The 44,407-nt window shown below is 69.8% G+C and carries 43 protein-coding genes and 1 tRNA gene; 16 read left to right on the plus strand and 28 right to left on the minus strand.

Annotation, left to right across the window (positions count from 1 at the left end; genetic code table 11):
• From Q0D75_RS14935 to gltX, 6 genes are all read right to left on the minus strand, one after another.
• The coding region (locus tag Q0D75_RS14935; protein WP_291055005.1) for a hypothetical protein at window positions 1-194 on the minus strand (194 nt) is incomplete at its 3' end.
• Window positions 195-394: 200 nt separating this feature from the next.
• Window positions 395-466, minus strand: a tRNA-Gln gene (locus Q0D75_RS14940).
• A gap of 90 nt (window positions 467-556) precedes the next feature.
• Entirely contained in the window at window positions 557-1,135 is a 579-nt protein-coding gene (locus Q0D75_RS14945) for a putative glycolipid-binding domain-containing protein (protein ID WP_291055008.1), read from the minus strand.
• Between the two features lie 38 nt (window positions 1,136-1,173).
• The gene (locus tag Q0D75_RS14950; protein WP_291055126.1) at window positions 1,174-1,821 is read right to left on the minus strand and encodes a VTT domain-containing protein; all 648 of its coding nucleotides are present in this window, start codon (window positions 1,819-1,821) and stop codon (window positions 1,174-1,176) included.
• Window positions 1,822-1,898: 77 nt separating this feature from the next.
• Window positions 1,899-2,897 carry an NAD(P)/FAD-dependent oxidoreductase gene (locus Q0D75_RS14955; protein WP_291055011.1) on the minus strand — a complete coding sequence of 333 codons (999 nt, stop codon included), beginning with the start codon at window positions 2,895-2,897 and terminating at the stop codon, window positions 1,899-1,901.
• Window positions 2,894-4,438 carry a glutamate--tRNA ligase gene (gene gltX / locus Q0D75_RS14960; protein WP_291055014.1) on the minus strand — a complete coding sequence of 515 codons (1,545 nt, stop codon included), beginning with the start codon at window positions 4,436-4,438 and terminating at the stop codon, window positions 2,894-2,896. Before gltX ends, Q0D75_RS14955 begins: the two co-directional genes overlap by 4 nt.
• A 139-nt stretch (window positions 4,439-4,577) precedes the next feature.
• Between gltX and Q0D75_RS14965 the strand changes: the two genes are divergently transcribed.
• Window positions 4,578-6,266 carry a helix-turn-helix transcriptional regulator gene (locus Q0D75_RS14965; RefSeq protein ID WP_291055017.1) on the plus strand — a complete coding sequence of 563 codons (1,689 nt, stop codon included), beginning with the start codon at window positions 4,578-4,580 and terminating at the stop codon, window positions 6,264-6,266.
• Between the two features lie 51 nt (window positions 6,267-6,317).
• A complete protein-coding gene (locus Q0D75_RS14970; protein WP_291055020.1) occupies window positions 6,318-7,133 on the plus strand; it encodes a DUF1206 domain-containing protein in 816 nt (271 codons plus the stop codon).
• A gap of 79 nt (window positions 7,134-7,212) precedes the next feature.
• Here Q0D75_RS14970 and Q0D75_RS14975 read toward each other — a convergent pair whose 3' ends face one another.
• Both Q0D75_RS14975 and Q0D75_RS14980 read right to left on the minus strand, forming a co-directional pair.
• On the minus strand, window positions 7,213-8,820 hold the full coding sequence (locus Q0D75_RS14975) for a hypothetical protein (protein ID WP_291055023.1): 1,608 nt from the start codon (window positions 8,818-8,820) through the stop codon (window positions 7,213-7,215).
• 45 nt (window positions 8,821-8,865) lie between these two features.
• Window positions 8,866-10,149, minus strand: a complete 1,284-nt coding sequence (locus Q0D75_RS14980; protein ID WP_291055025.1) for an AI-2E family transporter — start codon at window positions 10,147-10,149, stop codon at window positions 8,866-8,868.
• Window positions 10,150-10,615: 466 nt separating this feature from the next.
• Here Q0D75_RS14980 and Q0D75_RS14985 point away from each other — a divergent pair, with 466 nt between their 5' ends.
• Complete coding sequence (locus Q0D75_RS14985; RefSeq protein ID WP_291055028.1) at window positions 10,616-11,095, plus strand: DUF559 domain-containing protein; 480 nt, start codon at window positions 10,616-10,618, stop codon at window positions 11,093-11,095.
• A 95-nt stretch (window positions 11,096-11,190) separates the two neighbouring features.
• Here the strand turns inward: Q0D75_RS14985 and Q0D75_RS14990 are convergent, their stop codons facing one another.
• On the minus strand, window positions 11,191-12,771 hold the full coding sequence (locus Q0D75_RS14990; protein WP_291055030.1) for a transporter: 1,581 nt from the start codon (window positions 12,769-12,771) through the stop codon (window positions 11,191-11,193).
• Window positions 12,753-13,616, minus strand: a complete 864-nt coding sequence (locus Q0D75_RS14995; protein ID WP_291055033.1) for an ABC transporter ATP-binding protein — start codon at window positions 13,614-13,616, stop codon at window positions 12,753-12,755. The genes Q0D75_RS14990 and Q0D75_RS14995 overlap by 19 nt, the downstream gene beginning before the upstream one ends.
• A gap of 209 nt (window positions 13,617-13,825) precedes the next feature.
• Between Q0D75_RS14995 and Q0D75_RS15000 the strand changes: the two genes are divergently transcribed.
• The 3 genes from Q0D75_RS15000 to Q0D75_RS15010 are packed head-to-tail and all read left to right on the plus strand — an operon-like array spanning window position 13,826 to window position 16,899.
• Window positions 13,826-14,803, plus strand: coding sequence for an EthD domain-containing protein (locus tag Q0D75_RS15000; RefSeq protein ID WP_291055036.1), 978 nt, complete (start codon window positions 13,826-13,828; stop codon window positions 14,801-14,803).
• Window positions 14,804-14,846: 43 nt separating this feature from the next.
• Window positions 14,847-15,803, plus strand: coding sequence for an oxygenase MpaB family protein (locus tag Q0D75_RS15005; RefSeq protein WP_291055039.1), 957 nt, complete (start codon window positions 14,847-14,849; stop codon window positions 15,801-15,803).
• Window positions 15,804-15,852: 49 nt separating this feature from the next.
• Window positions 15,853-16,899 carry a cell wall-binding repeat-containing protein gene (locus Q0D75_RS15010; RefSeq protein WP_291055042.1) on the plus strand — a complete coding sequence of 349 codons (1,047 nt, stop codon included), beginning with the start codon at window positions 15,853-15,855 and terminating at the stop codon, window positions 16,897-16,899.
• Here Q0D75_RS15010 and Q0D75_RS15015 read toward each other — a convergent pair.
• The gene (locus Q0D75_RS15015) at window positions 16,896-17,600 is read right to left on the minus strand and encodes a DUF1345 domain-containing protein (protein ID WP_291055045.1); all 705 of its coding nucleotides are present in this window, start codon (window positions 17,598-17,600) and stop codon (window positions 16,896-16,898) included. The genes Q0D75_RS15010 and Q0D75_RS15015 overlap by 4 nt on opposite strands.
• Before the next feature lie 96 nt (window positions 17,601-17,696).
• On the opposite strand from Q0D75_RS15015, the gene Q0D75_RS15020 reads away from it, so the two are divergent.
• Both Q0D75_RS15020 and Q0D75_RS15025 read left to right on the plus strand, forming a co-directional pair.
• The gene (locus Q0D75_RS15020; protein ID WP_291055047.1) at window positions 17,697-18,077 is read left to right on the plus strand and encodes a hypothetical protein; all 381 of its coding nucleotides are present in this window, start codon (window positions 17,697-17,699) and stop codon (window positions 18,075-18,077) included.
• A gap of 119 nt (window positions 18,078-18,196) precedes the next feature.
• Window positions 18,197-19,489 (plus strand): GNAT family N-acetyltransferase, encoded by a 1,293-nt coding sequence (locus Q0D75_RS15025; protein WP_291055049.1) that lies wholly within the window; start codon window positions 18,197-18,199, stop codon window positions 19,487-19,489.
• A 40-nt stretch (window positions 19,490-19,529) separates the two neighbouring features.
• On the opposite strand, the gene Q0D75_RS15030 is transcribed toward Q0D75_RS15025, so the two are convergent.
• Window positions 19,530-19,889 carry an MmcQ/YjbR family DNA-binding protein gene (locus tag Q0D75_RS15030; protein WP_291055051.1) on the minus strand — a complete coding sequence of 120 codons (360 nt, stop codon included), beginning with the start codon at window positions 19,887-19,889 and terminating at the stop codon, window positions 19,530-19,532.
• Window positions 19,890-20,001: 112 nt separating this feature from the next.
• Here Q0D75_RS15030 and Q0D75_RS15035 point away from each other — a divergent pair, with 112 nt between their 5' ends.
• Entirely contained in the window at window positions 20,002-20,658 is a 657-nt protein-coding gene (locus Q0D75_RS15035) for a 3'-5' exonuclease (RefSeq protein ID WP_291055053.1), read from the plus strand.
• Here Q0D75_RS15035 and Q0D75_RS15040 read toward each other — a convergent pair.
• A complete protein-coding gene (locus Q0D75_RS15040; protein ID WP_291055056.1) occupies window positions 20,639-22,093 on the minus strand; it encodes a cation:dicarboxylase symporter family transporter in 1,455 nt (484 codons plus the stop codon). The two genes, Q0D75_RS15035 and Q0D75_RS15040, sit on opposite strands and share 20 nt — an antisense overlap.
• Before the next feature lie 202 nt (window positions 22,094-22,295).
• On the opposite strand from Q0D75_RS15040, the gene Q0D75_RS15045 reads away from it, so the two are divergent.
• Both Q0D75_RS15045 and Q0D75_RS15050 read left to right on the plus strand, forming a co-directional pair.
• The gene (locus tag Q0D75_RS15045) at window positions 22,296-23,999 is read left to right on the plus strand and encodes an ATP-binding protein (RefSeq protein WP_291055059.1); all 1,704 of its coding nucleotides are present in this window, start codon (window positions 22,296-22,298) and stop codon (window positions 23,997-23,999) included.
• Window positions 23,996-24,703 carry a response regulator gene (locus Q0D75_RS15050; RefSeq protein ID WP_291055062.1) on the plus strand — a complete coding sequence of 236 codons (708 nt, stop codon included), beginning with the start codon at window positions 23,996-23,998 and terminating at the stop codon, window positions 24,701-24,703. The genes Q0D75_RS15045 and Q0D75_RS15050 overlap by 4 nt, the downstream gene beginning before the upstream one ends.
• Window positions 24,704-24,779: 76 nt before the next feature.
• Here Q0D75_RS15050 and Q0D75_RS15055 read toward each other — a convergent pair whose 3' ends face one another.
• Together Q0D75_RS15055 and Q0D75_RS15060 are read right to left on the minus strand one after the other, a co-directional pair.
• Window positions 24,780-26,297: an MDR family MFS transporter gene (locus Q0D75_RS15055; RefSeq protein WP_291055065.1), complete on the minus strand. Its 1,518-nt coding sequence runs from the start codon at window positions 26,295-26,297 to the stop codon at window positions 24,780-24,782.
• Window positions 26,298-26,470: 173 nt separating this feature from the next.
• Window positions 26,471-27,628 (minus strand): MFS transporter, encoded by a 1,158-nt coding sequence (locus Q0D75_RS15060; protein WP_291055068.1) that lies wholly within the window; start codon window positions 27,626-27,628, stop codon window positions 26,471-26,473.
• A gap of 203 nt (window positions 27,629-27,831) precedes the next feature.
• On the opposite strand from Q0D75_RS15060, the gene Q0D75_RS15065 reads away from it, so the two are divergent.
• Entirely contained in the window at window positions 27,832-28,269 is a 438-nt protein-coding gene (locus Q0D75_RS15065) for a MarR family transcriptional regulator (protein ID WP_291055071.1), read from the plus strand.
• Between the two features lie 30 nt (window positions 28,270-28,299).
• On the opposite strand, the gene Q0D75_RS15070 is transcribed toward Q0D75_RS15065, so the two are convergent.
• From Q0D75_RS15070 to serA, 4 genes are all read right to left on the minus strand, one after another.
• The gene (locus Q0D75_RS15070; RefSeq protein WP_291055074.1) at window positions 28,300-29,076 is read right to left on the minus strand and encodes a fumarylacetoacetate hydrolase family protein; all 777 of its coding nucleotides are present in this window, start codon (window positions 29,074-29,076) and stop codon (window positions 28,300-28,302) included.
• A 53-nt stretch (window positions 29,077-29,129) separates the two neighbouring features.
• Complete coding sequence (locus tag Q0D75_RS15075) at window positions 29,130-30,242, minus strand: branched-chain amino acid aminotransferase (RefSeq protein WP_291055077.1); 1,113 nt, start codon at window positions 30,240-30,242, stop codon at window positions 29,130-29,132.
• A 13-nt stretch (window positions 30,243-30,255) separates the two neighbouring features.
• Window positions 30,256-31,329 carry a 3-isopropylmalate dehydrogenase gene (locus Q0D75_RS15080; protein ID WP_291055080.1) on the minus strand — a complete coding sequence of 358 codons (1,074 nt, stop codon included), beginning with the start codon at window positions 31,327-31,329 and terminating at the stop codon, window positions 30,256-30,258.
• A gap of 178 nt (window positions 31,330-31,507) precedes the next feature.
• Window positions 31,508-33,100, minus strand: a complete 1,593-nt coding sequence (gene serA / locus Q0D75_RS15085) for a phosphoglycerate dehydrogenase (protein ID WP_291055083.1) — start codon at window positions 33,098-33,100, stop codon at window positions 31,508-31,510.
• 63 nt (window positions 33,101-33,163) lie between these two features.
• Here serA and Q0D75_RS15090 point away from each other — a divergent pair, with 63 nt between their 5' ends.
• Window positions 33,164-33,568 (plus strand): DoxX family membrane protein, encoded by a 405-nt coding sequence (locus Q0D75_RS15090; protein WP_291055086.1) that lies wholly within the window; start codon window positions 33,164-33,166, stop codon window positions 33,566-33,568.
• 7 nt (window positions 33,569-33,575) lie between these two features.
• Here Q0D75_RS15090 and Q0D75_RS15095 read toward each other — a convergent pair whose 3' ends face one another.
• The 8 genes from Q0D75_RS15095 to otsA form a co-directional block, all read right to left on the minus strand.
• Window positions 33,576-33,938 carry a hypothetical protein gene (locus Q0D75_RS15095; RefSeq protein WP_291055090.1) on the minus strand — a complete coding sequence of 121 codons (363 nt, stop codon included), beginning with the start codon at window positions 33,936-33,938 and terminating at the stop codon, window positions 33,576-33,578.
• On the minus strand, window positions 33,935-34,447 hold the full coding sequence (locus Q0D75_RS15100) for a hypothetical protein (protein ID WP_291055093.1): 513 nt from the start codon (window positions 34,445-34,447) through the stop codon (window positions 33,935-33,937). The genes Q0D75_RS15095 and Q0D75_RS15100 overlap by 4 nt, the downstream gene beginning before the upstream one ends.
• Before the next feature lie 73 nt (window positions 34,448-34,520).
• Window positions 34,521-35,546, minus strand: a complete 1,026-nt coding sequence (ilvC, locus tag Q0D75_RS15105; protein WP_291055096.1) for a ketol-acid reductoisomerase — start codon at window positions 35,544-35,546, stop codon at window positions 34,521-34,523.
• Window positions 35,547-35,580: 34 nt separating this feature from the next.
• On the minus strand, window positions 35,581-36,090 hold the full coding sequence (gene ilvN / locus Q0D75_RS15110) for an acetolactate synthase small subunit (protein WP_291055099.1): 510 nt from the start codon (window positions 36,088-36,090) through the stop codon (window positions 35,581-35,583).
• Between the two features lie 3 nt (window positions 36,091-36,093).
• Entirely contained in the window at window positions 36,094-37,923 is a 1,830-nt protein-coding gene (locus Q0D75_RS15115; protein WP_291055102.1) for an acetolactate synthase large subunit, read from the minus strand.
• A 43-nt stretch (window positions 37,924-37,966) separates the two neighbouring features.
• A complete protein-coding gene (ilvD, locus tag Q0D75_RS15120) occupies window positions 37,967-39,661 on the minus strand; it encodes a dihydroxy-acid dehydratase (protein WP_291055105.1) in 1,695 nt (564 codons plus the stop codon).
• Window positions 39,662-39,728: 67 nt separating this feature from the next.
• On the minus strand, window positions 39,729-40,511 hold the full coding sequence (gene otsB, locus Q0D75_RS15125) for a trehalose-phosphatase (protein WP_291055107.1): 783 nt from the start codon (window positions 40,509-40,511) through the stop codon (window positions 39,729-39,731).
• Window positions 40,508-42,109, minus strand: a complete 1,602-nt coding sequence (gene otsA, locus Q0D75_RS15130) for an alpha,alpha-trehalose-phosphate synthase (UDP-forming) (protein ID WP_291055110.1) — start codon at window positions 42,107-42,109, stop codon at window positions 40,508-40,510. The genes otsB and otsA overlap by 4 nt, the downstream gene beginning before the upstream one ends.
• A 135-nt stretch (window positions 42,110-42,244) precedes the next feature.
• On the opposite strand from otsA, the gene Q0D75_RS15135 reads away from it, so the two are divergent.
• Window positions 42,245-42,439 (plus strand): hypothetical protein, encoded by a 195-nt coding sequence (locus Q0D75_RS15135; RefSeq protein ID WP_291055113.1) that lies wholly within the window; start codon window positions 42,245-42,247, stop codon window positions 42,437-42,439.
• Between the two features lies 1 nt (window position 42,440).
• Window positions 42,441-42,737, plus strand: coding sequence for a hypothetical protein (locus tag Q0D75_RS15140; RefSeq protein ID WP_291055117.1), 297 nt, complete (start codon window positions 42,441-42,443; stop codon window positions 42,735-42,737).
• A 31-nt stretch (window positions 42,738-42,768) separates the two neighbouring features.
• On the opposite strand, the gene Q0D75_RS15145 is transcribed toward Q0D75_RS15140, so the two are convergent.
• Window positions 42,769-43,923: a mechanosensitive ion channel domain-containing protein gene (locus Q0D75_RS15145; protein WP_291055120.1), complete on the minus strand. Its 1,155-nt coding sequence runs from the start codon at window positions 43,921-43,923 to the stop codon at window positions 42,769-42,771.
• 160 nt (window positions 43,924-44,083) lie between these two features.
• On the opposite strand from Q0D75_RS15145, the gene Q0D75_RS15150 reads away from it, so the two are divergent.
• Window positions 44,084-44,407: hypothetical protein (locus Q0D75_RS15150; RefSeq protein WP_291055123.1), on the plus strand; the 324-nt coding region annotated here is incomplete at its 3' end.

Raw genomic sequence — 44,407 nt, forward strand, 5'->3', positions numbered from 1 at the left:
GGCGCAGCATCCGTCGACGGCTGCGCGTCCTGAGCGAAGGCGACCACCGGGCTGCCGAGGCACAGCAGGCCGGCCAACCCGAGGGAGACCCCGGCGATCGCCAGGCGGCGCACGCCGGAGGTGGGTACGGCATCCGCGTCGGTGCGGATGGCGGAGTCGTCCGCCGGGAGGGAGGTGGGGCCGTTGCGCCGCATCGTCGTAGCTCTTCTCGTCTGGTCACCGCCGTGTTCGGCACCGCGGTGAGGGGGTGCTGCAACGCTACGAACCGCACCCCCACTCCCGGCACCGTGCTCACTACGGTGGTTCCCGATCCGCCCTACGGTAAATCCTGCTCCGCCACACGGAACGCGCAGCGGGCAACAAAAAAGGCCCCTCGAGAAGGGGCCTGATCGTGCTGGGGTACCTGGACTCGAACCAAGAACAACTGAACCAGAATCAGCCGTGTTGCCAATTACACCATACCCCAATGGCCCTGACCTGAGCCCGAGCCGACCCTCTACGGTAGCGCATGCGGACGGGGGTTCCAAAAGCGCCGTGGGGTGCGGATGAACACGGCTCAGACCCGCGAGAACCAGCCCGGGTACTCGAGCACGAAGCCGTCGGAATCGACGCGCAGATCCCGCACGAAGTCGCTGTCGCGGGACTCGTAGCGGTACACCTCGGGGCCTATCCGCCGGTAGCGCTGAGGGTCGGCGCTCACCCGCATCAGGGCCACGTCGACGTACGCCGTCACGATGTCGGCGCTCTCCCCCACCGCCAGGCTGAGGCGCCGCACCGGGAGGGTGTTGCTGAACGGGGTGACCGAGATGTCGACGTCGATCACGTCGGCGAGGCCGGGCAGCATCCGCGCATCGTCGCTCACCCAGCGACCGTCGCCGGCCGAGCGCATCGAGAGGGAGCGGCCGCGCAGCGTCTCGGCCACCGACACGTAGCGGGTGCGCCAGCCATCGTCGCACTCGACCCGGTAGTACACGTCGTAGGGCTCCGGATCGGCGAGCACCACGTGGCCCACGGCCACGCATCCGCTCGGCCCGAGCGTCACGGTGAGGTCTTCGCGGCCGGCGCCGCCCGCCTCGGGCTCGCGGGTCCACGACAGGGAGAGCGTGCGCGTCTCGGACTGCGTCTGCTGGGCCATCGCGTCACCTCCGGTCGACCGGATCCGTGACCCACAATCTACTCCGGTGCGGCCTCTTTGCGGGAGGCCCGGCGCTGCCGGATGTAGGCGATCACGGCCGATCCGACGGTGATCACCACGATGCCGATCAGCACCCACTCCATGTACTGCTCCACCACCGCGGCCACCTCGGGGATGTTGCCGAGCGCGAAGCCGAGCCCGATGATCGCGGCCGACCAGATCGCCGCGCCCAGCGCGTTGAAGCCGAGGAAGTGCAGGTAGTGCATCTTGCCGACGCCCGCCGCCACCGGAGCGAAGGTGCGCACGACCCCGACGAACCGCGCGATGGTGACCGCCCAGCCGCCGAAGCGGTCGAAGAACGACTGCGTGCGCTCCACGTTCTTGCGGCTGAAGAAGCCGGAATCGCGCTTCTCGAAGATGCCCGGACCGGCCTTCAGGCCGATCAGGTAGCCCAGTTGATCACCGAGCACCGCGGCTGCGAAGACCGCCAGGATGACCACCGGCAGCGGCAGCGGGATGGCTCCCGTGAACGTCAGCAGCCCGGTGAAGAACAGCAGCGTGTCCCCCGGCAGGAAGAAGCCGATCAGCAGCCCCGTCTCGGCGAACACGATCGCGCAGACGATGAGCAGCCCCCACACCCCTGCGCCCTCGACGACACCCTGCACGCCGAACAGATCCTGAACCATCACCTGCTGAGCCTAAACGCTCGGAGTCGACTCGCCGCACGCCGGACGCCGGCTGGGCGGGCGGGCGTGCGGGCGGGTCAGCCGATCAGGGCGCGGTTGACCGCGGCGGCGACACGGGCACCGGCTCCGGCGGCCACGATCAGCTGCTGGGGGCCGGGAGGCGTGAGATCGCCCACGGCATAGAGGCCGGGAACGGATGTCGCCCCGCGCCCGTCCACGACGATGTGCCCCTCGCCGTCCTGCTCGAAGCCGAGGGTTTCGGCGAAGGCCACCGGCACCGACCACAGCGGGCGCACGAAGCCACCCGTGCGGGGAACGAGCGTGCCGTCCTCCAGCTGCACCCCGGTGAGCCCCGACCGGTCGCCGACCACGTCGGCGAGAGGGCGCCGCTCGACGGCGATGCCGCGCGCGACGAGGTCGGCCTCCTCGGCTGCGGTCACCGCGTCGGGCGAGCCGCCGGTGAACACGATCAGGTCGTCCGTCACCTGAGAGATCAGCAGGGCGCGCTCGGCGAGATCCGGCGTCGAGCCGATCAGCGCGAGCGGTTGGCCGCTCTTCTCGAAGGCGTCGCACTCGATGCAGCTGTGCAGGCTGGTGCCGTAGTAGGCCCGGATGCTCGGCAGCGCCGGCAGCGTCTCGGCGAGCCCGCTGGCCAGCACCACGACGGGCGCGCTGACCGAGCGGTCGGCGGATCCGCGCACGCCGCGCGAGGTGACCGTGAAGCCGCCACCGGTCTCCGCGACGACCGATCCGACGAGGCCCTGGTGGAACTCCGCATCCGGGTACCCGGCGAACTCCTCGCGGCCGAGCGCGCGCAGCTCGAGCGGCGAGACGCCGTCCCGCGTGAGGAACCCGTGCGATACCAGCGTGGCCGAGTGCCGCGGACGGTTGCTGTCGAGGATGAGCACCCGGCGCCGGGCCCGCACGAGATTGAGGCCCGTCGAGAGCCCCGCGGGGCCGCCGCCGATGATCACGACGTCGTAGCGGTCGGCTTCGGATGCGACCTCCGCAGCCGCGCCAGTCGCCGCCGCGGTCGCCGCCGCAGGTGCGGACGCTCCCGCATCCACCCCGCTCATCGCGACTTCACCAGCCCGTCGAGGCGCGCGACCGTCTCGGCCTTGCCCAGGATCTCCATCGACTCGAACAGCGGCGGCGAGATGCGGCGGCCCGAGAGCGCGACCCGCAGCGGCCCATAGGCGATGCGCGGCTTCAATCCGAGGCCCTCGATCAGCGCGGCCGCCAAAGCGGCCTGGATGCTCTCGGCCGTCCATTCCGATTCGGGAATGTTCTCGACGGCGCCGATCGCCGCCACCAGCACCAGGCCGCTGTTCTCGGGCAGGGAGGCCACCGCATCCTCGGCGTAGGTCAGCGACGCCGCGTCGACGAAGAACGAGCCCATCAGCTCGGGAGCCTCGTCGAGCAGGGCCATGCGCGTCTGCACGAGCGGCGCGACCTTGGCGAGAACGGCTTCGTCGGCGGATGACAACGGCTCCGTCACCACGCCGGCCGCCGACAGATACGGCACCAGGCGCCGGGCGAAGTCGTCTTCCGTCAGCAACCGGATGTGGTCGCCGTTGATCGACTCCGCCTTCTTCAGATCGAAGCGCGCCGGATTCGGCAGCACGTCCTCCACGTCGAACGCGGCCACCATCTCCTCGATCGAGAACACGTCGCGATCCGGAGCCAGCGACCAGCCGAGCAGCGCCAGATAGTTCACCAGACCCTCGGGGATGAAACCGCGGTCACGGTGGTGGAACAGGTTCGACTCGGGGTCGCGCTTGGAGAGCTTCTTGTTGCCCTCCCCCATCACGTACGGCAGGTGCCCGAAGCGGGGCACGAACGTGGTCACCCCGATGTCGATGAGTGCGTGGTACAGCGCGATCTGACGAGGCGTCGACGAGAGCAGGTCTTCGCCGCGCAGCACGTGCGTGATGCCCATCAGGGCGTCGTCGACCGGGTTCACGAGCGTGTAGAGCGGATGCCCGTTCGGGCGCACGATCACGAAGTCGGTGAACGAACCGGCCGGGAAGGTGATCTCGCCGCGCACCAGGTCGTCGAACGACAGGTCGGCATCCGGAACCCGCAGCCGGAGCGCCGGCTCGCGCCCTTCGGCCCGGAAGGCCGCCTTCTGCTCCTCGGTGAGGTCGCGGTCGTAGTTGTCGTAGCCGTGCTGCTTCGAGCGGCCGGCCGCCTCGTTGCGGGCGTCGATCTCGTCGGCGTTCGAGAAGCTCTCGTAGACGTGTCCCGACTCGATCAGACGGGCGATCACCGATCGGTAGATGTCGTAGCGCTCCGACTGGCGGTAGGGGGCGTGCGGGCCGCCTACGTTCACGCCCTCGTCCCAGGTGAGACCGAGCCAGCTGAGCGCCTCGATGATGAGCTCGTAGCTCTCTTCGGAGTCGCGGTTGGCATCCGTGTCTTCGATGCGGAACACCAGCTTGCCGCCGGTGTGCCGGGCGTAGGCCCAGTTGAACAGGGCGGTGCGCACGAGGCCGACGTGCGGCGTGCCGGTGGGGCTCGGGCAGAACCGCACGCGCACCTCGGACCCGGTGGCCTCGGAGAACGGATGCGCCGAAGCGGAATGGGCAGATGCGGGATGCGGTGACGGTGCGCTCATGACCCGTCGATTCTACGCGGGCGGGCAGGGAGACACCCGATCCGGACATCCCTTGTAGTACTAGTTATACGGCTATCGAGTTATATTCGGAGCTGGTCACGAATTCCCGATCGCGGCCTCGTGAGGAGTTTGCGTACTGGTGCGACCTGCCCGACTGTGGAGTGACGCGGTGCGGAGCGCCCTCGCAGAGGGGCGATCCGAGGAGGCCGCTGCGCTCGCAGCCGACTCCTGGCGGCACTACTCGGTGAGCGATCCCACGCTGGTGCGCAGTACCATCCGGTCGTTGCCGACCGAGGTGTGGCAGGCCGACCCGTGGCTGCTGACCGGGCTCGCCTGCAGTTATTACAGCGCGGCGGAATCGGTCGAGCGCGCCACATCGGCTCTGTACCTCAAAGAGGCCAGACGACAGCTCGCGGCGCAGGATGCCACCCGCGCCCTCCACGATCCCGGGCTCCCGGCCGGCGCGGGCAGCGCGGATTCGGACGCGCATCCGCACGACATGATGGTGCGCCTGGCGTTCGCGGCGGATCAGCGGCGGCGCGGCCGCTTCGAGCGCGCGCACGAGCTTCTGAACCGGCTGGGCGACGAGCTGGAGCACGACCGCTCGGCGCAGTTCGACTGGCGCATCGGCATGGAGTCCCGCCTCCGGCTCGAGCGCTCCGTCCTCGACTGGCATCGCGCCGCGTTCGACCATCACGAGTCCTCGATCGGTCCGGCGCTCGCCATGGCGCGTGAACAGCTGCTGCCCGACGAGCGCGTGCGGGCGTACGGCACGGCCGCGCTCTACGCCCTGCTGAACGAGAACTACCCGCAGGTGCAGGAGTGGGTCGATCGCGCTTTCGCCGCCGCCGACGCCGCCGAGCAGCCCGACGATCCGAGCGAGATACCCCTTCGGGACTCCGTCGCCACCGCACCGGCGCTGATCGCCCTTGCCCTGATGGAACTCGAACGCGGCAACTTCGACCGCGCGGCCGAGCTTGCTCCGGATCTGGGCGGAGCGGTGCGTGGAACCGAGTGGCGCAGCTACTCGGCCATCGTGACATCGATGACACTGCTGGTGCGGGGCCGCCCCACCGAGGCGCTCGAACCGCTCCGCCTCGCTCGCCAGCTGGCGCACCGGTGGACCGGTGCGGGCCTGCTCGACACCCTGACCTACGTCATCCGCATGGGCATCGAGACCGCACTGGGCCGCAACTTCCCGTTCGAGATGCCGCACGACGCACAGATCGACGACTCGCGGCACCTGTTCTGCAGCGGACGGTACAGCGGATGGCTGTTCATCAGCCAGAGCCGCTACCACGAGGCCATCGCCGCCGTGGCCGACTGTGTGCGCCTCGGGGAGGCGCATTCGCGCGGGTCGCTGATCGAGGCGCTGCTGGTCGACTCCACGGCCCGGGCCGCCCTCGGCGAAGAGGCCCGGAGCGCCTCCAGTTTCGACTACGCGCTGCTGCTGGGCGCCGAGAGCGGCTTCCGCCGCGCCTTCTATCACCTGCCGACGGTGGTTCTCGGGCCGATGCTGACCGCGGCACGCACGCGGCCGCAACCCGCGCGGGTTCCCGGGTTGCTGGACGAGCTGACCGACGCCTTCGGCACGGACGAGGGCGCGCTTCCCGCATTGAGCGAGCGGGAGCAGCAGATCCTCATCGGCCTGGCAGCGGGACGATCCCTGCGCGAGCTCTCGCAGCAGTTCTTCATCTCGCACAACACCGTCAAGACCCACGTGCGCCACATCTACCGCAAGCTCGGTGTCGGGTCGCGCAGCGAGGCGCTCGTCGCCGCTCAGCTGCTGGGGATCACACCGGCGGCGCCGTTCGATCTGAAGCGCTGACCGCGGGGCGGGCACGATGCCGAACCACCGCGCCCGTGCCACGCTGGACAGATGACATCCAGCCCGAAACGTGCCGCCCGCGACGTCAGCGACAACCGCGCCTTCCGTGTGCTGGCCCGCAGCGGCTTCGCCGTGAACGGACTGCTGCACATCCTGATCGGCGCCATCGCGATCGGCATCGCCGTGGCCGGCGGATCCGGCGGCGAGGCCGATCAGTCCGGTGCCCTCCGTGGTCTCTCCGACACCCCCGGCGGGTTGTTCGTGCTGTGGGTCGCGGTCGTCGGGCTGTTCGCGCTAGGTCTCTGGCAGCTGGTGCAACTGCCCTTGATCACGGATGCCGATGCGAAGAAGAAGTGGGGGCGCCGGGCGACGGAGGCCGGCAAAGGCGTGGTCTACCTGGCCATCGGCGTCACCGCCCTGGTGTTCGCACTCGGGGGCTCGACGAGTTCGTCCGACTCCAGCCAGACGCTCAGCGCGCGACTGCTCGCCACCCCGGGCGGGGTGTTCCTGCTGGTCGCGATCGGGCTCGCCGTGTTCGGTGGCGGTGTGGGGTTCGTGGCGATCGGCATCCGGCGCACCTTCCGCAAGCTGATCCGCGTTCCGTCCGGCCCCGCAGGTCGTGGTGTCGTCGCGCTCGGCATGGTGGGCTACATCGCCAAGGGGATCGCCCTCGGCGTGGTGGGCGTGCTGTTCGTGGTGGCCGCATTCACGGTCGATCCGGAGAAGGCGTCGGGGCTGGACGGCGCACTGAAGGCGCTGGCGGATCTGCCCTTCGGCATCGTGGTGCTGATCGCGGTGGGCATCGGGCTGATCGCCTACGGCGTGTTCCTGGGCGCGCGCGCCCGGCTGGCGCGACTCGAGCGCTGACGCTACCGGATCGATCCGCTGACGCGCGGCGATCGATCCGATGATGCGCGCGGATCGCCGTCGCCGACGGTGCGTCGACTCAGGGGTGCGGGCGGTAGGCCGAGAGCGGGGCGCTCGAGCCCTGGCCCTGATTCTCGAACTGGTCCACGAGCATCCCGTCGCCGTCGAACCGATAGCCCAGTACGCGCCAGCCCTGCACGGTGACCTTCACCTGCGCGCCGTCGACGGTGGCCGTGCCGGGCAGATCGAGCGGGCCCTCGAAGTACCAGAATTCCGCGGCGGCCAGCTCGTCCGGTGTCTCGATCAGGCGCCGATCCGTCGTGGCGTACTGGAACGAGTCGGCCGGATGCTCGTCGAAGATCTCCCGCTTGTCGCCCCTCAGCACCGCGCGGAACGGCGCGCGCGCGTCTCCCTCCGCCCGCGACGCACTCCCGATGCGTGCGCGGGCCGCATCGAGCAGGGCTGCCACCCGGGTGCGCAGGGCACCCATGGTGCACGGCTCCCCCGACATCCGCACGGCGTGGTCGTCGGGCACGGATGCCACGGCCTCGCGCAGTTCGTCGTAACCCGGCGCCTCCCGCTCCACCGCCTCCGCGGTCAGCACCTGTGCCAGGTCGAACGGAGGCGCGACTCCCACCACGTCGGTCTCCCACGTGAGCAGCAGCCGCTCGGCCCGATCGACGAAGGCCTGCACGGCCGCCACCGTCTCGTCATCGAGCCCGGACTCCTCAGCAACGGCCACGTCGTCGCGGTCGATCCGTCGCGCGTACACATCGTCGATCCCCGCCGGACGCACGGCGGCCGGAACCCCACCGACGTGAGCCGTCGTTCCACCGGCCCGCGCATCCGCCGCCGCCGCCGCACCCACGATCTGCGCCTCGCCGAGCATCACCCAGCCCGTCCACGGATCGGCCTCGACCACCTCGGGCGCCGCGATCCGTCCACCCACCACCGAGAACGTGACGATCCGCACCACCCGCGAATCGCATAGCACCTTCACCTCGTACTCGGCGTCACCGGCGTCCAGCAGCTCCCAGCCCGCACCCCAGTCGGACTCCTGGAGGTTGTTCCAGCCGCGCACCGTGCCGAACACGGCGGTGACCTCGGTCGCCATCACCGATCCGTCGTTCGCCGTCGACGCCGATTCGGCCTGGATTCCGGATGCGGCCGCGAACCGCACGCCGTTCCGGAAGCAGTGCGCCTCCAGTCGCGAGCCGTCGACGTCGCCCTCGAGGAAGGTCGTGGCCTGCAGTCGCGGCGCGTCGGCCTCGTCGACGGCGTTCAGACAGAGCAGCGACCGCACCAGCAGCCCACTCAGCTCGAGGGCATACCGCTGCTCGCCCTCGAGCGCGACGGCCGTCACCGAACCGTCGAGCAGCAGGTCATCGACGCCGTCGAGCTCGGACACCAGCCGCAACGCGGTCTGCACGGTTCCCGCCGTGCCGAGGTCTGTTCCGCCCGGCCGCACGTCGACCCGGGTCCAGCCGTCTGCCGCCAGTTCCGGCACCGCGACCCGGGACGTGAACCAGGGCGTGCCGTCGGGGTGGTGCGCCGTGAGCACCACTTCGGCACCTGCCGGCACCGGCCCGCCCAGCATCAGATCGAGTGCAGGGCTCCATCCCTCGGCGCGATACCCACCGGACGATGCTGCGTGCCAGCGGAGGGCGTGGGAGATGAGATAGGCCATTGAGCAATCCTCATCGAACCCCGCTCCGAGCGCAAGCGCCGCGCCCTACTTCGTCGGAGAAGGCGCCTTCGAGGCATCCCTAGCGGCCTTCTTGGCCTTCTTCTCGGCGCGCTCCCGCTCCTGCTCGCGCTCTTTCTGCTCGAGCTCCCGTTTCTCCTCGTCGGACGGTTCGGCGAACGCCGGAGCCGGTTCGTCCGGCGCGTTCCACGCCTTGAGGATGGCCCAGGCCACGGCCGTGATCGGCACCGAGAGCACGGCCCCGACAATGCCGCCGAGGATCGTGCCGGCGGTCAGCGCCACCAGGATGACCAGCGGATGCAGCTTGAGCGAACGCGCCTGCACCACCGGCTGCAAGAAGTTGCCTTCGAGCTGGTTCACGGCCACGACGATCGCCACCACGATCAGCGCCACGACTGGCCCGTTGGCCACCAGCGCGACCAGGGCGGCGAGGATGCCGGCCACGGTCGCACCGACGATCGGGATAAAGGCGCCGATGAACACGATCACCGCGAGCGGGAGGGCCAGCGGCACGCCGAGTACGGCGAGGCCGATCCCGATTCCCGCCGCGTCGACGAAGGCGATGATGGCCGTTCCGCGCACGTAGCCGCCCATCGTCTTCACCGCGGTGCCCCCGATCCGGCGACCCCGCGCGAGCGCGCGACCCCGGAACGGACGCAGGAAGAACGCCCAGATGCGGTCGCCGTCCTTGAGGAAGAAGAACAGCACCACCACGGCCAGCAGCGCCCCGGTGATGAGCTCCGCGGCGACCGACACCCCGGCGAGCGCGCCGGTGCCGAACTGGCTCGACGTGAAGAAGTCCACGAGCCCGTCGCGCGCGCCGTCGAGCTGGGACGGGTCGATCGGCAGGGCGCCGCTCTGCAGGTAGCCGGTGACCTGATCGATGCCGTCACCCGCCGACTGGGCGAGCTCGTCCCACTGCCCACGCACCGCGAACACGATGAGCGTCACGATCCCGCCGAAGATCACGATGCCGCCGATCAGCGTCACCCAGGTCGCGACCATCGCGGGCACGCCGTGCCGTCGCATCCAGCCGATCACCGGAGACAGCGCCGCCGCCAGGATGAGCGCCACCAGAACCGGGATCACCACGAGCTTCAGCTGCACCAGCGCGAACACGATCACGCCGGCCAGCAGCAGCCCCAGCAGGATCTGTGCGCTGCGCAGCCCCACCTCGCCCAGCCGGTCGGTGAGCAGGTCGCGCAGGGCAGGCCGCGGCCGGTGTCCCTCCGCCGGGGCCGCGGCACCGGCATCCGTCGCCGCCTTCTCGCTGGGAGGCTGCGGTGAGGGCGAGGATTCGTCGAGGCTCATGCCGTCAAGCCTGCCATGCACCGCGCGGCGGCGCTCCCGCCGAGGCGGTGTGGCCTCCCGCGCGGAACTCTACGAGGAGGGAATCGGCGCCCGCCAGATCGACCGCAGTGTCGAGCGCGGCGATCTCCTCCGCGTTCGGAAGGGCTGGATCGCTCTGCCTGGCGCACCGGCGGACGTGCTCCGGGCCGTTCGCATCGGGGGGCGCCTGAGCTGCCTCTCCGTGCTGCGCCCGCAGAAGATCTGGTGCGCGAACGATCGGCGTCTCCACGTGCGCGTGCCTGCCGATGGCCGCAGCGTCTCCTCCCCGCACGACCGTTCCGTTCCGCTGGGCCGCCCGGAGCGCTACGGCATCGCCCTGCACCGCTCGAGACGGGCGCACGGGCTGACCGCTCCGATCGGAGCGGTCGACCCCTTCGAGTGGGCGCTGCTGCATTCGGTCGAGTGCCAGTCGAGAGTCGACGCGATCGTGACCCTCGACTCCCCAGTGAACCGGGGCCGGATTTCACTGCCCGAACTCCACCTGCTGCTGGGCGAGCTGCCGAAGACACTCCGGGCATACCTCGATTTCGTCGATCCTTCCTCGCAGTCCGGGTTGGAGACGAAGGCACGCCTCGGGCTCCGAGCGCTCGGGATCTCCTACCGGAGCCAGGTCGCCATCGATGGTGTGGGCATCGTCGATCTGGTGATCGGCGACCGACTCGTCCTCGAGGTCGATGGCGAGGAGTGGCATTCCGGCGCGGAGGCCTATGCGGTGGACCGCGAGCGCGACCTGCGGCTCGTAGAACTGGGCTACTCGGTGATCCGACTCACCTACGACCAGGTGATGGACGAGTGGGATCGCATCATCGCCGCCATCAGGGCCCTGGTGGGTCGCGGTGAACACCGCTGGAAGACCCGACACCACCGCGCCGGCCTGGGGCTGTTGCCGGGGTTCTTGCAGGAATAACGCGCGCCGAGCTCACTGTGAGCTCGGCGTCGCGTATTCGCGCAGGGACCCCGTCCACATGGCCCACAGCGCACGGTCAGCGGCCGGCGCCGCGCTCAGGCGGCGCCGCGGAGGGACTTCAGCCGGGTCAGGATGTCGGGGGCCCGGCGTTCGAACTGCGCGGCGCCGATCCGCAGACCCACGATCAGGAACACCGCACCGAGCACCACGCCCACGAGCAGCGTCAGCCAGCCGAACAGCGCCGAAGAGAACACTAGGCTCAGCACGGCCAGGAGCGCCGCCGGGATGAGGAGTGCGAGCGACACCCCCCAGGCTGCGAACCCGACGAGGGCCGTCGTGAATCCGGCACCCGGTGCCGACTTGAACGGGTTGTCGCCCGCCTGCGGCACCGGCACGATGATCAGCGCCGAGGAGACGCTCACCACGCCGAACCCGCCGAGCAGCGCACCCGCCGACAGACCGAGCAGCATCGGCAGATCGCCCCAGGCGCCGGTGAACGCCACCGGGATGATCGTGCCGAGCAGCACCAGCGGCACGGCGATCACGGCGAGCGCGGTCACGCGACCGATCCGGTCGTCGATGCCGCGCACGCCGTCTGCGACGTGCGTGGCGAAGGCGGTGCCGTCGTAGGAGATGTCGGCGTAGATCGCGAGCGCCAGGAAGTAGGCGATCAGCGGGCCGGTGAGGTTCACCAGCCACGGGATCTCGGTGTTGTTGGAGTAGAACCAGAGCAGCACCGGCACCAGCGGCACGATGATCAGCTGACGGGCGTACCGCGGATCGCGCCGCCAGTAGGTGAGCGAGCGAGCAGCCACCGCACCGGCGGGCGAGGCCGGCAGCACGCCGAACAGACCCGTCTTGCCGCGCGCCACCCGCTTCGCCGACGACGCCCGCGGGGTCACGAGCGCGACCGCGAGGCTGCGCCGCCACACCACGAGCAGCAGGGCGAGGGTGGCCAGCGCGATCGCGAACTTCGCCAGAGCGGGGAGCCAGTCGCCGATCGCGATGTCGGCGGGCACTGACCACGGCGCCCCGAGCGGAGACCAGCTGAGTGCGCGGGCGATGTCCGGGAGTCCCTCGGCCGACGCGGCGACCCCGCGACTGATGCCCGCGATCACCGGCCCGATCAGGATGAGCGGGATGAAGATCAGGATGCCGCCGATCTCGCGGAACCGGCGATTGGACTGCAGGCTGGTCGACAGCGCCGCCATGGTGCGCGACCCGATCACGCAGATCAGCACGGCGATCACGCCGGTCACCAGCGCGGCCACGGCGGCCAGTGGTTCGCGGATCCAGGTCGCCACGGTCGCCAGCACCGCGATCGAGGTGACGATGCCGGGAACGCCCAGGATGCCGGTGAGCGTGAGCCCCAGCATGAGCTGCCGCATCGACAGCGGGAACACCACGAGCCTCGCCGGGTCGAGCGTCTGCTCGATGCCGAAGGCCACCAGCGGCACGACGATCCAGCCCAGGATCAGAGCCGAGCCGGCCAGGATCACGATCGTCGACGCGAGCTCGACCGGCGCGAACCCGAGCGCGATCAGTCCGGCCACCGCGAGCGCCAGGATGCCGACACCGTAGATGGCCCCGATGATCACGGCCACGAGCTGCCAGGGGCTGCGCTTCAGCGAGTTGCGCAGCACCAGGAAGCGCAGCCTTACGAGCGCCGCAACCATTCCGGCCCCTCTGCGTGGGTGCGACCGCCGACGAGCTCGACGAAGCGATCTTCGAGTGTGGATCCGCCGCGCACCTCGTCGACCGTGCCGGCGACGAGCACCCGGCCGTGGGCGACGACGGCGACGTGGTCGCACATCCGCTGCACCAGGTCCATGACGTGGCTGGACACGATCACCGTGCCGCCGTTCTGCACATAGCCGGTGAGGATGTCGCGGATGTTCGCCGCCGACACGGGGTCGACCGACTCGAACGGCTCGTCGAGCACGAGCAGGCTGGGCGCGTGCACGAGGGCACAGGCCAGGGCGATCTTCTTCGTCATACCGGCCGAGTAGTCGACGACCAGGGTACCGGCGGCGCTCTCGAGGTCGAGCAGTTTCAGCAGATCGCCGACGCGCTCGGCCACCTCGGTGCGGTCCAGACCGAACAGCAGGCCGTTGTAGGTGACGAGCTGCTCGCCGGTGAGCCGGTCGAAGAGCTTGACGCCGTCGGAGAGATTGCCGACGAGGGCCTTGGCCTTCAGCGCCTCTCGCCACATGTCGACACCGTGGATGAGCGACTGCCCGGCATCCGGGCGCAGCAGCCCCGTGGCCATCGAGAGCGTCGTGGTCTTGCCGGCGCCGTTCGGGCCGACGAGCCCGTAGAACGAGCCGGTGGGCACGCTCAGGCTGAGCGAGTCGACGGCCACCTTGTCGCCGAACCGCTTGCTCAGCCCGTTCAGCTGCAGCGCCACGTCGGTCGAGGGCGCGGCGGCGGCCGGAGCGGGCACGGACACCGAGCTCACGGCAGGCCGCCCGGCAGGTGCCACGGGCACCCCGCCCGGTGCAGAAGTGGATGGATCGGACATGCGTGTTCCCCTCACGTGGTGTCTCTGTCGTCGCGGCGTCGGCATCACGGATGCGCGCACACCTGGTCCACTCTGCCCGGCCCGCCCCTCCCGGACAAGAACCCACGCCGCAGGGCCGCCCCTGTCCCGTTCAGCGGGCCGCTCGCTCGCCCCGGCCGGCGGCGCTGCATAGGGTCGTGTCATCCGATCCACCCGCGAAGGAGCGTTCCGTGGCCGAGTCCTCCCCCTGGCGTGCGAGCCGCCCGCCCCGCCGCGTCACCCCGTCGGACACCGATCTGTCGCACGACGGCCGGGATCCCGACGCCTTCCTCACGATGGTGAACACCCTGCGCCGCCGTCGCAGCGTTCCGGAGGACCTGTTCTACGAGTACTGGCGCGACGCCCACGTTCAGATCGCGGCCCGGCTGCCGGGCATCCATTCGCTCTTCACGCACTGGGTGGCCTTCGACGAGCAGGGCCGCTGGCCGCGGGTCGAGGGAATCGACGGCCGGCTTGCCGAAGAGCTGCGGTTCGACGGTGTGCCCGAGCCCACGTTCCTGACCGAGGCGGCGGTCGGCGACTTCGTGCAGAACATGGCTCCCCTGATGCAGGATGAGCGCAACATCTTCGAGGAGACGATCTCCTACCCGTCGCTCGGTGGGGGTTCACGCACCCTGGTCGACCGCCTGCCCGATCCGGCACCGGCCGGCGAGCAAGGGGTGCTGCGGATGCTGGTCTATCTGCGCCGCCGCGACACCGTGTCCCACGAAGACTTCCATGCCTGGATCCGCGACGAGTTCGCGCCGGCGCTCAGCGGCGACCCTCAGGTGCTGAAGCTCCGCCGCCATCTGCTCGAGCCCTACGACGACGACGCGGTGGTTCTGGATGCGGGCGCCGACTCGGTGTCGCATCGCAAGGCTCCGCACGATCAGTACCAGGCCATGATCGAGATCGTGTTCGCCGACGACGCGGGGCTCGACGCCTTCCGCTCCGGCCCGGTCTGGCAGGGGTCGATCGCCGCGCAGCAGCGGCACCTCGCCGCCACGCATCCCTTTCTCGCCACCCGCACCTACTGCATGCGGTTCAACGGCGAGCTGACGACCGCGGGCCTGCGCACGGCGGCGGTCGCCGAGCAGATCCAGGCGCTGTCGGCCGCCAACCAGCTCGACCCCGCCGTGCGCCGGCTCGTGCAGACCGGCTCCGTCTGACATCGCCCCCCGGCCACTCAGGTCAGCGGCTTACGCTCGCACGATGACCTCTGGAACGACGAGCACACGACGGCGTCGAGGCGGTACCACCGCGGCCCGCTGGCGGTCCCATCTGCTCTCGACGCTCTCGGGCCAGAGCGACGGGCGCCCCGAGTGGGTCGCGGCGATGGCCGACGGGGAGGATGCCGGCTACTTCGGCCCCGGGTCGGCCTCCTGGGCGGTGCACGGCGACATGGCCACGCTGGTGGCCGGCATCCGGGCCCTGCTCATGCAGACGCTGCACCCGGGCGCGATGGCAGGGGTGCACGACTGGTCGCGCTATCGCGAGGACCCCCTCGGCCGGCTCTCCGGAACCATCCGCTGGCTGGTGACGGTGACCTTCGCCGACACCGCCCTGGCGCAGCGCGAGTCGGGCCGCGTGGCGCACTTCCACGACCGGGTGCGTGGCGAGTACGTCGACGCCACCGGGGTGAGGCGCGCCTACTCGGCCGGCGATCCGGAGCTGCTCTCCTGGGTGCACCTGGTCTTCACCGACGCCTTCCTCGGCTGCCACACCCTCTGGGGCGGACCGATCCGCGGCGGTGCCGACGGCTACGTGCGCGAGTGGGCGACGGCGGGTGAGCTGATCGGGGTGGCCGATCCGCCCCGGAGCGCCGCCGAGCTGCGCGACCAGCTCGAGGCGTTCCGGCTGGCCGGGGTGCTGAAGAGCGACGAGCGCGTGGCGGAGGCCGTGCGCTTCATCCGCCGCCCGCCGCTGGCCCGGGGATTCCTTCCGGCCTACCGCATCCTCTTCGCCGGAGCCGTCGCCTCGCTGCGGCCGGAATACCGCCGGATGCTGGGCCTGCGCCGCTCCCCGCTCCCGGTCGTCTGGGCCACCGGCCGCGTGCTCGCGATCGTGCGCAGCTTCATGGGCCGAGCCTCCTCGTCGGAGGCCGCCGCCCTGTCCCGAATCCGCCGCCTCGAAGCCGACGGCAAATCGATCGCACCGCACTCGCTTTAATGATGTATTCTCACTTTACGTTTCCCGACGACCCCGAAGTGAGACCCCGATGCCTCGAAAGCCCTTGCTCGCCACGCTGCTCATCGGAGCCGCCGTGCTCACCCCCGTGGGAGCCGCGACCGCCACACCACACGAGGCCGCTCCTCGTGAGATCGTCCCGTTGTGCGTCGATTTTCCGGTCGAGCATCCGGGGGTGACGCGGATCGGCGGAGCCGATCGCTTCGCCCTCTCCGCAGCCGTATCCGCCAGCACGTTCATCGATAGCGGCGGCACCGTGTACATCGCCTCCGGAGCGACGTTCCCCGACGCACTGTCGGGCTCGGCGGCGGCGGGATTCGAGGGCGGCCCCGTCCTCCTCGTCACTCGAGACACGGTCTCCCCCCAGGTGAAGGCGGAACTGCAGCGCCTCAAGCCGCACAAGATCGTGGTGCTCGGAGGCGAGAACACCATCTCCCAGGCCCTCGAGTTCTCCCTCGAAGCCTATGCGCCGGAGATCGTCCGGCACGGCGGGGCCGACCGCTTCGAGGTCTCCGCGAAGATCGCGACGGCGACGTTCCAGCACGTGAGCTGGACAGCGTACGTGGCCACCGGATCCGGGTTCGCCGATGCCCTCTCGGCCTCGGCGGCGGCCGGTAACGATCGCGGCCCCGTCTTGCTCGTCGGCCAGGACTCGATCCCCACGGCAACCCTTCAGGCGTTGGCCGATGCGCCCGCACTGGATCGGATCGTAGTCGTCGGCGGCACGAACTCGATCAGCGATGCCGTCTTCACCCAGCTCGCCGCGATCGCCAGGACGACGCGAATCTCGGGCACCGACCGCTTCGCCGTGTCCGCAACGACCTCGGCCAAGACGTTCTGCGCAGACGCCCAGACGGTCTACGTCGCGTCCGGAGCCGTCTTCCCCGACGCGCTCTCGGGGTCGGCGGCGGCCATCCACGACGGCGCTCCCGTGCTGCTGGTCACCTCCGACACGATCCCCGCGCCCGTCGCCGCGGAACTTCGCCGCCTCAATCCGCAGGGGATCGTGGTGCTCGGCGGCCCCAACACGGTCTCCGACAAGGTGGTGAACGACCTCAAGGGGTACCTGCGGCCCTAGGCCGAGCCGACGCTCAGAATCGTGTTGAGGGCGAGCACCACGATCAGCCCGTTGAAGAAGAAGCTGAGCACCGAATGCACCGTCACCCGCCAGCGCAACCGGGTGCTCTGCACCTCGACATCGGAGGCGGCGAACGAGGTGCCGAGCGTGAACGAGAAGTAGACGAACTCGATCACCCCCGGCTGCGGCGTCGACGGAAAGCGCATGGGAGGCGCCTCCGACGCGGTAGCGGAGTAATACTGCTGCTGGTAGATCTGCGCGAACCCCCAGTGCAGCGATCCCCAGGCCAGGAGCATCGCCCACACGCCGATGACCGCCACCAGCACGCCGTAGGTCGGGTCCGAGCGCTCGGTCAGCACCTGGAAGGCCGCCACCAGGCCGATCACGGTGGCGAAGAAGGTGCCGGCGAACGACACGATCCGTGCGGGAAGGCTCATCTCCATCCGCGACGGCGGGAGAGCGGCGCTCCGCCGTCGCCGGCTCACGAGGGTGAGCACCACGACGGTCACCGTGCCGTAGACAGTGCCGAGCAGACACCACGACACGAGAGCGAAGATCGATGCCTCCGTCTGCTCCGAGAGGATGAACGCCACCCCGAACAGCAGCATCATCAGCTGTGCGGTCACGCTCAGCACGAAGGCGAGCACCAGCGGCCAGCGCCGCGGGCCACCGCGTTCGGGAGGGATGCTCGCGTGTGTCATCGACACGACCCTATGGGATGCGGCGGAACCGGTAGAGTTCTCTGTGAACGCGCGGGGCGGATCGCCACCCCGCGACGAGGTGAAGGAGCATCCCCGATGACGACAGTCCTGCTGCCGGAGGCGCCGCGCAAAGAGCTGCCGAAGCCGCTCAAGGGCGGCGTGTTCGTGATCTTCTGGCTGATCGCCCTCGCGCTCTGGATCATCGCCCCCAACATCGCCGACCCGCGCCTGGGCGCCTTCTTCATCGACACCGGCATCATGTTCGCCTCGGTCGGCTTCGCCACCGCGCAGATCAGCTCGATGGTGGCGTTCCGCAACACGCTGATCGCGGGAATCGTCGGCATCGCGTTCTTCGCGCTCGGCGACTTCCTCGAGATCACCGTGCTGAGCTACTTCCTGCGCATCTTCGTGCCGTTCGTCGCCCTGATGTCGGCACTGTACGCCGGCATCGGCCGTGTGAAGGTCTGGTACAGCTGAGCTGAGCCGCAAGGCCGGCCGAAGGCACGTTCTTCGGCCGATCAGAAGAACCGCGATTCTTCGACACCGGATGCTCCGTACAGCCCCGGATGCCGCGCCGCCGCTTGGTAGCGTCGGGCATGACCACCCCGCACATCCGTGATTTCCATCCCGACGACCTCGACGGCATCCTGCACCTCTGGGAGCAGGCCCGGCTGAGCGACGGCGAGCCCGTGTACGCGCTCTCCGAAGTGATCGCGTCCTGCCAGATCGACCACGCCGTGGTGGCCGTCGAAGGCGAGCGGATCGTCGGCGCCGCCGTCGGTCGCGCCGCCCACGCGCAGGGCTGGATCGTGTTCTTCGCCACCGACGCCTCGGTGCGCGACTCGGGTGTCGGCGCCCGGATGCTGGCCGCGCTCGAGCGCCACATGGCCCCGCTCGGCCTCGCCAAGCTCTCGGCGCTCATGCCCGAGTCCCAGGCCCGGCTCGACGACTTCACCGAGCAGGGCTTCGAACTCAAGCGCAACCTGCGCTACGTCGAACGCGAGCTGCCCGTGCAGCGCGAGGAGCTGCTGGTGCTGCGCGAGCTCGGCGGGCGCCTGCTCCCCCGGGGCCTGTGGGATGCCGTCGGCGGCATGCAGAAGGAGAAGGAGATGCTCGAGCTGCGACTGGTCACCCCGCTCGCCGAGCCCGACCTCGCCGAGCGTTTCGGCGTGGTGCCGCCGCGTGCCGTGATGCTGTTCGGCCCTCCGGGAACCGGGAAGACCACGTTCGCCAAAGCCGTGGCCTCGCGGCTGGAGTGGTCGTTCGTCGAAGTGTTCCCGTCCCGTCTGGCGGGCGACCCGAAGGGTCTCGCCGGCGCGCTCCGCGAGACCTTCCAGAAGATCTCCGAGCTCGAGCACGCCGTGGTGTTCATCGACGAGGTGGAGGAGATCGCCTCGCACCGGCAGGGCGAGCCACCGTCGCCCACGCAGGGCGTCACCAACGAGCTGCTGAAGCTGATCCCGGAGTTCCGCGAGCAGTCGGGGCGGCTGCTGATCTGCGCCACCAACTTCATCCGGGCGGTGGACGCCGCGTTCCTGCGCCACGGCCGCTTCGACTACGTGGTGCCGATCGGCCTGCCCGACACGGATGCCCGGCACGCCATCTGGGCGGGTTACCTGCCCCGCGACGTGGCCGCGTCGGTCGACGTGAGCGTGCTCGTGCAGCACACGGACGGCTTCACGCCGGCCGACATCGAGTTCTCGGCACGCAAGGCCTCCCAGGCCGCGCTCGAACGCGCTCTGCACGGCGGCGGATCATCCGCCGGCGCCGCTTCCGAGGGCCCGTCGACCGACGACTACCTCACCGCCGTGCGCTCCACCCGCCGCACGGTCTCCGACGACGTCGCCTCCGAGTTCCTCGAAGACATCGACCGCATCGCCCGGCTCTGAGCGGCTGCCGGGCGGACCGGCTCCCGGGCGGCGCAATCCCTCAGGGGCGCTTCGCCCGCGGCAGGCCGGCCACCACGAGGTCGTAGGAGTTCACGATCAGGTCGCTCACGAGGGCGGCATCCGAGCCCCGGCCGAGTGTCACGGTCACCCAGTGCTTCTTGTTCATGTGGTAGCCGGGGGTGATCCACGGATGATCGCGCACGAGCGCCTCGGCATGCGGCGGCGCCGCCTTCAGGGTGATGCGGCCGGGGTCGTCGTCGAGCGTGGCGATGGCGAAGACCTTGCCCACCACCTTCGCCACCGCCGTCTCCGGGCCGAAGGGGCGCTCGTCGGTGGTGGCGGGCAGGCCCGCGCACACCTCGAGCGCCTCCTGCAGGGTGAGGCCTGTCGCGCTGGTCATCCCCCGAGGCTACCTCGGTGACGGATGCCGGTGCAGCCCGTGCGGGGTGCCGGCGATGTCGGTGGGAGCGGTTAGCGTCGAGGGCGCACCAGTACCGAACGGAACGAGCACCATGGCACCCGGCGGATTCGCCACGATCGACTTCGAGACCAGCGGGCTCGCCCCGTCCCGCGGCGCCCGCGCCCTCGAGATCGCGGTCGTGCACTCCGATGCCGACGGCGTGATCACCGGGCGGTGGGACACGCTGATCAACGCCCACGGCCCGGTCGGGCCCACCTTCGTGCACCGCATCACGCGCGCCGCCCTCACGAACGCGCCCGACTTCGGCGCGATCGCACCCGAGCTGCTCGAGCTGCTCCGCGGGCGGGTGGTGGTGGCGCACAACGCCGGGTTCGACCTGCGATTCCTCGTCGCCGAACTCGAGCTGATCGGCTACCGCTTCGCCGCCGCCCCCGTCGCGCTCTGCACCCAGCGCCTGGCCCGCCAGTACCTGCCCGATTCCAGGCGCTCGCTCGCCCGGCTCTGCGAAGTGTTCGGCATCGATCTCACGGGCGCGCACCGCGCATCCGTCGACGCCTTCGCGACCGCCCAGCTGCTCGAGTGCTACCTCGCCAGCGCGCCCGACCGCTCGCTGTTCACCGCTCACCTGGCTCGCGCCGCCGCGGCGCCGTTCACGCCGCTGCCCTCGCGGGGCGCACAGTGGTACCCCCGCGAATCCGCGGGGGTACCCGAGGCCAGAAGGCCCGCGTTCAGCGCCGGGTCGTGGTGACCTCGCCGCCCACGATCGCGTTGAGCGCCGCGGTCGACGGCCGGGAGTCGACCGGCACCGCACCCGCACCCTCCTGCGCGACCTCGGCCGCCTCATCCGTTCCCAGGTGGTCGTCGACGCTCATGGTCGACTCGTCGAACGGCCGCTCGCCGGCGAGCACCGCCGTGAGCTGCTCGCGGTCCAGCTGCCGGGTCCAGGTGCCCACCAGCACGGTGGCCACGGCGTTCCCGGTGAAGTTGGTGAGCGCTCGCGCCTCCGACATGAAGCGGTCGATGCCCACGATCACACCCACGCCGTCGACGAGGTCGGGCCGGTGGGCCTGCAGGCCTCCCGCCAGCGTGGCGAGCCCCGCACCGGTCACTCCGGCGGCGCCCTTCGACGCGAGCATCATGAACAGCAGCAGCGAGATCTGCTCCCCCAGCGCCAGCGGAGTACCCATCGCGCTGGCGATGAACAGCGACGACATCGTGAGGTAGATGGCCGTACCGTCGAGGTTGAACGAGTAGCCGGTCGGCACCGTGATGCCCGCCACCGGCTTGGAGACGCCGATGTGCTCCATCTTGGCGATCAGCCGGGGCAGCGCCACCTCGCTCGACGACGTCGACACGATCAGCAGGTACTCGCGGGCCAGGTACTTCATCAGCCGGAAGATGTTGACGCGGGCCACCATCCACAGCAGCGAGCCGAGCACCACCACGATGAACAGCGCGCAGGTGATGTAGAACGCGATCATCAGGGTGCCGAGGCTCAGGATGGCCTGGAACCCGGTGTTGCCCACCACGGCGGCGATGGCGCCGAAGGCTCCGATCGGCGCGACCCACATGATCATCGAGAGGATGCGGAACACCAGCGCCTGGATCTGCCGGATCGCGCCCAGGATCGGCACCCCGCGCGGCCCCATCTTCTGCAGCGCGAAGCCCACCAGCAGGGCCACGAACAGCACCTGCAGGATGTTCCCGGCGGTCAGCGACGACAGCAGCGAGGTGGGGATGATGCCGAGCACGAACTCGGTGGGGGTGGCCGCCTCGGCGGAGTCGCCGGCGTCGTAGGTGCTGGCGCCGATGTTCAGGCCCTCACCGGGGTGGATGAGGTTGCCCACCACGAGGCCGATCGCCAGCGCGAAGGTCGACATCACGATGAAGTAGCCGAGCGCGAGCCCGCCCACCTTGCCGACGGTGGCGGCCTTCGCGATGGAACCGACCCCGAGCACGATCGTGCAGAAGATGATCGGCGCGATCATCATCTTGATCAGCCCCACGAAGGCGTCGCCGAGCGGCTTCAGCCCCACCGCGAAATCGGGGGCGAGCAGGCCGAGCGTCGCGCCCGAGACGACGGCCACGATCACCGCGATGTAGAGATAGTGCGAGGTGTCCAGCCGGCGGCGGGGTTTCCGGCCGGCCTCCCGGTTGCTCGACGACACTGTGCTCGACGACATGTGCTTCCCTCTTCCTTGAGTGCGGCCCGTCCAGGTGTTCGTCCTGGGGGTTCGGATGCGTTCCGCCCAGACTGCGGCGAGCGTCCCGGCTCGAGGGAGTTGTGTTCATACTGGTCGCGGCCGGATCGTGCTGCGATGCCGGAGCGCTGCCTACAGTAGGAACACGCGGCGACGGTGCCGCGCACGACGACAGGACCGACGGATGAGACGGTGGAGCATCGCGACGCGACTGCTGGCGTTGCAGTTCGTCGTCATCCTCGGCCTCACCGCCGCGGCCGTGGCTCTGATCTGGGCCGACGCCCGTGCCGATGTCGAGCGGGATGCGGCGGCCCGCAGTCTCGCCGTGGCGGAGACGATCGCGCAGGATCCGTTCACGCTGGAGGGCGTGACGAGCGCCGACCCCAGCGCGACCCTGCAGCCCTACGCCGTCGCCGTGATGGAGGCCACGGGGATCGATTTCGTCACGATCATGTCGACCGACGGCATCCGCTACACGCACCGCGACCCCGCCGAGATCGGCAAGCCGTTCCTCGGCACCATCGACCGCGCGCTGGCCGGCGAGGCGTTCACCGAGACTTACACCGGCACGCTCGGCCCCTCGGTGCGGGCCGTGGTGCCGATCGAGGACTCGAACGGCCAGGTACAGGCCCTGATCGCGGCGGGCATCACCGTGTCGAACACGCAGGTGGCGCTCGGCGGGCGGATCGGCACCGTGCTGATCGCGGCGGCACTCGCGCTGCTGGTCGGCGGAGCGGCGTCATGGGCGCTCAGCCGCTACCTCCGGCGGGTCACCGGCGGGCGCGGCGCCGAGGAGATGAGCCGGATGTTCGCCTACTACGAGGGGGTGCTGCACGCCATCGGAGAGGGTCTGGTGCTGCAAGACGACTCCCGCCGGGTGGTGCTCTACAACGACCGGGCCGCCGAGATGCTCGGGCTGCCCCCGATCGCCGCCCGGCGCGGAGGTCGCGCCGATCCGGTCCCCCTCGCCGATCTCGCGCTGACCGGCGCCGTCGCCGAGGTGCTGGCCGGCGTCGATCCGGTGGTCGATCAGATCCTGATCACGCCCACGCACGTGCTGGTGGTCGACCGCGACCGGATCGTGGCTCCCCGCGGCCGCGCCGGGGTGACCGGGTCGGGCCGGGCCGGGCGCGCGGGGCGGCGCAACGCGCCCGGGTTCGCCGGCACGGTCACCACCGTGCGCGACCACACCAAGCTGCAAGAGCTCACGGGCGAGCTCGCCACCCTCACCACGCTCTCGGATGCGCTCCGCTCGCAGGCGCACGAGTTCGCGAACCGGCTGCACACGATGATCGCCCTGATCGAACTGGATCGCCCCGCGGAGGCGGCCGAACTCGCCGCCGGGGAGCTGGGCCTCAGCCAGCAGCTGGCCGATCGCATCCTGACCGCCATCGACGAGCCGGTGCTGATGGCCCTGCTGCTCGGCAAGTCGGCGCAGGCCGCCGAGCGCGGGATCGCGCTCGAGGTGTCGATCCCCGAGCCGCTCACCGGGGGTTCCGTTCCGCCGCGTGAGCTGATCACGATCGTCGGCAACCTCCTCGACAACGCGATGGATGCCGTGGGGGCAGCGGGAGCAGTGGGCGGCGACGCCGTTCCCGGTGCGCCGAACGGACGCGTGACCGTGACGGTGCAGCCGTTGCCGGCCCCGGATGCGGGCCTGCGCATCGAGGTCTCCGACAGCGGGCCGGGGCCGGATCCGCAGGTCGCGGCCACGATGTTCGATCTGGGCCGCACCACCAAGGCGGGCGACAGCCACGGCATCGGCCTGGCTCTGGCCCGTCAGGCCGTGAACCGCCTGCACGGCTCGCTCCGCGTGGACGGATCGGCCTTCACCGTCACGCTGCCGAACACCGTGGAGCCCGCGCGCACCCCGGTGGGACGCCCGTGAGCGGCCCGGAGCCGGCCCTGCGCGTGCTCGTGGTGGAGGACGAGCCGCTCACCGCCGAGGCGCACGCGGCCTATCTGGGCCGGCTCGAGGGCTTCGAGGTGGCGGGGATCGCTCACACGGGGCACGAGGCGATCCGACTGCTGCGAGACGGGATCGACGCACCCGTCGACCTGATCCTGCTCGACGTGAACCTGCCCGACACCACCGGGATCGACCTGTGCCGGCGGCTTCGGGCAGCCGGCATCGAGACGGACGTCATCGCGGTGACCGCCGTGCGCGACGCCGCGGTGGTGCGCAGTGCGGTCTCGCTCGGCATCGTGCAGTACCTGATCAAGCCCTTCGGCTTCGCGCTGTTCGCCGAGAAGCTGCGGGCCTACCGGGAGTTCCACGACCGGATCGGCGCCTCGGCCGTGACCGACCAGCAGGAGGTCGACTCCACCTTCGCGGCGCTCCGTCCGACCTCCGGCGCGCCGCTGCCCAAAGGCCTGACCGGGGAGACGCTCGACCGCATCCGCGCTCAGCTCCGGTCCGCCGCACCGAGCGGCCTCTCCGCGGCCGAACTCGGCGCGCAACTCGCCCTCTCGCGCGTCACGGCCCGCCGGTACCTCGAGCACCTCACCAGCACCGGAGCCGCCGAGCGCGCTCAGCGCTACGGCACCCCCGGCCGCCCCGAGGTGGAGTATCGGGCGTCAGCCCACCCCTGACGGTGGCACGAGCACGGCCCCGCGAAGATGACCGGCGCAGACGGCCGCACGATGACGGGCGGCGGATGCGACCGGCTCAGTGACCGATCGGCACGCCCTGGGCGGCTCCCCCGGCCTCCGATTCGAGCAGCTCGTCATCGCCGTGCTCCGACTCCGGCGGGCGACGCACGAAGAACGAGGCCACGACGCCGGCCAGCGAGATGATCGCGCCGCACAGGAACGCCGCCTGGATGCCGGCCGCCGAGGAGGTGACCTGGCTCGCGCCGGTGGCCAGCTGGGTGACGGTGACACCCGACATCACGGCGATGAACAGCGCGGTGCCGGCAGCGCCGGCCAGCTGCTGCACGGTGCCGATGATCGCCGAGCCGTGCGAGTACAACCGCGGGCGCAGCGACCCGAGGCCCGCGGTGAACAGCGGCGTGAACATGAAGGCGAGACCCACCGACAGCGTGATGTGCGCGGCCAGCACGAACCACATCGAGGTGTTCTCGTTCACCATGGTGAGGGCCCAGAGCACCCCGCTCACGATGATCGCGCCGGGGATGACGAGGGGGCGAGGGCCGTACTTGTCGTACAGGCGCCCCACGAACGGCGCCAGGGCGCCCATCACGAGACCGCCCGGCAACAGCAGCAGACCGGTGGTCAGCGCGTCGAGCTGCAGCACGTTCTGCATGAAGAACGGCAGCACGATGATGGTGCCGAACAAAGCCATCATGCTCACGGCCATCAGCGTGACGGCGACCGTGAAGGTGCGCGAGCGGAAGGTGCGCAGATCCAGCAACGCCCGATCCGAGCGCTGGAGTGCCACCTGACGCAGAACGAAGGCGGCGAGCGCCAGCAGCCCCACGATCAGCGGCAGCCAGCTCGACACGAAGGTCGCGGTGGCCCCGCCGATGTTGCTGAGGCCGTACACCAGCCCACCGAACCCGAACGCGGAGAGGATGACCGAGAACACGTCGATCGGCACCGATCGCGGCTCGGTGACGTTCTTGACCTTGAGGAACCCGAGCACGAGCGATCCGATGGCGATGGGCAGCACGAGGATGAACATCCAGCGCCACGACAACGTGCTGAGGATGATGCCCGAGATGGTGGGCCCGATCGCCGGAGCCACCGAGATGACGATCGAGATGTTGCCCATCGTGCGCCCGCGCACGGCCGGCGGCACCAGGGTCATCACGGTGGTCATCAGCAGCGGCATCATGATGGCCGTTCCACTGGCCTGCACGACGCGCGCCACCAGCAGCACCTCGAAGCCGGGAGCCATGGCCGCGATCAGGGTTCCGATGCTGAACAGCGTCATGGCGGCGATGAAGATGGGCCGCGTGTTGAAGCGCTGCAGCAGGAAGCCGGTGATGGGGATGACCACCGCCATCGTGAGCATGAAGGCCGTCGACAGCCACTGCGCGGCCACCTCGGTGATGTTCAGGTCGACCACCAGGTGCGGGATGGCCACGCCCATGATGGTCTCATTCAGGATGACCACGAACGCCGAGACCAGCAGCAGGTTGATGACGAGCTTGTTGCGGCGTTCGACCTGCGCGCCGGAATCACCCGCCGGCTCGGCGAGGGTGGTGGAGGAGGTGTCGGTCACGGAGATCCTGTCGATGAGGGCGGGACGAGGTGGGGAGAGAGCGGGAGAGCAACGCGTGCTCTCAGGGGTGAACACGATCCGTAGTCTTCCGTATTCCACCGACATCCGGATCGGGGGCGGTCACGCCCTCGGACGATCAATGTGAACAGCGTACACATTGAAGTCCGTCCCGTTCAAGGCCCCGGCCTCCGCCCGGCGAGCAGCCGGAGTCCCACCACGGCGGCCAGGGCGGCCACGAGACACATCCCGATCACCGTCCCGAGCGTCGCAGCCCAGCCGAGAGCGTCGTAGACGAGCCCGACGGCCCAGCCGAAGAAGGCGGTGCCGCCGAGCCAGGAGAGCTGGTAGATCGCGGTGGCCTGCGCGCGGCCCACGCGCGCCATCCGGCCGCTCAGCCCACTGGCCACGGGATGCGCACTGAAGCAGCCGACCGTGAACACCACGAGCCCCAGGATGGCCACCAGCAGGACGCCGCTGGAGAGCAGCAGGGCGCCCGCGATCATCACCGCGATCCCGCAGAGCATCACCCGCAGCGGGCCGAACCGGCGCACCAGAGAGCCCGAGACGCGGCTGGCGACGGTTCCGGCCAGGTAGGCCAGGAACAGCAGGCTCACCAGCGCCTCCGGCACGAAGAACGGGCTGCCCACCACGTGGAAGCTGAAGTAGTTGTACACCACGGCGAACGCGCCCATCAGCAGGAAGCCCTGCGCGAACAGCGCCAGCATCGTCGGGTCGCCGAGGTTCGCGAAGACCCGCCGCCCGAGCGTCGGCCCGCCGGCCGGCGCCGGCCGGAATCCCCGCGCCTCGGGCACCAGCAGGCAGAACGCGAGGGCGGCCAGGGCACCGAGCACGGCCACCGCCTCGAGCCCGATCCGCCAGCCCACCGATTCCGCCAGAGGACCGGCCACCAGCCGGCCCACGATGCCGCCGATCGTGTTGCCGGCCACGTAGGTGCCGGCGGCCACCGACACCCAGTCGACGTGCAGTTCCTCCGCCAGGTACGCCACGGCCACCGCGGGCACGGCGCCGAGAGCCAGCCCCACGAGCCCCCTGGCCAGCAGCAGGGTCTGGAAGGTCGGCATGAGCGGCACCGTGAACGAGATGACGGTCGCGGCGACCAGCGAGATCTTCATCGCCTTGGTGCGGCCGATCCGGTCGGCGACGGATGCCCAGGGCAGCACCGAGATCGCCAGGCCGATGGTCGTGGCCGAGACCGTCAGGGCCGCCGTGGCAGAGGAGATGCCGAGATCGGTCCGCAGTGCCGGCAGCACCGCCTGGGCATCGAACACCTGCGCGAAGGTGGCGAAGCCGGCCGCGAACAGGGCGAACACGATACGACGATAGGCGCGCTCCCCGCGCCGGAAACCGCGCCAGCCGGATCCTGATCCCGAAGCACCGCGCGAATTCACCTGGCCAGCTTGCCATGCCGAGGGCGGGGCCCTCGAATCGGCCGGCCGCGGGGCCTCTCCCCTGATGCTTGCGCGATGTGAAAGACTTCTCGCACTCCTCCCCGCCGGCGACCGAAGGCCTTCCGATGACTGAACACAGCGAATCCGAACTCGCCGAGATCGCTGCCCGGCTCGCCCTGTCGGTCGGCCGGCTGAACCGCCGCATCCGGGCGAGCAGTGCGCTGACGCCGGGCCAGGTGTCCGCGCTGGCCACGATCGTGCGCTGCGGCCCGATCCGTCCGGGCGATGTCGCCCGCATCGAGAACGTCGCCGCCCCCACGGTCACGCGCCTGCTCGCCGATCTGGAGAACCGCGCGCTGGTCACCCGCAGCGCCGATCCCGACGACGGCCGCTCCTTCTTCGTCGAAGGCACCGCCGCCGGCGCCGAGGCCATCGACCAGGCTCGCGCCGAGCGCGCCGAGCGGGTGCTCGCCGTGTTCGAGGAGCTCGACGCCGATCAGATCGACCGGATCGCCGCCGCCCTCGATGCCCTGGACATCGCCGCCGGTCTCACCCGCGAGTAGGCGCGTGCTGCCGGCGGACGCTCGCCGGGACTAGACGAAGGGGTTGGCCAGCACGCCGATGCCTGAGATCTCCACCTCGACGGTGTCGCCCGACTCCATCGAGCCGATGCCCGCGGGGGTGCCGGTGAGGATGACGTCGCCCGGCAGCAGCGTGAACACCGCGGAGGCGTACTCCACGATCGCAGCCACGCCGTGGATCATGTCGGTCAGCGGAGCGCTCTGCTTGAGCACGCCGTTCAGGCGCGTCTCGACGGTCGAGGCCGCGAGGTCGAACTCCGTCTCGATCACGGGGCCGAGCGGGCAGAAGGTGTCGAAGCCCTTCGCCCGCGCCCACTGACCGTCGCTCTTCTGCAGGTCGCGCGCGGTCACGTCGTTCGCCACGGTGTAGCCGAAGATCACGCTCGCCGCATCCGCCGCCGCCACGTTTTTCGCCACCGAGCCGATCACGATCGCCAGCTCGCCCTCGTAGTCGACGCGGTTCGACTGCCGGGGCCGCACGATGCGGTCACCCGGGCCGATCACCGAGGTGTTCGGCTTGAGGAACAGCAGCGGCTCCTTCGGGGCCTCGCCGCCACCCATCTCAGCCACGTGGTCACGGTAGTTCTTGCCCACGGCGACCACCTTGGAGCGCGGGATGACCGGCGCCAGCAGGGTGGCGTCGGCGAGCGGAACCCGCTCCCCCGTGGTGTCGAACCCGGCGTACATGGGGTCGCCGTTCAGCACCACGAGGTCGGTGCCCCCGGCCTCGTTCTGGTCGAGAATGCCGAAGTTGATGGTGCCCTGATGGCTGAACCGTGCGATCTTCATGCCTCAACCCTACGGCGACGGCACCGCGCCGCCCACCGGCCGCACCGCTCCGGTCAGGCGTCCAGCCGGGTGAGCCACCCGTGGCGGTCGGCGATGCGGCCGTACTGGATGTCGGTGAGCTCCTGGCGGATCGACATGGTGAGCTCGCCGGCGGCCGCGTTCTCGTCGCCGATGGTCTCTCCGGGCGACTTGAGCGCCGAGATCGGCGTGATGACCGCTGCGGTGCCGCAGGCGAACACCTCGGTGATCTCGCCGGATGCCACACCCTCGCGCCATTCGTCGATGGTCACGTCGCGCTCCTCCACCGTCAGCCCGCGGTCCTTCGCGAGCTGGATGATGCTGTCGCGCGTGATGCCCTCGAGGATCGTGCCGGTGAGGCGCGGGGTGACGATCTTCCCGCCCTGGTGCACGAAGAACACGTTCATGCCGCCGAGCTCGTCGACGTGCTCGCCGGTCTCGCCGTCGAGGAAGAGCACCTGGGCGCATCCGTTCTCGTACGCCTCCTGCTGGGGCAGCAGCGAGGCCGCGTAGTTGCCGCCGCACTTGGCCGCGCCCGTGCCGCCGCGGCCGGCGCGCGAGTACTCGGTCGAGAGCCAGATCGACACCGGTGAGACACCGCCCGAGAAGTACGCGCCCGCGGGGCTGGCGATCACGTAGTAGCCCACCTTCTGGGAGGGCCGCACACCGAGGAACGACTCGTTCGCGATCATGAACGGGCGGATGTACAGGCTCGTCTCGGGCGCGCTGGGCACCCAGCTGCCATCCACCGCGATGAGCTGCTTCAGCGACTCCACGAAGTCCTCGGTGGCGAGCTCGGGCAGCGCGAGGCGGCGGGCGGAGCGCTGCAGGCGCTCGGCGTTCTTCTCGGGGCGGAAGGTCCAGATCGAGCCGTCGGCGTGACGGTACGCCTTCAGGCCCTCGAAGATCTCCTGCGCGTAGTGCAGCACGGCCGCGGAGGGGTCCAGCAGCAGCGGGCCGTACGGGATGACCTCGGCGTCGTGCCAGCCGTCGGCGATCGTCCAGTCGATCTTCACCATGTGGTCGGTGAAGTGCTTTCCGAAGCCGGGGTCGGACAGGATGACCTCGCGCTCGGCCTCGTCACGCGCATCCTGCGACGGCGTGAGCTCGAACCGGAGGGGGAAGGTGGAGGTCGGTGCGATGGTCATGGTCTGTCTTTCGTCAGTGGGTCGGAGTGAGAGCGGGGGCGGCGAGCGCGGCCACGATGGCGTCGCCGATCTCGGCCGTGCGGCGGGCGGATCCGTCGCGCGAGGCGATGTCGGCCACCACGGCCGTGCGCACGCGGGCAGCCGCGTCGGGCAGCTGCAGGTGATCGAGCATCAGCGCGACCGAGAGGATCGCGGCGGTGGGATCGGCCTTCTGCTGCCCCGCGATGTCGGGAGCGGATCCGTGGACCGGTTCGAACATCGAGGGATGCGTGCCGTCGGGGTTGATGTTGCCCGAGGCCGCCAATCCGATGCCGCCGCTGATCGCGCCGGCCAGGTCGGTGAGGATGTCGCCGAAGAGGTTGTCCGTGACGATGACATCGAATCTAGCAGGGTCGGTGACCAGGAAGATGGTCGCGGCGTCGACATGCAGGTAGTCGACGGCCACTTCTGGGAAGGTGGCCCCCACCTCGTCGACGATGCGCTTCCAGAGGCTGCCCGAGAAGGTGAGCACGTTGGTCTTGTGCACCAGCGTGAGCTTCTTGCGGCGAGCGGATGCGCGGGCGAAGGCGTCGCGCACGACGCGCTCGACCCCGTACGCGGTGTTCACCGAGACCTCGTTGGCGATCTCGTGCGGCGTGCCGACACGGATCGAGCCGCCGGTGCCGACGTACGGGCCCTCGGTGCCCTCGCGCACGACGACGAAGTCGACGTCGCCGTGGTTCGCGAGCGGGCTGGGAACGCCCGGGTAGATCGTGGTGGGGCGCAGGTTCACGTAGTGGTCGAGCGTGAAGCGCAGCTTCAGCAGCAGCCCGCGCTCGATGTTCGCGCCCGCCAGCCGGGGGTCGCCGGGCACGCCGCCGACCGCGCCGAGCAGGATGACGTCGTTGGCCTGGATGGAGGCCAGATCGTCGTCGGTGAGGGTGTCGCCGGTCTCGAGATAGCGGGCAGCACCCAGCGAGAACTCGGTCTTCTCGAACGCGACCCCGGCATCCGCCGTCACCGCATCCAGCACCTTGACGGCCTCCGCGACCACCTCCGGCCCGATTCCGTCACCAGGGATAAGGGCCAGCTTGATCACGCGCGTCATGAGACCAGATTAGTCCTCCCCACAAAGCCGACAGGCCGTACTCGACGACCCAGGGTGAGGGCGTGGCCGCGACAGCGACCGCACCCGAACATGTCGCCTCGCGCCGGGCAGGGACCGGCGCGACCGCGAAGGGCCCCTCGCCATTGGCGAGAGGCCCTTCGCGCAGCTAGCACAGCCCCTACTCGGTGATGTCGATCTCCACCATCACGTCGGCGTCGATCGCCTGCCGGAGGGTGTCGAGCAGACCGTCGGGGGCGGCCGAGTCGATGGTCAGCACGCTGAGCGCCTGGCCGCCGGCCTCGTGACGGGCGATCTGCATGCCGGCGATGTTGACGGATGCCTCGCCGAACTCCTTGCCGTACACCGCGACGATGCCGGGGCGGTCGGTGTAGACCATCACGATGAGGTGCTTGGCGAAGGGCACCTCGACGTCGTAGCCGTTGATCTCGACGATCTTCTCGATCTGCTTGGTGCCCATCAGGGTGCCCGAGACCGAGATCTGGGTGCCGTCGCTCAGCGCACCGGTGAGGGTGATGATGTTGCGGTACTCCTCCGACACGGGGTCGGTGATCAGCCGCACGGTCACACCGCGCTGCTCGGCGAGCAGCGGCGCGTTCACGTACGAGACCGTCTCGCTCACGACGTTGGTGAAGATGCCCTTCAGCGCGGCGAGCTTCAGCACGCTCACGTCGAACTCGGCGAGCTCGCCCTTGACGACCACGTCGACGCTGGTCAGCGGGCTCTCGGCGAGTCCCGAGAACACCTGGCCGAGCTTCTCGATCAGCGGGATGCCGGGGCGCACGTAGGGGTCGATGACGCCGCCGGCGACGTTGACCGCATCCGGAACCAGTTCGCCGGAGAGCGCCAGGCGCACCGACTTGGCGACCGAGACGCCCGCCTTCTCCTGGGCCTCGTCGGTCGAGGCGCCGAGGTGCGGGGTGACGATGATGTTGGGGAGGCTCAGAAGCGCCTCGGCGTCTTTCGGCGGTTCGCTCGTGAACACGTCGAGACCGGCGCCGGCGATGACCTTGTTCTCGAGCGCGCGCTGCAGGGCGCCCTCGTCGATCAGGCCGCCGCGGGCGACGTTCACCACGAACGCGGTGGGCTTCATCTTCGCCAGCTGCTCTTCACCGATCATCCCCGTGGTCTCGGGGGTCTTCGGCATGTGGATCGTGATGAAGTCGCTCTGCTCCAGCAGCTCGTCGAGCGTCAGCAGCGTGACGCCCAGCTGCTGCGCGCGGGCGCTCGTGACGTAGGGGTCGTAGGCCACCACGTTCACGCCGAAGGCCTGCAGGCGGGCGGTGATGAGCGCGCCGATGCGGCCGAGGCCGATGATGCCGACCGTCTTCTCGTAGAGCTCGACGCCGGTGTAGGCGGAGCGCTTCCACTGCCCCTGCGCCAGCGCGGCGTGCGCGGCCGGGATGTGGCGGGCCAGGCTCAGGATGTGCCCGACGGTCAGCTCGGCGGCCGAGATGATGTTCGAGGTCGGTGCGTTCACCACCATCACGCCGGCGGTGGTGGCCGCCTTGATGTCGACGTTGTCGAGGCCGACACCGGCGCGGGCGATCACCTTCAGCACGGGCGCGGCGGCGATGGCCTCCGCGTCGACCTTGGTGGCGGAGCGCACCAGGATGGCGTTCGCCTCGGCGAGAGCGGACAGCAGAGCCGGCCGGTCCGTTCCGTCGACGGTGCGCACCTCGAAGTCGGGCCCGAGGGCGTCGACGGTGGCGGGTGAGAGTTCTTCGGCGATCAGCACGACCGGCTTCGACACAGACGGATCCTTTGGTTCTGCGTGGGGGGAACGCATCCACTGTACTGGGTGCAGGATGAAGGGATGTCCCCCGAGACGTTCGACGTCATCCTGACCGTGCTGCGCATCCTGATCGCCGTGGTGTTCGTGGGGATGGGGATCAACCACTTCGTGCCGCGCTCGGCGCGCACGATGGCCGCGATGATCCCGCCGTGGCTGCGACCCGACGGGCGCGTGACGCCGTTGACGCTGGTGTACATCACCGGGGTGTGCGAGATCGCCGGCGGGCTGGGGCTGCTCTTCCCGCCCACGCGGCTGGCGGCGGGGATCGCTCTGGTGGTCTTCCTGGCCTGCGTCTTCCCGGCGAACGCCTACGCGGCCACGCGGCGCGAGAAGTTCGGTGCGCTCGCCATCCCGTTCTGGCCCCGCCTGCTCGGCCAGATCGTGCTGGCCGCGCTCGTGCTGCTGGTGGCTCTGCCGTTGACCTAGCCGGCGGTCAGATGGCGAGCAGGCTGAGCGAGATCACCGAGACCACACAGAAGCCGACCGCGAAGACCACGGCCCGCTCCCAGGTGCGGAGCGTGCGCCCCACCAGCAGGGCCGCGGCGTAGACCACGATCGGCACGATCGCGTACCCGATGATGAGCGCCCAGAGGCCGCCGTCGGCCTCGGCTCCCACCTGGTTCAGCAGGCTCACCACGCCGACGAGGTTCGCGATGCCGCCCCACAGGTGGTACGCGTACAGGAAGGCGAAGATCACCGCGACGGTCCAGCCGGCCGCGCCGAAGGTGCGGAATCCGCGCTTGGCGGGGGCGGGCACCGAGGCGGATGTCGACGCGGATGCGGATGCGGCGCTCACGAGGCCCTCCCGATCAAGAACGGCCAGGGAACCAGCACGAGCATGCCGATCACGAGCCAGAGCATCGTGTACCGCACGTCTTTCTTCTGGGTGATCACGAGTGTCGCGATGAACCAGAACGGCGAGGCCGCGATGGCGAGCGTGCGCGCCACGATGTCGGTGAACACCCCGAAGGTGAGCTCGGAGGCCACCTCCACCCGGGTGAAGCTGATGATCCAGCCGATCGTGTAGAGCAGGTAGATGCCGCCCAGCACGCCGAAGGCGATCAGAGCGGCCGAGCTCATCTGCTTCGACGCCGCTTCGGCCTCGGCCAGCTCCCGCTCGGCGATGAGGTCTTCGGCGTCCTCCGCCTCGTCGAGCACCGTGCGCCCGCCCGGCGTCGCCGAGGGTGCCGCGGATGCTGTGGTCGCGGATACCGTCCGCGTCGCCCCCTCGGGAGCCAGCGTGGGGTCGTCCTGATCCCCACCCCACCCCAGGGCCTCGTCGTCCTCGTCCCGTGGATCGCTCATGGCTTCACATTACCGCCGAACGACGAAGACCCCCTCGACCGGACGATCGAGGGGGCCTTCGCACGGAGTGGGACTAGCGGGCGGCGCTGCCATCCGTGTAGTCCGCGTCCTGCTGCTTCCAGGCGAAGAGGGCGCGGAGCTCCTTGCCCGTGGCCTCGATGGGGTGCGCGGCACCCTTCTCGCGCAGGGCGAGGAACTCGGGGGCTCCCGCATCCTGGTCGTCGATGAAGCGCTTGGCGAACGCGCCGTTCTGGATGTCGGCGAGAACGGCCTGCATGTTCTCCTTGACGCTGGGGTCGATCACCCGCGGACCGGAGACGTAGTCGCCGTACTCGGCGGTGTCGGAGACCGACCAGCGCTGCTTGGCGATGCCGCCCTCCCACATCAGGTCGACGATCAGCTTGAGCTCGTGCAGCACCTCGAAGTAGGCGATCTGCGGCTGGTAGCCGGCCTCGGTGAGGGTCTCGAAGCCGTACTGCACGAGCTGCGAGACACCGCCGCAGAGAACGGCCTGCTCGCCGAACAGGTCGGTCTCGGTCTCTTCGGTGAAGGTGGTCTTGATACCGCCGGCGCGCAGGCCGCCGATGCCCTTGGCGTAGCTCCAGGCGAGGTCCCAGGCGGAACCGGTCGCATCCTTCTCGACGGCGACGATCACGGGCACGCCGCGGCCGGCCTCGTACTCGCGGCGCACGGTGTGACCCGGGCCCTTGGGGGCGACCATGATCACGTCGACGCCCTCGGGCGCCTCGATGTAGCCGAAACGGATGTTGAAGCCGTGGCCGAACACGAGGGTCTTGCCCTCGGCGAGGTTCGGCTTGATGTCGGCCGCGTAGATGCCGCGCTGGTGCTGGTCGGGTGCCAGGATGACGATGACGTCGGCCCAGGAGGTGGCCTCGGCGACGGAGAGGACCTTGAAGCCCGCTTCCTCGGCCTTGGCGGTCGACTTCGACCCCTCCTTGAGGGCGACGACGACCTCGACGCCCGAGTCGCGCAGGTTCAGCGCGTGGGCGTGGCCCTGCGAGCCGTAGCCGATCACGGCCACCTTCTTGGCCTGGATCAGGGCCAGATCGGCGTCGTTGTCGTAGAAGATCTCGGTCACTTTAGTTTTCTCCTTGTGTTGGGATGAAAGGGTTCTAGCTCTTGAACACGCGCTCGGTGATGCTCTTGCCGCCGCGGCCGATCGCGAGAAGGCCCGACTGGGCGATCTCCTTGATGCCGTAGGGCTCGAGCACGCGCAGGAACGCCTGGGTCTTGCCGGAGTCACCCGTGACCTCGATCACGAGGGCGTCGGTGGCCACGTCGACCACGCGGGCGCGGAACAGGTTCACGGCCTCCAGCACCTGCGAGCGCGTGGTGTTGTCGACCCGCACCTTGATCAGCAGGTGTTCGCGCTGCACCGACTGGCTGGTGTCGAGCTCGACGATCTTGATGACGTTGATCAGCTTGTTCAGCTGCTTGGTCACCTGCTCGAGCGGGAAGTCCTCGACGTCGACCACGATCGTGATGCGCGAGAGGCCCTCGATCTCGGAGGCGCCCACGGCGAGCGACTCGATGTTGAAGCCGCGACGGGCGAACAGCCCGGCCACGCGGGTCAGCAGACCCGGCTTGTCCTCCACGAGGAGGCTCAGAACGTGCGTGCTCATGGTCTACTCCTCGTCCCACTCGGGGGCGTGCTCTTTGGCGTACTGGATCTCGCTGTTCGAGGTGCCCTGCGCGACCATCGGCCACACCATGGCCTGCGGCGAGACGATGAAGTCGATCACCACGGGACGGTCGTTGGTCTCCAGCGCGAGCTTGATGGCCGCGTCGACCTCTTCGGGCTTGGTGACCCGGATGCCCAGAGCGCCGTACGCGTCGGCCATCTTCACGAAGTCGGGCACCATCCGCGTCTCGTGCCCGGTGTGCAGGTCGGTGAACGAGTGGCGGCCGTCGTAGAACAGCGTCTGCCACTGGCGCACCATGCCGAGCGAGGAGTTGTTGATGATCGCGACCTTGATCGGGATGTCGTTGATCGTGCAGGTGGCCAGCTCTTGGTTGGTCATCTGGAAGCAGCCGTCGCCGTCGATCGCCCAGACCACGCGCTCGGGCTCGGCGACCTTGGCGCCCATGGCTGCGGGAACCGCGTAGCCCATGGTGCCGGCGCCGCCGGAGTTCAGCCAGGCGTGCGGGCGCTCGTACTTGATGAACTGCGCCGCCCACATCTGGTGCTGGCCCACGCCCGCGGCGTAGACGCCCTCAGGGCCGGTCAGCTCGCCGATCCGCTGGATGACGTACTGCGGAGCCATCAGACCGTCGTCGGGCTCAGAGTAGCCGAGCGGGAAGTTCTCCTGCAGGCCGTGCAGGTACTCCCACCACTCGTCGATCGCGAGCGGCTCAGTGCCCACCACGTCGGCGTAGGCCTTGCTGAGGTCGGCGATCACCTCTTTGGCATCGCCCACGATCGGCACGTCGGCCGTGCGGATCTTCGAGATCTCGGCGGGGTCGATGTCGACGTGCACCACCTTGGCGTGCGGGGCGAAATCGGCCGCACGACCGGTCACCCGGTCGTCGAAGCGCGCACCGAGCGAGATGAGCAGGTCGCTCTCCTGCAGGGCGAGCACCGCGGGCACCGTGCCGTGCATGCCGGGCATGCCCAGGTGCTGCGGGTGCGAGTCGGGGAAAGCGCCGCGGGCCATCAGCGTGGTGACCACGGGCACACCGGTGGTCTCGGCCAGGGCCAGCAGTTCAGCGGAGGCTTCGGCGCGGATGACGCCGCCGCCCACGTAGAACACGGGCTTCTTGGCCTCGGCCATCAGCTGCGCCGCCGCCTGGATCTGCTTGCCGTGCGCCTTGGTGATGGGGCGGTAGCCGGGCAGGTCGATCTTCGGCGGCCAGATGAACTCGGCCTTGTTCTGCTGTGCGTCTTTGGTGATGTCGACCAGCACCGGACCGGGACGGCCGGTGGAGGCGATCTGGTAGGCCGCCGCGATGGTGGCCGGCACGTCTTCCGGGCGCTTGACCAAGAAGGAGTGCTTCGTGATCGGCATCGTGATACCCACGATGTCGGCTTCCTGGAACGCGTCGGTGCCCATCAGGTGCGAGAACACCTGACCGGTGATCGCGAGCAGCGGCACCGAGTCCATGTAGGCGTCCGCGATGGCGGTGACGAGGTTGGTGGCACCGGGGCCCGAGGTCGCGATGGCGACGCCGACCTTGCCGGTGGAGGCCGCGTAGCCCTCGGCCGCGTGTCCGGCGCCCTGCTCGTGGCGCACCAGGATGTGGCGGATCTTGTCTTGCGTCATCAGCTCGTCGTAGAACGGGATGATGGCGCCGCCCGGCAGGCCGAAGACGTCTTTGACGCCGAGCAGTTCGAGCGAGCGGAGTACTGCACCTGATCCGGTGAGGATCTCGGGCTCGGCCGGAGCCGAGGGCGACGCCGCAGGCGTGGGGGCGGAGGGTGTCTTCTTGCTTGGCACGGGGAAGGCGTCCGTGGACATAAAGGTTTCCTAAGTCGAAAGCACGAGTGATGGATGCTCAGTACTAACCGGTGATCGCGCCGACGGCGGCGGAATGCACCAGCTTGGAGTACTTCGCGAGAACGCCACGGGTATAGCGCGGGGGAAGGGGGGCCCAGCCGTCTCGGCGGGATTCCAGCTCTGCCTCATCGACCAGTAGGTCGAGCGAGCGAGCGGCGATATCGACCCGTATTAGATCACCATCGCGCACGAAGGCGATCGGACCTGCGTCGACCGCTTCGGGTGCTATGTGGCCGATGCACAGGCCGGTTGTGCCGCCTGAGAATCTGCCGTCTGTCAATAGTAGTACATCTTTGCCGAGGCCCGCGCCCTTGATGGCCGCGGTGATGGCGAGCATCTCACGCATGCCGGGGCCGCCCTTGGGGCCCTCGTAGCGGATGACCACGACGTCGCCGGCGTTGATGCGGCCCTCGGTGAGAGCATCCATCGCCGCGCGCTCCCGCTCGAACACCCGCGCCGGGCCCTCGAACACGTCGGCGTCGAAACCGGCCGACTTCACCACGGCACCCTCGGGGGCGAAGGAGCCCTGCAGCACCGTCAGGCCGCCGGACTTGTGGATGGGGTTGGAGAGGGGGCGCAGCACCTCGCCGTCCAGCGGCGCGATGTCCATCGCCGCGAGGTTCTCCTCCACCGTCTTGCCGGTGACGGTCATCGCGTCGCCGTGCAGCAGGCCTTCGTCGAGCAGCGCCTTCATCACGGCCGGCACGCCGCCGTGGCGGTCGACGTCGTTCATCACGAAGCGGCCGAAGGGCTTGAGGTCGCCGATGTGCGGCACCTTGTCGCCGATCTTGTTGAAGTCGGCCAGGGTGAGCTCGACCTCGGCCTCGGCCGCGATGGCCAGCAGGTGCAGCACCAGGTTGGTGGAGCCGCCGAAGGCCATGCCCACGGCGATCGCGTTCTCGAGCGACTTCTTGGTGATGATGTCGCGGGCTGTGAGACCCAGACGCAGCATCTCGACCACGGCCTCGCCGGAGCGGTGCGCGAAGTAGTCGCGGCGGCGGTCGGCCGCGGCGGGCGACGCCGAGCCGGGCAGGCTCATGCCCATGGCCTCGGCCGCGCTCGCCATCGTGTTGGCGGTGTACATGCCGCCGCACGAGCCCTCGCCGGGGGCGAAGGCGCACTCGATGCGGTGCGCATCCTCCATCGACATGCGGCCGGCGCGCACGGCACCGACGGCCTCGAAGGAGTCGATGATCGTGATGTCTTTCTCGGTGCCGTCGGAGAGCTTCACCCAGCCGGGCGCGATCGAGCCGGCATAGAGGAACACCGAGGCCAGGTCGAGCCGGGCCGCGGCCATCAGCATGCCGGGCAGCGACTTGTCGCAGCCGGCCAGCAGCACCGAGCCGTCGAGGCGCTCGGCCATCATGACGGTCTCGACCGAGTCGGCGATGACCTCGCGCGAGACCAGCGAGAAGTGCATGCCCTCGTGGCCCATCGAGATGCCGTCGGAGACCGAGATGGTGCCGAACTGCAGCGGGTACCCGCCACCGGCGTGCACGCCCTCCTTCGAGGCGCGGGCGAGGCGCTCGAGCGAGAGGTTGCAGGGCGTGATCTCGTTCCACGAGCTCGCGATGCCGATCTGGGGCTTCTCCCAGTCGCCGTCGCCCATGCCGACGCCGCGGAGCATGCCCCGCGAGGTCAGGGCTTCGATTCCGTCGGTGACGGTGCGGCTACGCGGCTTGATGTCTATTTCCGGCATGTTACGAGTTTAGAACCGTCGGAGGGGTGTTCTTGCACGGATGTGCGGCCTGGGGAGAACTCCCGTGTCAGCGGGTGCCTGTGGTGTACAGGACGGAGCGGCGGGAGGCGAGCGCGTCGAGCACCGCCGCGACCTCGAGCGGGCCGTCGACCCGGAACTCGGCGACCGTGTCGCCCGATCCGCTGCGCAGCCCGATGTCGCCCGGCCGCAGCGCCCGGAAGCCGTCTTCGTCGGTCACGTCGTCGCCCCCGAACAGCACTCCGGTGGCACCGGTGTACTCGCGCAGGCGGTCGACTCCCTCGCCCTTCGTGGTGCCCCGCACCGAGAACTCGAGCACGTTCTTGCCGGCCCGCACGGTGAGCGAGTCGCTGATCGCCGCCGCCTCGGCCCGCGCGCGCGACTGCGCATCCTGAGCCGCGTCGGGCGCCGAGAGCCGCGTGTGCAGGGCGAAGCCGGCGGGCTTGACCTCGATCCAGGCGCCCTCGGTGGCGGATGCCACGGATTCCAGCACCTCGTGCAACCGCGCCAGCACGCCCTGTTCCTCGGCGTCGATCGCGAGCCGCACCTCTCCGTCGAAGCGCTCTTCGACACCGTGCGAGCCCACCAGAAGCGCGCCGGCCGGCAACTCGCTGACGTGCTCGAGGCTCGCCATCGCGCGGCCGGAGACCAGCGCGAGCGTGGTGTCGGGCAGCGCGAGCAGGCGCAGCATCGCGTCGCGGGCCTCGGGCAGCGCCCTGGCCTCTTCGGGGTCGTCGACCTCGGGCGCCAGGGTGCCGTCGAAGTCCAAGGCGACGAGAAGGTGCGAGGTGGCGGCCAGACGATCGATCGCGGCGCTCAGCTCGGGAGTCATCGCTCGTCCTCCTGCGTCGTGCGGCGCTCTTCGGCCCTGGCCTGCATCCGGGTGCGGTGATCGCGCGAATTGCCCTTCGGCAGGGAGAGATCGTGGGAGGGCGTGGTGAGCGTCTCGAGGAACGACGACGACCAGCGCGCCACGTCGAACTCCTGCACGCGCTTGCGCATGGCGCGCATCCGCCGCGCCCTCTCGGCCGCCGGCATGTCCATGGCCTGCAGGATCGACTCCTTCAGACCCTCGATGTCGTGCGGGTTCACCCGCAGTGCCGTCCGCAGCTCGTCGGAGGCGCCGGCGAACTCGCTCAGCACCAGCACGCCGTTGTTGTCGAAGCGGGAGGCCACGTACTCCTTGGCCACCAGGTTCATGCCGTCGCGGAGGGCCGTCACGAGCATCACGTCGGCGGCGAGGTAGAGCGCCACCATCTCCTCGCGCGGGTAGCCGTGGTGCAGGTAGCTGATGGCGGTGTGGCTGATGGTGCTGTAGTCGCCGTTGATGCGGCCGACCGTCAGCTCGATCTCGTCGCGCAGCGTCTGATAGGTCTGCACGCGCTCACGGCTCGGGCTCGCCACCTGCACGAGCGTGACGTCTTCGACCTTCACCGTGCCGTCGGCCAGCAGTTCGCCGAAGGCCTTCAGCCGGTGCCCGATGCCCTTGGTGTAGTCGAGCCGGTCGACGCCGAGCATGACGACCTTCGGATTGCCGAGCCCCTCGCGGATCTCCCGCGCCCGGGCCTGGATGTCGGGGCGGCGGGCCAGTTCTTCGTAGCGGGCGGCGTCGATCGAGATCGGGAACGCCTTCGCGACCACGGTTCGCGCGAGCTTGTCGTCTCCCACGTGCGAGATGCGGTGCTTCGCACTGGCCACGTCGGCATCCGCCCGGAGCGGCACATCGATGACCGTGCCCTTGGTCTGGTAGCCGAGCAGGCGCCGCACGGCGCGGGAGAAGTTGCCGGCATCCGCGGTGCGCTGGAAGCCGATCACGTCGGCGCCGAGCAGGCCCTCGAGGATCTGGCTGCGCCAGGGCAGCTGCGAGTAGATGCCGTATGCCGGAAAAGGAATGTGGTTGAAGAAGCCGATGGTCAGGTCGGGGCGCTGCTCGCGCAGCATCTTCGGCACGAGCTGCAGCTGGTAGTCCTGCACCCACACGGTGCCACCCTCGGATGTCGCGGCCGCGGCGCGGTCGGCGAACCGCTGATTCACGATCACGTAGCTCTCCCACCACTCGCGGTGATATGCCGGAGGGGCGATCACGTCGTGGTAGAGCGGCCAGAGGGTGTCGTTCGAGAAGCCCTCGTAGTAGAACTCGACCTCGTTCTCCGAGAGGGCGACCGGGATGAGGTGGATGCCGTCGTGCGCGAACGGCTCGGTCTCGTCGTCGGCGCTGCCGGTCCAGCCGATCCAGGCGCCGTCGGCCTCCTGCATCACCGGTTCGAGGGCGGCCACGAGGCCGCCGGGCGAGGTGCGGAAGGACGGATTGCCGTCGGCATCCGTCGTGCGGTCGATCGGCAGGCGATTCGAGACCACGACGAAGGGGAACTCCCCGAAGACGGGCGCGGCGCCGGAGCTGTCGGAATGGGGTCTGTCGGTGGAAGGCATGAGTCCGTTCGGTGTCTCCGGTGCACACGGATTCAGCCGAATCCGCCCCGGTCGTCCAGCCGCCAGACTACCAGGGGGCACCTGAGCGCCGCCCGGGGTAGCGTAGAGGCCACCATCGGACAAGACGGAGTCAGCGTGCGCAAATACATCCTGAACAGCAGCATCATCGGCGCGGTCATCGGCGGCGTCTCGGCCGTGCAGGCCACCCGCAAGGGCCCGCGCGACTGGCGCCTCATCCTGCTCTGGGTGAGCTGGGCCATCACCGTCGCGCTCGCCGTCGGCAGCGTGATGCAGAACGACGAAGACGCCCGCGAGCTCGAGGAGTCCTGAGGTGTTCCATGACGGGGGCGGGCTCCCGCTGATCTTCGGGCTGCTCTCGAGCGTGTTCTCCGTCGTGGCGGGGGCCGTGGCGCTCGTGATCGTGCTGGGGCTGCTCTTCCTGCTGGTGCGCTTCCTCTGGTTCGGCACCCGCGCCGCTCAGCTGTACCTGGCGAAGAACGGCGAGTCGCCGCGGTTCTCCTGGCCGCCGCGCCCGTTCGAGGAGAGCGGCACCACCGACACGCCCTCACCCGCGACGCCGCGCCGGCCCAAGGCGCCTCCCGCTCCCCCGGCCCCGCCCGCGGACTAGTCCCCGCCGATCAGCCCCCTGCCCACCGGCACTACCGGGCCGTCTGGATCGGCCCCGTGAACTGACTCGCCCGCCCCTCGGCACCGTGGTCGCCGTGGAACAGCGCGGAGGCGTCGTGGTCTCCCGTGTGCGGCGGCCGCGAGATATCGGTCTCCTCCTCCACCATCCGCACCCGGGTGCGCGGAACCGACTGCGGGCTGCTGCGGTAGAGCCACGCCACCATCTCCTCGCGGATGAAGCAGCGCAGGTCGAACAGGGTCGGCGCATCGATCGCGGTCACCAGGATGCGCACGCGCACGAAGCCGCCCACCGCATCCGTCACCTGCAGCACGCTCACCCGCTGGTCCCAGAGGTCGGTGCGGGTCAGGATGCGCGCGAGCTCGTCCCGCATCTCGCCCGGCGTCACGCGCCAGTCGAGGTCGAACTCCACCGAGCCGAGCAGTTCGGAGTTGCGACGGGTCCAGTTCTGGAACGGCTTCGAGGTGAAGTAGGTGCTCGGCAGCACCATCCGCCGGTCATCCCAGATGTGCACCACCACGTAGGTGAGGGTGATCTCCTCGATCCGGCCCCACTCGTTCTCGACGATCACCACGTCGTCGACCCGCACGGCGTCGCTGAACGCGATCTGCATGCCGGCGAACACGTTGCCGAGGGTCGACTGGGCGGCGAGGCCCGCGATGATCGACACCACACCGGCACTCGCCAGCACGCTGGTGCCCACCGCCTGCGCTCCCGGGAAGGTGAGCAGGATGGCGCCGACGGCGATCACGATCACCGCGGCCATGCCGAGCCGGCGCAGGATGAGCACCTGGGTGCGCAACCGGCGGGCGATCCGGTTGTTCGGGCGGTCGATCGTGTATCGGGCGAGGGCGACGTCTTCCAGGAACATCGCCAGGGCGCAGACCAGCCAGGCCCCGACGCCGATCGTGGCGATCAGGAACGCCTGGTTGACCGCCGGCATCCACTCCCCCGCCGGGGCCGTGACGGCCACCGCCACCCACAGCAGCACCACCACGAGGAAGACCCGGAACGGGATGCGCGCCCTCTTCACGAGGGCGTTCGGCCAGCGCCTGCGACGAGCCGCGAGCCGGATGATCAGAGCCACGAGGGCGGTCAGCGCCAGCGCGATGACCAGGGCGGACATGGAAGCGATCGCGAGGGCGATCCAGCTTCGTTCGACGGACATGGGTTCCCTTCTTCGTCCCGGTTCGGGGCGGGCGGTCGCCCGCCATGGGAAATTCCAGCCTAATCAGGGAATCGGAGACCGCACCCCGGCGTGTCGAGCTTCACCGGCAACGCAGGGGACGCACACTGTTCACACAGCGGCAGGCGCGAAGGGAGCAGCGATGATCGGGTGGAGACGACGCGCGAAGGCGGCACGGGAGAGCACGGTCAGCCCGGAGCGCCTGTACGAGCTGGTCAGCCAGACCCTGATGGAGAACTTCGGTCCGCTCGGATCGTTCGCGATCACGCGGCGCAGCTCCGCCGACACCGACGACATCTTCCACACCGCGCTGGCCCGATCCGTGGCCCACGACATCGTGGCCAACCTCGCCGAGCACGGCATCACGGTGCGCACGACCCTCGGCCACGCCGAGGCCGGCGCCACCCCCGCCGCCGCATCCGCTCGCCTGGCGCCCGTCGAGCGCGTGTACGTGCCGCGCGATCTC

Origin of the sequence: Herbiconiux sp., from assembly GCF_023264855.1 — a bacterium.
Classification (GTDB): domain Bacteria; phylum Actinomycetota; class Actinomycetes; order Actinomycetales; family Microbacteriaceae; genus Herbiconiux.

Excerpts from the sequence above, each read along its gene's own strand:
- Q0D75_RS14945 (WP_291055008.1), bottom strand. The coding sequence starts at position 1,135 with ATGGCCCAGCAGACGCAGTCCGAGACGCGCACGCTCTCCCTGTCGTGG.
- Q0D75_RS14950 (WP_291055126.1), bottom strand. The coding sequence starts at position 1,821 with ATGGTTCAGGATCTGTTCGGCGTGCAGGGTGTCGTCGAGGGCGCAGGG.
- Q0D75_RS14955 (WP_291055011.1), bottom strand. The coding sequence starts at position 2,897 with ATGAGCGGGGTGGATGCGGGAGCGTCCGCACCTGCGGCGGCGACCGCG.
- gltX (WP_291055014.1), bottom strand. The coding sequence starts at position 4,438 with ATGAGCGCACCGTCACCGCATCCCGCATCTGCCCATTCCGCTTCGGCG.
- Q0D75_RS14970 (WP_291055020.1), top strand. The coding sequence starts at position 6,318 with ATGACATCCAGCCCGAAACGTGCCGCCCGCGACGTCAGCGACAACCGC.
- Q0D75_RS14975 (WP_291055023.1), bottom strand. The coding sequence starts at position 8,820 with ATGGCCTATCTCATCTCCCACGCCCTCCGCTGGCACGCAGCATCGTCC.
- Q0D75_RS14980 (WP_291055025.1), bottom strand. The coding sequence starts at position 10,149 with ATGAGCCTCGACGAATCCTCGCCCTCACCGCAGCCTCCCAGCGAGAAG.
- Q0D75_RS14990 (WP_291055030.1), bottom strand. The coding sequence starts at position 12,771 with ATGGTTGCGGCGCTCGTAAGGCTGCGCTTCCTGGTGCTGCGCAACTCG.
- Q0D75_RS14995 (WP_291055033.1), bottom strand. The coding sequence starts at position 13,616 with ATGTCCGATCCATCCACTTCTGCACCGGGCGGGGTGCCCGTGGCACCT.
- Q0D75_RS15005 (WP_291055039.1), top strand. The coding sequence starts at position 14,847 with ATGACCTCTGGAACGACGAGCACACGACGGCGTCGAGGCGGTACCACC.
- Q0D75_RS15010 (WP_291055042.1), top strand. The coding sequence starts at position 15,853 with ATGCCTCGAAAGCCCTTGCTCGCCACGCTGCTCATCGGAGCCGCCGTG.
- Q0D75_RS15015 (WP_291055045.1), bottom strand. The coding sequence starts at position 17,600 with ATGACACACGCGAGCATCCCTCCCGAACGCGGTGGCCCGCGGCGCTGG.
- Q0D75_RS15020 (WP_291055047.1), top strand. The coding sequence starts at position 17,697 with ATGACGACAGTCCTGCTGCCGGAGGCGCCGCGCAAAGAGCTGCCGAAG.
- Q0D75_RS15025 (WP_291055049.1), top strand. The coding sequence starts at position 18,197 with ATGACCACCCCGCACATCCGTGATTTCCATCCCGACGACCTCGACGGC.
- Q0D75_RS15030 (WP_291055051.1), bottom strand. The coding sequence starts at position 19,889 with ATGACCAGCGCGACAGGCCTCACCCTGCAGGAGGCGCTCGAGGTGTGC.
- Q0D75_RS15035 (WP_291055053.1), top strand. The coding sequence starts at position 20,002 with ATGGCACCCGGCGGATTCGCCACGATCGACTTCGAGACCAGCGGGCTC.
- Q0D75_RS15040 (WP_291055056.1), bottom strand. The coding sequence starts at position 22,093 with ATGTCGTCGAGCACAGTGTCGTCGAGCAACCGGGAGGCCGGCCGGAAA.
- Q0D75_RS15045 (WP_291055059.1), top strand. The coding sequence starts at position 22,296 with ATGAGACGGTGGAGCATCGCGACGCGACTGCTGGCGTTGCAGTTCGTC.
- Q0D75_RS15065 (WP_291055071.1), top strand. The coding sequence starts at position 27,832 with ATGACTGAACACAGCGAATCCGAACTCGCCGAGATCGCTGCCCGGCTC.
- Q0D75_RS15070 (WP_291055074.1), bottom strand. The coding sequence starts at position 29,076 with ATGAAGATCGCACGGTTCAGCCATCAGGGCACCATCAACTTCGGCATT.
- Q0D75_RS15075 (WP_291055077.1), bottom strand. The coding sequence starts at position 30,242 with ATGACCATCGCACCGACCTCCACCTTCCCCCTCCGGTTCGAGCTCACG.
- Q0D75_RS15080 (WP_291055080.1), bottom strand. The coding sequence starts at position 31,329 with ATGACGCGCGTGATCAAGCTGGCCCTTATCCCTGGTGACGGAATCGGG.
- Q0D75_RS15090 (WP_291055086.1), top strand. The coding sequence starts at position 33,164 with ATGTCCCCCGAGACGTTCGACGTCATCCTGACCGTGCTGCGCATCCTG.
- Q0D75_RS15100 (WP_291055093.1), bottom strand. The coding sequence starts at position 34,447 with ATGAGCGATCCACGGGACGAGGACGACGAGGCCCTGGGGTGGGGTGGG.
- ilvN (WP_291055099.1), bottom strand. The coding sequence starts at position 36,090 with ATGAGCACGCACGTTCTGAGCCTCCTCGTGGAGGACAAGCCGGGTCTG.
- Q0D75_RS15115 (WP_291055102.1), bottom strand. The coding sequence starts at position 37,923 with ATGTCCACGGACGCCTTCCCCGTGCCAAGCAAGAAGACACCCTCCGCC.
- ilvD (WP_291055105.1), bottom strand. The coding sequence starts at position 39,661 with ATGCCGGAAATAGACATCAAGCCGCGTAGCCGCACCGTCACCGACGGA.
- otsB (WP_291055107.1), bottom strand. The coding sequence starts at position 40,511 with ATGACTCCCGAGCTGAGCGCCGCGATCGATCGTCTGGCCGCCACCTCG.
- otsA (WP_291055110.1), bottom strand. The coding sequence starts at position 42,109 with ATGCCTTCCACCGACAGACCCCATTCCGACAGCTCCGGCGCCGCGCCC.
- Q0D75_RS15145 (WP_291055120.1), bottom strand. The coding sequence starts at position 43,923 with ATGTCCGTCGAACGAAGCTGGATCGCCCTCGCGATCGCTTCCATGTCC.